Source organism: Anaeromyxobacter soli, assembly GCF_022808855.1.
Taxonomy (GTDB): domain Bacteria; phylum Myxococcota; class Myxococcia; order Myxococcales; family Anaeromyxobacteraceae; genus Anaeromyxobacter; species Anaeromyxobacter soli.
The window spans coordinates 358048-412555 of the sequence record NZ_JAKZLF010000001.1 but is presented as its reverse complement, the minus strand read 5'-3'; the positions used below and the strand labels follow the sequence as shown (position 1 = coordinate 412555).

Sequence of the window (54508 nt, the reverse complement as noted above, 5' to 3'; positions counted from 1 at the left end):
GCGCGACCACCGTCCTCCTCGCGCCCTTCGGCGGCTACACGTTCAACCTCGCCGCGATCACGGCGGCCCTCTGCATGGGGCACGAGGCTCACCCGGACAAGGACCGGCGCTACGTGGCCGCCGTGGCCGCCGGCGGCTTCTACCTGCTCACCGGCCTCTTCGGCGCCACGGTGGGCGCCGTGTTCGCGGCGTTCCCGAAGGAGCTCGTGATGGCGGTGGCGGGGCTCGCGCTCGTGAACACGATCGGCGCTGGACTCGCGGCGGCGGTGCGTGACGAGTCGGATCGGGAGCCGGCCCTCCTCACGTTCCTCGTCACCGCCTCCGGGGTCTCGCTGTTCGGGATCGGGTCGGCCTTCTGGGGGCTCGTGGCCGGCGTGATCGCGCTCCTCGCGCTCCGCCGTTAGCCGAGCGGAGCCGCGCGCGGAGCCCCCCGGCGTTATCCGCTTGACCGGACGCACGTCCGTCATTTAGGAAGACGGGGTCGCATCGACGCGCGGCCCCGGCCGCCCAGGAGAGGAACTCATGAAGCGCACCATCCGCACCCTCGCCGCCGCCGTGCTCGCGCTCTGCGCGCTGGGCGCCCGCCCCGCTGCGGCGGGGCAGGTCATCAAGCTCGGCGTGGAGAACGGGCCTCACGCCGAGATCGCCGAGCTGGTGAAGACGCTCGTCGCGAAGGACGGCATCGAGCTCAAGGTCATCGAGCTCTCGGACTACGCCCAGCAGAACCCGGCGCTCGACCAGGGCGACCTGGACGCCAACTCGTTCCAGCACCAGCCGTACCTCGACGAGCAGGTGAAGGCGCGCGGCTACAAGCTCGTCGGCGTGGCGAAGAGCGTGGTCTTCCCGATGGGCGTGTACTCCCGCAAGATCAAGTCGCTCGCGGAGCTGCCCCAGGGCGCCAAGATCGCCATCCCCAACGATCCGTCGAACGGAGGCCGGGCGCTCCTGCTCCTGCAGGCGAACGGGGTCCTGAAGCTCCGCCCCGGCAGCGGCATCACCCCGACGGCGATCGACATCGTCGAGAACAAGAAGAACGTGAAGATCGTGGAGGCGGACGCCGCCCAGCTCCCGAACTTCCTCCCCGACGTGTCCGCCGCCGTCATCAACACGAACTACGCGATCCAGGGGAAGCTCGACCCGGCCAAGGACGCCATCGCCCGCGAGGCGAAGGACTCGCCGTACGTGAACCTCCTCGTCGTGCGGCAGGCGGACAAGGACAAGCCGTGGGTGAAGAAGCTCGTCGCCGCCTACCACTCGGCGGAGGTGCGCAAGCTCATCGACACGAAGTGGCCGGGCGTCGTGGTCCCGGGCTGGTAGGGCCGAGCGGAGCGTCGCCGGCGGAGCCGAGGCCCGTCCCCTGGGTTTGGGGCGGGCCTCTCTTCGTCGAAGGCGCCCGAACCGCCTCCGCCCCGCGGCGCCTAGGCGTTCGGCCGCGAGCGCACGAGCCGCTTGTTGAGCCGCTGCGCCACGCGATCACCGACCGACTGGACCCCCTGCACGAGCACGATGAGGACGACCACCACCGCGAGCATGACCTCCGGCAGGAAGCGCTGGTAGCCGTAGCGGATGCCGAGGTCGCCGAGCCCGCCGCCGCCGACGGCGCCGGCCATGGCCGAGTAGCTGATCAGGTTCACGACCGTGATGGTGAGGGCCGCGACGAGGCCGGGGAGCGCCTCCGGGACGAGGACCTTCGTCACGATCTGCATCGGCGAGGCCCCCATGGCCTGCGCGGCCTCGATGAGGCCGGGGTCCACCTCGCGGAGCGCCGCCTCGGCGAGCCGGGCCACGAACGGGATGGCCGCGATCGTCAGCGGCACGATGGCCGCCGCCGTGCCGATGGAGGTGCCGACGAGGAGCCGCGTGAACGGGATGATGGCCACGAGCAGGATGATGAACGGCGTCGAGCGGCCGGCGTTCACCACCGCGCCCAGCACCCGGTTCAGCAGGGGGTGCTCCCGGATGTGGCCGGGGCTCGTGGCGACCAGGACGACGCCCAGCGGCACGCCGACGAGCGCCGCCAGGGTGGACGACACGGCCACCATGAGCAGGGTCTCGAGGAACGCGTCAAGCAACAGCCCGAGCATCGCCGGCGACATGGCCGAGCACCTCCACCTTCAGGTCCTTGCTGCGGATGAACTCGAGGGAGGCCGCGACGTCCTCGGCGCGCCCGATCGCCTCGACGATGATGTTCCCGTACGGCTCACCCTGGATGTAGTCGACCTGCGCCTGCAGGATGTTGAGCAGGATCCCGAACCGGCGGACGACCTCGGCCATCACGGGCGTGTTCGCCGACGGCCCGCGGAAGACGATCCGGAGCACCGGGTTGCCGCCGGCCTCGGGCGGCGCCGCCAGGCGCGCGACGAGGTTCGCCGGGAGGGCCCGGTCCACGAGGTCGCGGACGAAGCGCCGGGTCACCTCGGCGGTCGGCGAGGTGAAGACGTCGAAGACGGGGCCGAGCTCCACGATCTCGCCGTGCTCCAGCACCGCCACCCGGTCGCAGATCTCCTTGATGACCGGCATCTCGTGCGTGATGAGGACGATGGTGAGCCCGAGCTTCCGGTTGATGTCGCGGAGCAGGGTGAGGATCGCCTGCGTGGTCTCGGGGTCGAGCGCCGAGGTGGCCTCGTCGCAGAGCAGCACCGACGGCTCCGAGGCGAGCGCCCGCGCGATGCCGACCCGCTGCTTCTCCCCGCCGGACAGCTCGGCGGGGTAGCGGCCGTGCTTGCCCGCGAGCCCGACCAGCTCCAGGAGCGGCGCCGCGGCGGCGCGCGCGTCCGCGCGCGAGCGGCCGGCGAGCTCGAGGGGGAGGGCGACGTTGTCGAGGGCGGTCCGCGAGGAGAGCAGGTTGAAGTGCTGGAAGATCATCCCGATCGCGTGGCGCGCCTCGCGCAGGGCCCGGCCTCGGAGCGCGGTGATCTCCCGGCCCTCGACCACCACGCGACCCGACGTGGGCCGCTCGAGGAGGTTGATGCAGCGGACGAGCGTACTCTTGCCGGCGCCGCTGCGGCCGATGACGCCGAACACCTCGCCCCTGGGGATGGCGAGGGAGACGCCCTTGAGGACGTGGACGGGGCCGCCCTCGGCGTGGAAGGTCTTCGTGAGGTCTCGGAGCTCGATCATCGTGCTTCGCGGGGGGCTGGACGCGGGGTGTCCGTTATACTGGAGGAGCCCCCGCGGCGCGAGGCCGGCCGGCGTGGCAGGCTCCGCGGGGCGATCGGCGCGTTGCCCGGCGCCTCGATCTCCCCTATAGGATGAGCATCCGTTATCACGGAAGGAGACCTCCCACATGAGAGCCGTCCGGACGATCCCGCTCCTCGCCACCGCACTCCTCGCGCTCGCCGGCGTCGCCCGTGCGGCGCCGGCCCAGACCCTCAAGGTCGGCACCGAGGGTGTTTACGCTCCGTTCACGTTCCAGGACGCCGACGGGAAGCTCACCGGCTACGACGTCGAGGTCGTCCGGGAGATCGCGCGGCGCGCCGGGCTCGAGCCGGTGTTCGCCCCGACGCCGTGGGACAGCATCTTCCTCGGGCTCGACTCGCGGAAGTTCGACCTGGTCGCGAACCAGATCGGCAAGACGCCCGAGCGCGAGAAGAAGTACCTCTTCACCGACGACTACCTCGTCTCCGGCGCACAGATCATCGTCAAGGAAGGGCGCGCCGGGACGTTCTCCGGGCTCGAGAGCCTCGCGGGCCTGAAGGTCGGCACCGGCGTCGGCAGCAACTACAGCAAGCTGCTCGAGGCCTACAACGCGAGCCACACCCCGCCCATCGACATCAAGTACTACGACGGGACCCTCACCACCGTCCTCCAGGACATCGTCGCGGGCCGCCTCGACGCGACCGTGAACGACCGCCTGACGGTGGGGTACAACGTCAAGAAGCTCGCGCTCCCCGTGAAGCTGGTCGGGGCGCCGCTCGCGCTCGTCCCCTCGCACTTCGTGGTCCGCAAGGGGCCGGAGGGCGAGGCGCTCGTGAAGCGCCTCGACGCGGCCATCGCCGCGGCCAAGCGGGACGGCACGCTCGCGAAGCTCTCCGTGAAGTGGTTCGGCGCCGACTACACGCGCTAGCGCTCCCTCCCGCCCGTGGACGCCGCCGGCATGGAGCCGCTGCTCGACTATCCCTTCATGGTGTCGGTGGTGCCCGCGCTCCTGCGGGCGCTGCCGGTCACCCTGAACGTGACCGTGGTGTCGATGAGCCTGGCGCTGCCGCTCGCGCTCGCCACCGCCCTCGTCCGGATCTCCCGCGTCCCGGTGCTCCGGCACGTGGCGGCGCTCTACGTCTCGTTCATGCGCGGCACGCCGCTCCTCGTGCAGATCTACCTCGCCTACTACGGCCTGCCGAAGGTGCTGAACCACCTCGGCGACCGCTACGGCTGGTCCCTCGACGTGAGCAGCATCCCGGCCATCGCCTTCATCTACCTCGCGTTCACGCTGAACGTCGGGGCCTACGCCTCCGAGACCTTCCGCGCGGCGATCGAGGCGATCGACCGGGGGCAGATGGAGGCGGCGCTCTCGGTGGGGATGACGCGCTGGCAAGGCATGCGCCGGATCGTGCTCCCCCAGGCGCTCACCATCGCCCTGCCGAGCCTCGGGAACACCGTCATCGCGCTGCTCAAGGACACCTCGCTCGCCTTCCTCGTGTCGGTGGTGGAGCTCATGGGGGAGGCGAAGATCCAGGCGGCGCGCGGGCTGCAGTTCTTCGAGGTCTACCTGGTGGCCGCGCTCGTCTACTGGGTCATCTGCATCGGCATCGAGCGGGGCATGGCGGTGCTGGAGCGCCGGGTGAGGCGGTACGAGGGGCTCTCGCCGGCATGATCGAGCTCCGCGACGTCACGAAGGCGTTCAACGGCGTGCCAGCCCTGCGGGGCGTGAGCCTCGAGGTCCACGAGGGCGAGTCCGTCGTCATCCTCGGGCCGAGCGGCTCCGGCAAGTCCACGCTGCTGCGCTGCGTGAACTTCCTCGAGCGCCCGGACGGCGGGACGATCCGCGTCGGCGATCTCACCGTGGACGCCCACCGGGCCACGAAGGCGGAGGCGGCGGCGCTGCGGCGGCGGACCGCCATGGTGTTCCAGCACTACCACCTGTTCCGCAACAAGACCGCGCTCGAGAACGTGATGGAGGGGCTCCTCGTGGTGAGGAAGCTCCCGCGCGCCGAGGCCCGCGCCGCGAGCGAGCGGGTCCTCGCGCGCGTCGGTCTCTCGAACCGGCTCTCCTACTTCCCGTCCCAGCTCTCCGGCGGCCAGCAGCAGCGGGTCGGCATCGCCCGGGCGCTCGCGCTCGAGCCCGACGTCATCCTCTTCGACGAGCCGACCTCGGCGCTCGACCCGGAGCTCGTGGGCGAGGTCCTCGACGTGATGCGCGGCCTCGCCCGCGACGGCGTGACGATGCTCGTCGTCACCCACGAGATGGGCTTCGCGCGCGAGGTCGCCCAGCGCGTGATCTTCATGGACGAGGGGCGCATCGTGGAGGAGGGCGCGGCCGAGGACGTCTTCCAGCGCACGCGCCACGAGCGGACGCGGCAGTTCCTGCAGCGGGTCAAGCGGACCTGACGGGCGTGCATCCGTGCACGGGCCCCGTGCATCTCCGCGCGAGCGTCGAGGCCCGGATTCCGGTACACGTGCCTCGAGCGTCCGGGGTCCCGGAGGCGAGGAGGGTGGCACCCTTGTCCCGTCGAGGCTGGCTGCTGTTCGTCGCGCTGTGCGTGATCTGGGGGATCCCGTACCTGCTCATCAAGGTCGCGGTCCGGGAGATCACCCCGGCGAGCCTCGTCTTCCTGCGCACCGCCATCGGCGCGCTCGTCCTCCTGCCGGTGGTGCTCCTCTCCCGGGGCGACCTGCGCGCCCTCCTGCCGCGCTGGCGCCCCATCGTGCTGTTCACCGTGGCGGAGCTCGCGGTCCCGTGGCTCCTGCTCTCCGACGCCGAGCGCCACCTGCCGAGCTCCCTCGCGGGCCTCCTCGTCGCGTCGGTGCCGCTGGTCGGCGTCGTGCTGGCCCGCCTGAGCGGGGTCCCCGAGCCGCTCGGAGGACGCCGTCTCGCCGGGCTCTGGGTCGGGCTCGCGGGCGTGGTCGCGCTGCTCGGCCTCGACGTGCGCGGGGGAGACCTGCGCGCGGTGGGCGAGATGGTGCTCGTGGTGATCGGCTACGCGGTGGGCCCCATGGTCGTGTCCCGGCGCCTCACCGACGTGCGGACCCTGGACGTGGTGGCGGTGTCGCTCGTGCTGGGCGCCGTGGGGTACGCGCCGTTCGGGATCGCCCAGCTCCCCGCCGCGCTGCCGTCGATCGAGGCGATCCTCTCGGTGGTCGTGCTCGGGGTGCTCTGCACGGCGCTCGCCTTCGTGCTCTTCTTCCGGCTCATCGCCGAGGTCGGGCCGGTGCGGGCCACCGTGGTCGCGTACGTCAATCCGGCGGTCGCCGTAGCCGCGGGGGTCGCCGTGCTGGGTGAGCCGCTGACGGCGGGCACGGTCATCGGGTTCTTGCTCATCCTCGCCGGCTCCTGGCTCGCGACCGGAGCGCCGGTGCGCGCCGCCGCCTCCTCGGCGTCCCCGATGGCGCCGGGCTCCGCCGGACAGGCGTGAGGCCGGGTCGCGGCGCGCTGACGCGCCGTCCTTGATCGCACGCAACCCTCGGCTTTCACTTGCGCGGCGCGTCGTCGTCGTGACGCGCGGTTGCTTGCCCTCGAGAAAAAAGCGCGAGGCGGGTGAACGGGAGCCTCCGATTGTGCTTCAATGCCGCGCACTCTGCAGCCCGGTACTGAGGTGCATCACCCAACGTAATGGAGGCACGATGAACTTCTCGAAGCTCAGGGCGATCGCCCTGGTGAGCGCGGCGCTCGCCATGCCCGCCGCCGGCCACGCCCAGGACGCGAAGCCCGGTGAGTTCAAGATCCCCGGCACCAACACCACGCTCAAGCTCAACGGCTTCGTCGAGCTCGACGCCACCTACGACTTCAGCGGCGCCGACGAGGACATCCGCGGCGACGACTGGGCGTCCTTCCTCGAGTTCCAGCCGCTCGACCGCGGCGAGCGCGACAAGGACCGCCTGTACGTGACCGCCCGCACGTCGCGCGTCGGCCTCACCACCACCACGCCGACCGACCACGGCAACCTCGTGGTCCGCGTCGAGGGCGACTTCAACTCGCCGTCCGCCTTCAACTACTCCACCGAGGCGACCACCAACGGCACGAACTTCCGCATCCGCCACGCCTACGGCGAGTACGCCGGTTTCCTGGTCGGCCAGACCTGGGCCAACTTCATGGATCTCGGGTCGCTCCCCGACACCGTGGACTTCAACCCGCACGGCGCGTTCGCGCTGACCCGCTCGCCCGGCGTCCGCTACACCGCCAACTTCGGCGGGCCGACCCTCGCGGTCGCCCTCGAGAACCCGCAGAGCCTGGTGCTCAACACGGAGAAGGCTCCCGGGACGCTCACCGTCGGGCGCGAGTTCGACCGCTACCCGGACGTCTCCGCGAACCTCACGGTCCCGTTCTCGCTCGGCCACCTGAACCTGCGCGCCGTGACCTTCGAGTACCAGGGCCGCACCGCGGCCGGCGTGCACGACAGCCGCTGGGCCTGGGGCGCCGGCGTCTCCGGCAGCGTGAAGCTCGGCAAGCTGGACAGCGTGGTGTGGTCGGTCCAGGGCGGCGACGGCATCGGCCGCTACATGTTCACGACGCTGTTCCAGGGCGCCGCGTTCGTGGGGAACGACATCGAGATGTGGAGCGCGGTCGCGTACCACGTGGGCCTCACCCACAACTGGTCGCCCACCTTCCGCTCGAACCTCATCTGGACCCAGACGTTCTTCGACAAGGACGACGCGCTCGCGGCCGAGCTGGGCGATCCCCTGTCGAACAAGCGCATCGACGCCGGCTACGTGAACTCGTTCTACAGCCCGGTGAAGAACGTCGAGCTCGGCCTCGAGTACGCGTACGGCCGCCGGACCGTCTTCGCCGCGGCCCTCGCCGATCCGTCCAACGACGTGGGCACGCAGCACCGCGTCAACGCGCTCGCTCGCTACACCTTCTTCTAGGCGGGGCGGGTGGTTTCCGAGGGGGGCGGTGGCCGAGCGAGGCCGCCGCCCCCCTCGTTTTCGTCGTCACCTCGGCGCGGTGCGCAAAGAACCGGGGGTGAGGAGGGTGCCCGCGAAACGAGCACCGCCCGGGACGGCGCCGCGGGCCGGGAAGCGCGTTGCACATTGCCCATGACAAATGCGTTCTGTATGACGGAAGCTTCCGTTTCTTCACCCCTGGAGGCTCCCATGCGTTTCGCGCGAGCGTTGGCGGTTTCGGCACTGGTCCTGGCCGTAGCCGGTTGCGAGAAGAAGCAGGAACCCGCCGCTGCGGGTCAGCAGCAGGCGGCGGCACCGTCGGACACGATCCTCATCGGGCACGTCGCGTCCCTCACCGGCGAGCAGGCGACGTTCGGCGAGTCGACGGACAACGCCATCAAGCTCGCGATCGCCGAGGCGAACGCGAACGGCGGCGTGAAGGGCAAGAAGCTCGCGCTCAAGACGTATGACGACCAGGGCAAGCCCGAGGAGGCCGCGGTCGCCGCGACGCGCCTCATCGTGCAGGACAAGGTCGCGGTGCTCCTCGGCGAGGTGGCCTCCAGCCGCTCGCTCGCGATCGCGCCGATCGCGGACACCAACAAGGTCCCGCAGATCTCCCCCACCTCGACGAACCCGCGCGTCACGAAGGACGGCACGAAGACGCGGCCCTACGTCTTCCGCGTCTGCTTCATCGATCCGTTCCAGGGCACCGTGATGGCGAAGTTCGCCCACGAGAACCTGAAGCTGAAGCGGGTGGCCATCCTCCGCGACGTCGGGAACGACTACTCGGTCGGCCTCGCCGACTACTTCTCCGCCAAGTTCAAGGAGCTCGGCGGCGAGGTCGTGAGCGACCAGAGCTTCAAGGCCGGTGACCAGGACTTCAAGGCCCAGCTCACCGCCATCAAGAACAAGAACCCCCAGCTCATCTACGTCCCCGCCTACTACACCGACGTCGCGCTCATCGGCCGCCAGGCCCGCGAGCTGGGATTCAAGGGTCCCCTCGCCGGCGGCGACGGCTGGGACTCGGCCAAGCTGTACGAGATCGCCCAGGGCGCGCTCGACGGCTCGTACTTCTCGAACCATTACACCCACGAGAACCCGGACCCGCGGGTCCAGAACTTCGTGAAGAAGTACAAGGACACCTACGGCTCCGTGCCGGACGCGCTCGCCGCCCTCGGATACGACGCGGCCCTCGTCGCCATCGACTCCATGAACCGCGCCAAGGACCTCACGGGCCCTTCGATCCGCGACGCCATCGAGCAGACGAAGGGCTTCCACGGCGTGGCGGGCAACATCACGCTCGACGCGGATCACAACGCCGTGAAGTCGGCCGTCGTGATCGGCATCGAGAAGAACACCCCGAAGTACGTCACGACCGTCGAGCCGTAGGGCTCCGCCTTCCGTAGAGAAGGGGAGGGGTTGATCGAGGCCCCTTCCCTTCTCTATGGTGTCGCACCCCATTTCCCCGGGTGGCCCGCGTGACCGAGTTCCTTCAGCACTTCGTGAACGGCCTCTCCGTCGGGACGATCTACGCCCTGATCGCGCTCGGCTACACGATGGTGTACGGCGTCCTGAAGCTCATCAACTTCGCCCACGGCGACGTCTACATGGTGGGCGCGTTCTCGGGCTACTACCTGGGGATCGTCGGCGGGGGAGGCGAGCCGTCGTTCTTCCGGGCGGCGTACGTCACCCTGGGCGCGATGATCGCGTGCGCGCTGCTCGGGTTCGTGATCGAGCGCTTCGCCTACCGGCCGCTCCGCCACCGGGCGCGGCTGACCGCGCTCATCACGGCCATCGGCGTCTCGTTCCTGCTCGAGTACGGGTTCCAGCTGTCGCCCTGGATCCGCACCCCGGTGCAGTTCCCGCCCGGCCCGAGCCCGCGCTTCTTCCCGCCGCTCATCGACTTCGGCGGCGAGCGCTCCATCGAGGTCCTCGGCGCGACGATGCCCAAGATCGATCTGCTCGGGCTCGGGGTCGCGCTCGGGCTGATGCTCGTGCTCCAGTTCATCGTCTACCGCACGCGCTTCGGCACCGCGATGCGCGCCGTCTCCTTCGATCCGCAGGTCGCCGGCCTCATGGGGATCCCCGTGAACCGGATCATCTCCTGGACCTTCATGCTGGGCAGCGCGCTCGCCGCGGCGGCCGGCATCATCAACGCCTCCTCGCGCCCCAAGATCGAGCCGCTCTTCGGCCTCATCTCCGGGCTCAAGGCGTTCGTGGCGGCGGTGCTGGGAGGCATCGGGAGCGTCCCCGGCGCCATGGCGGGCGGGCTCCTGCTCGGGCTCACCGAGGAGTACGTCGCCGGCTACACGGACTCGTCCTACCGCGACGCCATCGCGTTCACGGTGCTCATCCTCGTGCTGCTGATCCGCCCAGCCGGCCTCTTCGGCCGCGTCACCGTGGAGAAGGTATAGTGGCGCGCGCGAAGGCAGTGTTCCGGTCGATCCTGCCCTTCCTCCTGGGGCTGCCCGTCCTCTTCGCCATCCAGTCGGTGACGCCGCCCGACTACGCGCTCATCCTGGTGAGCGTCGGCGTGAACGTCGTGCTGGCGGTCTCGCTCAACGTGGTGAACGGCTTCACCGGGCAGTTCTCGCTCGGGCACGCCGGGTTCATGGCGGTGGGCGCGTACACCGCCGCGAAGATCACCACCGGGCTCGTGGGCGTGGACCTCCCCTTCGTCCCGCAGGCCTTCTCCGATCAGGCCATCTTCGCCCTGGCGCTCAGCGCGGGCATGGCCACCGCGGCGCTCGCCGGCTTCCTGGTGGGCATGCCCTCCCTGCGCCTGCGCGGCGACTACCTCGCCATCGTCACGCTGGGGTTCGGCGAGATCATCCGCTCCGTCATCGAGAACATGAAGACCCTCGGGCAGGCGACGGGCCTCTCCGGCCTGCCCCCGCGGACCAACCTCGTGTGGGTGGGCGTCTCGGCCATCGCCACGGTGGTGATGGCGCGCCGGCTCGCGGTCTCGACCCAGGGCCGGGCGCTCTTCGCCATCCGCGAGGACGAGGTCGCGGCCGAGGCGATGGGCGTGGACACGACCGGCTACAAGGTGCGGGCGTTCGTCATCTCGGCCGCGTACGCCGGCCTCGCCGGCGCGCTCATCTCGCACGCCATCCTGCTCGCCACGCCGCGCATGTTCACCTTCGTCCGCTCCATCGAGGTGGTGGTGATGGTGGTGCTCGGCGGCCTCGGCTCCATCACGGGCTCGATCGTCGCCGCCTGCACCCTCACCATCGCGCTGGAGCTGCTCCGCGAGTTCCAGGCCTACCGCATGGTCGTCTACGCGATCCTCCTCATCGCGCTCATGCTGCTCCGCCCCCAGGGGATCTTCGGGACGCGGGAGATCTGGGACCTCGCCATCGTCCGCCGGCTGTTCCGGACCCGGCAGCTCGCCGCGACGGGACCCGCCGGCGCCTCGCCGACCGAGGTCCGCGACGACTCGACCAAGGGGGTCGTATGAGCGCGCCCCTCGAGGCGAAGTCGGTCACCATGCGGTTCGGGGGGCTCAAGGCCCTCTCCGAGTTCAGCCTGGTGATGGAGCCCGGCGAGCTCGTCGGCCTCATCGGCCCGAACGGCGCCGGCAAGACCACCGCCTTCAACGCCATCACCGGCGTCTACACGCCCAGCGAGGGCGAGGTCCGGGTGTCCGGCGAGCTCGTGAACGCCCAGCGCCCGCACGAGATCTGCGGGAAGGGCGTCGCCCGCACCTTCCAGAACATCCGCCTCTACAAGCAGCTCACCGCGCTCGACAACGTCCGGGTCGCCTGCCACGCGCGGGCGACGAGCGGCTTCTTCGACGCGCTGTTCCTCACCGCGCGCCACCGCACCGAGGAGTCCCGCATCCTCTCCCGCGCCGAGGAGTACCTGAAGGTGATGGGGCTCTCGCACCGGCGCGACGAGATCTCCCGCAACCTGCCCTACGGCGAGCAGCGCCGGCTGGAGATCGCCCGGGCGCTCGCGACCGGCCCGAAGGTGCTCTGCCTCGACGAGCCGGCGGCCGGCATGAACGCCGCCGAGAAGGTCGAGCTCATGCAGCTCATCCGCAACATCCGCGATCGGTTCGGCATCTCGATCCTCGTCATCGAGCACGACATGCGGCTCGTGATGGGCGTCTCCGAGCGGCTCCTCGTGCTCGACCACGGCGTGACCATCGCGCAGGGCAAGCCCGAGGCCATCCGGAAGAACCCGAAGGTGATCGAGGCCTACCTCGGCGACGCGTACCTCGAGGAGAAGCACATCGCGATCACCCCGGAGGGCGCGCGATGAGCGGCGACGGCCTCATCCTCCAGGTGAAGGACCTGCGGGTCCACTACGGCGCCATCGAGGCGCTGCGCGGGGTCTCCCTCGAGGTCTCGCAGGGCCAGGTCGTGGCGCTCATCGGCGCGAACGGCGCGGGCAAGACCACCACCCTCCGCGCCGTGTCGAAGATGCTCAAGCCGAGCACCGGCGCGATCCACTTCAAGGGGGAGGACGTCACGCGGCTCCCCTCGCACGCGCTCGTGGCGCGCGGCATGGCCCACGCGCCGGAGGGGCGGGGGATCTTCCTCAACCTCACGGTGCGCGAGAACCTCGACCTCGGCGCGTACCTCCGGAGCGACCGGGCCGGGATCGCCCAGGACGCCGAGCGGCAGTTCTCGCTCTTCCCCATCCTCGCCGAGCGCCGCAACCAGGTGGCGGGCACGCTCTCGGGCGGCGAGCAGCAGATGCTGGCCGTCGCCCGCGCGCTCATGAGCCGGCCCAAGCTGATGCTGCTCGACGAGCCGTCCCTGGGGCTCGCGCCGCAGGTCGTCGAGCGCATCTTCAGCGTGCTGCGCGAGGTGAACGCCTCCGGCGTCTCGCTGCTCCTCGTCGAGCAGAACGCCCACAAGGCGCTCCAGCTCGCGCACCGGGCCTACGTGCTCGAGACCGGCAACGTCGTGATGCAGGGGACCGGCAAGGAGCTGCTCGCCTCGCCGGAGGTCCGCAAGGCGTATCTCGGGGAGTGACGGGCCACGCGCGCGCGGTGTGTCCACGCGCGCGCCGGGAGGCTATCTTCCGGGGATGTCCATCGCCTCACCACGCTCGGCGCAGGGCCGGGAGTTCCTGGCCGGCTGCCGCGACGAGCTCCCCATCCTGCTCGGCGTCGCGCCCTTCGGGATGATCTACGGCCTGCTCGCGCTCGGCGCGGGGCTCCCCGCGCTCACCGCCCAGGCGATGTCGTCGGTGGTGTTCGCCGGGTCGGCGCAGTTCATCGCGACGCAGCTCATCCGCGAGGGCACGCCGGCGGTGGTCCTCGTCGTGACGGTGTTCGTCGTGAACCTGCGCCACGCGCTGTACAGCGCCTCGGTCGCGCCGCGCCTCAAGCACCTCGGGACCGGCTGGAAGGTGCTCCTCGCCTACCTCCTCACCGACGAGGCCTACGCCGTCGCGGCCTCGCGCTACGCGCGCGACGGCGACCGGCCCGACGTCGCGCCGCACCTCCACTGGTACTTCCTCGGGGCCGGCGTGACCCTCTGGGCCGCCTGGCAGGCCAGCACCGCCGCGGGGGTGTTCCTCGGCGCGGCCGTGCCGCGGAGCTGGTCGCTCGACTTCACCCTCGCCCTCACCTTCATCGCGCTCGTCATCCCGGCGCTGAAGGACGTGGCGGCCGCCGCCGCCGCGATCGCCGCCGGCCTCCTCGCGGTCATGGTGGTGGGGCTGCCCTACAAGCTCGGCCTGGTGCTCGCCGCGCTGGTGGGGATCCTCGTCGGGCTGTTCGTGGACGCGAGGCGGGCATGAGCTGGCTGCCCGCCCTCGCCGTCGCCGGGCTCGTCACCTTCGCGATCCGGCTCTCCTTCATCCTGCTCCTCGGGAAGGTGGAGCTGCCGCCCATCGTCACCCACGCGCTGCGCTTCGTCCCGCCCGCCGTGCTCTCGGCGATCGTCTTCCCGGAGCTGCTCGTGCGCGACGGCGCGCTCGACCTGCGCCCCGGGAACCTCCGGCTCGTGGCGGGCGTCGTCGCGGCCCTCGTCGCGTGGCGCACGCGGAACGTGGTCCTCACCATCGCGGTCGGGATGGCGGTGCTGTGGACCCTGCAGGCCCTGGCCTGACGAGCGCGCCGCGATGGTCATCCCCCCGCAGAAGCTCGCGCTCTTCGTCGCCGCCACGCTCGCCCTCACGCTCACGCCCGGCCCGGCGGTGCTGTTCATCGTGGCGCGCAGCATGAGCCTCGGCCGGCGCGCCGGGTTCCTGTCGGTGCTGGGGGTGGGGCTCGGGAACACCGTCCACGCCGCCGCGGCCGCGCTCGGCCTGGCGGCGCTGCTCGCGTCGTCGCCGGTGGCCTTCTCCTTCGTGAGGTACCTCGGGGCCGCCTACCTCGTGCTCCTCGGCGTTCGCCGGGTGCTCGACCGCGGCGGTTCGCTGGGGGCCGCGGACGCAGGGGCGGCGCCCGCCGCGCCGCGCTCGATCCTCCGCCAGGGCTTCCTGGTGGCCGCGCTCAACCCCAAGACGGCGCTCTTCTTCCTCGCCTTCCTGCCCCAGTTCGCGGATCCCGCGCGCGCGTCGATGGCGGCGCAGGTCCTGGCCCTGGGCCTCCTCTTCGTGGCGCTCGCCGTCGTCACCGACAGCGGCTACGTGCTCGTCGCCGGTGGGCTCGGGGGCTGGTTGCGCCGGAACCCCGCGTTCGCGCGCAGGGAGCGCTACCTGAGCGGCGCGATCTACGTGGGCCTCGGCGCGCTGAGCGCGCTCGCGCGGTGACGGCGTTGCTCGCCTGGGCCGAGCCCGTCGCGATCCGCGCCCTTTGCCCCGCTCCGCGCGGGCTGATATGTCCTCGCGCCGTGCCCGCGACCGAGCCCGAGCGAACGGTGATGGACCCCGCGGCGGCAGTGCCGCCGGGGGCCCCCGCGCGGCCTCCGCGCGGGCGCGGCACGGCGCTGGGGGTCGCCTACGTGGCGGCGTCCGCGGTGAGCTTCGGCACGCTGCCCATCTTCGCGCGCCTCGCCTACGCGTCGGGCGTGGACACCTCGACGCTCCTCCTGCTCCGCTTCACGATCGCCGCCGCCCTCATGTGGATCGTGCTCGCGCTCCGCGGCGCCCGGGTCCCGCGGGGCAAGGGGCTCGCCATGCTCGTCGGCATGGGGGCGATCGGGTACGCCGGGCAGGCGTTCTCGTACTTCACCGCGGTGAGCCTCGCGTCGGCCGGGCTCGCGGCGCTGCTCCTGTACCTCTACCCGGCCCTCGTCGCGATCCTGGCGCGCGTCGTCCTCCGCCACCCGCTCTCCGGCGCGCAGCTCGTCGCCATCGTCATGGCGCTCCTCGGGAGCCTGCTCACCATCGGGCGGGCGGTGGACGGGTCGCCGCTCGGGATCTTCTTCGGCGTGCTCGCGGCGCTCATCTACTCGGTCTACATCCTCACCGGCGGCCGGCTCCCGGCCGGCATCACGCCGACCGCCTCGACCACGGTGGTCAGCTCGGCCGCGGCGGTGGTCTTCGCGGGCGTGGTCCTGCTGCGCGGCCCGCAGCTGCCGCGGACGCCGGTGGGCTGGGCCGCGGTCCTCGCCATCGCGGTGATCTGCACCGTGCTCGCCGTCGCGTTCTTCCTGGCCGGGCTCGAGCGGCTCGGTCCGGTGCGGGCCTCCGTCTACTCGACCCTCGAGCCCGTGACCACGCTCGTCCTCGCCGCCGTCCTGCTCGGCGAGCAGGTGACCCTCGTGCGCGCCGCGGGCGGGGCGCTCATCCTCGGCGCCGTGCTGCTCCTCTCGCGCGTCGAGGCGGCGTCCCGGTGACGGTCCCCGCGGAAGGGTCCCGCGGCGCGGCTGGGGTCGGCTACGCCGCGGCCGCGTATCTCATGTGGGGGCTGTTCCCGCTCTACTTCCACGCCCTCGCCGGCGTGCCCGCCCCCGAGATCCTAGCCTACCGCATCGTCTGCTCGACGCTGTTCGTGGCGGCGCTCGTGACGCTGAAGCGGCGCTGGGCGGACGTCCTCCGGCAGCTCCGCGCGCCGGGGACGCTTCCGAGCCTCGCCGCGAGCGCGCTCTTCATCTCGGCCAACTGGCTCGTCTACGTCTGGGCCGTGAACGCGGGGCGCGTCCTGGAGGCGAGCCTCGGCTACTTCGTGAACCCGCTCGTCTCGGTGGTCCTCGGCGTGGTGTTTCTGCGGGAGCCGCTCACGCGCGCGCAGCGGATCGCGGTGATCCTCGCGGCCCTGGGCGTGGTCGCGCTCGTCGTCCGCGCCGGGACGTTCCCGTGGGTCGCGCTGGCCCTCGCGCTGACCTTCGGGCTGTACGGGCTCATCCGCAAGCGGGTGCGGGTGGACGCGACCGCCGGGCTCCTCGGGGAGGTGGCGCTCCTCACGCCCGTCGCGGCGATCTACCTCGCGGCGCTGGGGGCCGCGCACGCGGGCCACCTCGGCGCGAGCGCACGCGTGACGATCTTCCTCGCCGCGAGCGGGGTGGTGACCGCGATCCCGCTCATGCTGTTCGCCCTCGGCGTCCAGCGGCTCCGGCTCTCCACGATCGGGCTCCTCCAGTACGTGAACCCGACCGTCCAGTTCGCCATCGCCGTGCTCGTCTTCCGGGAGCCGTTCTCCGCGGCGCACGCCCTGACCTTCGGCTGCATCTGGCTCTCGCTCGCGATCTACTCGTTCGAGGCGCTCGCGCTGGCTCGGCGTCAGGCGGGGTGACGGGACGCGACCGTCGGGCCCCGTGAAGAGACGCTCGCCGGCCAGGGAGAATCCTCCCGAGCGTTGCCGCCGAGCTCGGGGCGTGCTCGAAGGCGGATCGAACCTGCATCGCGTGCGGTACGATCGGTCGCATGCACGCCGTCCTGCCCTGCATCGCCGCGCTCCTGGTCTCCGCCTCGACGCCGGCAGAACCGCGTCACGATCCCGAGCCACCGACGGGCGCCTGGGACGATGAGCCCGAGGCGACGCAGGGGGACGCCGAGAGCACTGCCGCGCTGACGCTCGAGCGAGACGGCGCGGACGCCGTCCCGGCGCTCGTCGCCGCCCTCCGCGCCGAGAGTCCGTACGACGCGGGCAGCGTCATCGCGAGCGACGCACGCTTCGTGCGGCTCACGCACGCGGAGCGGGCCCGGCTGCTCGACGGGCTCGAGGAGGGGATCCGCTGGTGGGCCCCGCTCCTCAACCTCTACCCGGGATACGGGCTCGGCTCTCTCGCGTCGCGTGACCCGCGCGGCGCGTGGCTCGCGGCGGCGGACTTTGCAGGCTCGACGCTCTTCTTCGCGGGCGTCCTCTCGGCGTTCGGGACCTCGCAGCCCAGCCGCAGCGGGTCCGTGCTCTTGGGGACGGGCGCGGCGCTCATCCTCGGCTCCCGGGTGGGGGGAGTGATCCTCCCGTTCACCTTCTCCGGCCGGCGCCACCGCGAGGCAGAGCGCGCGCTGCGGGCACTGCCGCCGCCCGTCACGGCGATGCCGGCCCTGCTCCCGATCGCGCCGGGACGCGGAGCCCCCGGCGCGGCCCTCGGCGTGGCGCTCCGCTATTGATTGGGAGGCGATCCTTCGACGCGGGGGCCGCTGCCTGCTCCACCGCGCGCAAGGTCCACGCCTGCGGCTCCAGGAGCTCTACGCGCCGGTCTTCCCGCCGAGGTAGGCCGCCTGCACCTTCGGATCGGACGCGAGGGTCGCGGCCGGGCCCTCGAGCACGATCCGGCCGACCTCCATCACGTAGCCGCGGTGGGCGAGCTTGAGCGCCGCGCGGGCGTTCTGCTCCACCAGCACCACCGTCACGCCCGTCTGCTCGTTGATCTCGCGCAGCGTGCGGAAGATGGCCTTCACGAGCAGCGGGGCGAGGCCGAGGGACGGCTCGTCGAGGAGGAGCACGCGCGGCTTCGCCATCAGGGCCCGCCCGATGGCGAGCATCTGCTGCTCGCCGCCGGAGAGGGTGCCGGCGAGCTGCAGCCGGCGCGTCTCGAGGACCGGGAAGAGCTTGTAGATCCAGGCGGCGGTGGCGGCGATCTCGTCCTTGTCGGAGCGGGTGAACGCCCCGAGGACGAGGTTCTCCCGCACGGTCAGCGTGCCGAAGATGCGCCTGCCCTCCGGCGCCTGGGCGATCCCGAGCCGCACCCGCTCGTGCGCCGGGATGCCGGCCGCCGGCTTGCCGTCGTAGCGGATCTCGCCGCCCGAGGGGCGCAGGAGGCCGCTGATGGCGCGGAGGGTGGTGGACTTCCCGGCGCCGTTCGCGCCGAGGATGCTGACGATCTCGCCCTGCCGGACGGCGAGGTCGATGCCGTGCAGGGCCTCGACGTTGCCGTACTTGACCCGCAGGCCGCGCGTCTCGAGGAGCGGCGCGTCCACTAGACCTCCTCCGTGCCGAGGTACGCCTCGATGACCCGCGGGTTCGCCTGGATCGCGGCCGGGGAGCCCTCGGCGATCTTCTGTCCGTACTCGAGCACCACGATGTGCTCGCAGGCCCGCATCACGAGGCTCATGTCGTGCTCGATGAGCAGGATGGTGATGCCGCGCGCCCGGATCCGGCCGATGAGGCCGATGAGCTCCTCGGTCTCCTGCTCGTTCATCCCGCCTGCCGGCTCGTCCAGGATCACGAGCCGCGGGTCCGCGGCGAGCGCCCGGGCGATCTCGAGGCGCCGCTGGTCGCCGTAGGCGAGGTTCTTCGCGAGCTCCATGGCGCGCCCGCGCAGGCCGACGAAGGCGAGCTCGTCCACCGCCCGCGCCGCGGCCTCGCGCTCCTCGCGGACCTGCCAGGGCGGGCGGAGGAGCGCGCCGAGCGCGCCGCTCCGCGTGCGGCAGTGGCGCCCGGCGAGGACGTTCTCGACGGCCGAGAGCTGCTGGAAGAGCCGGACGTTCTGGAAGGTGCGGGCGATCCCCGCCTGCACGATCTTGTGCGTCCGCATCCGGTCGATCGCCCGGTCCTGGAAGCGGATCGTCCCGTGGTCGGCGCGGTAGTTGCCGGTGATGAGGTTGAAGGTGGTGGTCTTCCCGGCGCCGTTCGGCCCGATGAGGCCGACGACCGAGCCTGCCTGGACGTCGAACGTGACGTCGCTCACGGCGGTGAGCCCGCCGAAGCTCTTCGTGACGCCGCGGACCTCGAGCAGCGCGCTCACGACGACGCTCCTGCCCGGCGCACGTCGGACTCCTTGAAGCGGAGGAGCCGGAACGGGAGGAGCCCCTGGGGCCGGACGACCATCATCACCATCATCACGAGGCCGAAGACGAGCATGCGCGCGCTCGCGAAGCCGCGGAACACCTCGGGGAGCACCACCACGAGCACCGCGCCCACGATGACGCCGGGGATGGAGCCCGAGCCGCCGAGGATCACCATGAGGAAGAGGACCACCGACTCCCAGAACCCGAACGACTCGGGGGAGATGATGGTCATCTTCGCGGCGTAGAGGGTGCCGGTCATGCCGGCCCAGGCGGCGCCGAGCGCGAAGGCGAGCAGGCGGTAGCGGGCGGTGTTCACGCCGCTGCCCTCGGCGGCGACGGGGTCCTCGCGGAGGTAGTTGAGGGCGCGGCCGAAGCGCGACTGCTCGAGGCGGTGGAACAGGAGCACGGTGACCGCCACGAAGGCCCAGATCAGGTAGAGGAACTCGTGCGGGCGGCGGATCTTGTAGCCGAACACCATCGGGCGGGAGATGCCGAAGATCCCGTTCGCCCCGCCAGTGAGCCCGAACACGTCGTTCACGAGCGCGATCCGCACGATCTCGCCGAGCCCGATGGTCACCACGAGCAGGTAGTCGCCGCGCAGGTGGACGACGGGACGGGCCACCAGCGCCGCGAAGACCGCCGCCACCACGGCGCTCGCCGGGAGCGTCCAGAGGATCGGGATCTGGTACCTCGTGTTGAGGATCGCGGCGGTGTAGGCGCCCACCGCGTAGAACGCCGCGTGCCCCATGTTGAAGAGCCCCGCGTCGCCGAGGATGAGGTTCAGGCTCAGCGCCAGGAGGACGTAGAGCCCGACGCTGTTCAGCACGTCGAGCCAGTACGCGTCGAGGAAGCGGGGCGCCGCCACGATGAACGCGGCCGCGAGGGCGTACCCGACCGCGAGGCGGGTGGTGGTCCGGGCCGCCATCAGACCTTCTCCGCCACGCGCTCGCCGAGCAGGCCGGACGGACGCACGATGAGGATGAGGATGAGCACGAGGAAGGCGAACGCGTCCTTCCAGGCGATGGAGAGGTAGGCCGCGCCGAGCGCCTCGACGACGCCGAGCAGGAGCCCGCCCACCATCGCGCCGGGGATGTTGCCGATCCCGCCCAGGATGGCGGCGGTGAACGCCTTCATCCCGTAGATCCAGCCCATCGTGAAGCTGATCTGGCCGTAGTAGAGCCCGACGAGGAGGCCCGCCCCGCCGCCGAGGGCGGGGCCGATCACGAAGACGATCGTGACCACCTTGTTCACGTCGATGCCCATGAGCCGCGCCGCGCCCTGGTCGATGGCGGCGGCCCGGATGGCGGTGCCGACCTTGGTCTTCTGCACGAACAGGTAGAGGGCCGCCATGATGGTGACGGACACCAGCACGACCGCGAGGCGCATCACCGGCATCTGCTGGCCGAGGAACGAGACCGTCGTCTGCGGGAGGACGTCCGGGTAGACCTGGTACCGGGCGCCGTAGACGAGCATGAGGGCGTTCTGGAGGAAGATCGAGGCGCCCAGCGCCGAGACCACCGCCGACAGGCGCGGCGACTCCCGCAGCGGCCGGTAAGCGGCCCGCTCCAGGATCACCCCGATGACGGCGACGAGCCCCATCACCATCACCGCCAGCACGACGAGCGCGAGCGCGAGGCCGAGGTGATCGTGGAGGAGGAACGACGTGAGGAGCGTCATCCCGAGGTACGCGCCGTAGGTGAAGAGGTCGCCGTGCGCGAAGTTGATGAGCCGGAGCACGCCGTACACCATCGTGTACCCGAGCGCGATCAGGGCGTAGATGCTCCCGACCGCGAGCCCGTTCGTCACCTGCTGGAAGAATTGCTCCATGAAGTCTGTCGGCTCCGGAGGTCGAGCGGGGCCCCTTGCGGCGGGGCCCCGCTCCGGGTTGCAGGACTACTTCTGCAGGACGAAGTTGCCGGCCGCGTCCACCGCGTACACGCGGTACAGCTCGCCGACCCGGTCACCCTTGTCGTTGAAGGCGATCTTGCCGGTGAAGCCCGGGAAGTCCTTGAGCTGGCCGACGAGGTACGCCCGCAGCTTGTCGGCGTCCGTCGACTTCGTCGCCTCGATGGCCTTCGCGACGACGCGGAAGCCGTCGCCGGCGAGGACGCCGTAGATCGAGCTCGGGGCCTCGCCATACTTCTTCTGGTAGCTCGCCACGTAGGCCTTGGCCTCGGGCGTGTCGAGGTCCTTCGGGACGGGCGGCGAGAGGAACTGGAACCCGGCCGCGGCGTCCTTGCCGGCGATCTTGACGAGGTCGGGGTTGTTGATCGCGTCGCCGCCGATGAACGGGACCTTCCAGCCCATCTGCTTCTTCTGCTTCAGGAGCAGGCCGGCCTCGGGGTAGTAGCCCGTGAAGAACACGACGTCCGGCCCGGCCGCCTTGAGGCGCGTGAGGATGGCCGAGTAGTCCTGCTCCTTGGGCGTGAGGGCGTCGAAGAAGGCGATCGGGATGTTGCGCTTCTTGAGGATCGCGGCGATCTCGTCCGCGAGCCCCTTCGAGTAGGCGGAGCTGTCGTGGAGCAGCGCGACCTTCTTCGCCTTCAGCTTCTCGAGGGTCGCGGCGCCGACGCGCCCCTGCTCGTCGTCGCGCGGGCAGGTCCGGAAGAAGTGCTTGAGCCCCTTCTCGGTGAGCCGTACGGCGGTGGAGCCGTTCGCCACCTGGATGACGCCGGCCTCGTCGAGGATGTTCTGGGTCGCCTCGGTCACCGCCGAGCCGTACGTGCCGATGACGGCCACGACGCCGCGGGTGGTGAGCCGCTGCGCGGCGAGGGCCGCGGTCCGCGGATCGCCGCCGTCGTCCTCCAGCACCACCTCGATCTGCTTGCCGAGCAGGCCCCCGCGCGCGTTCTGCTCCGCGGCGAGCAGCTCGACGTTGCGCTTCATCTCCTGGCCCTCGCTGGCCCAGGAGCCGGTCATCGGGGCCATCAGCCCGATCTTGACCGTGTCCGCCGCGCGGGCGGATCCGAATGCGAGCAGGGACATCGCGACAGCGAGTCTCATCGGCTTCGTCATGTGTCCTCCTTTGAACCCGGGGAGGCGACATCTCAGCACCAGTCGGGCGCCCTCCGGTAGCGGAAACGCGTGAGGGGGCCCGTTCCGACCGGCGGTCGCGGGGTCCGGGGGTCGTCATCCCCTCGCGCCCGAGCCCGGGGCGGGTTGGTTCCGCATCGCCCGCCAGGAGGGTTTCTTGTAGGTTGCGGCGCACTGCGTCGGGCGGCACGTCGCGGCCCGGCGGCTCAGGAGAACGAATGCAGGGCATCGGAACCGTCGTCAACGTCGGCGCCATCGTCGCCGGGACCGGGGTCGGGCTGCTCTTCGGCCGGCTGATCCCGGAGCGCGTCCGCTCGACCGCCATGGCCGCCATCGGGCTGTCGGTGCTCGGGGTCGGGCTGCAGATGGCCCTCGATCCGCGCGTCGACGCGACGAAGCTGGCCCACGCGGGCGCCGGGCCGTTCCACCCCAACCCGCTCGTCGTCATCGGCGGGCTGGTGGTGGGAGGGATCGCGGGCGAGCTGCTCCAGCTCGAGCTGCGGCTGGAGCGCTTCGGCATCTGGATGCAGTCCTTCGCGCGGCGGGCGCCCGCCACGGCGGGCCACGCCGCGCCGCAGGGCCATGACCTCGTCGAGGGGTTCGTGACGGCGTCCTTGCTGTACTGCGTCGGAGCCATGGCCGTGATCGGCTCGATCCAGGACGCCGCCGGCCAGCCCGACGTGCTGTTCGTCAAGGCGCTGCTCGACGGTGTCACCTCCATCGTGCTCGCCTCCACGCTGGGTCCGGGGGTGGGACTCTCGGTGCTGCCGCTCGCGCTCTACCAGGGTGGCATCACGGCCGCCGCGAGCGGCGTGGCCGCCTACCTCACGGTCCCGGTCCTCGCGACGCTCACCTCGGCCGGCGGCCTGCTCATCGCCGCGATCGGCCTCGATCTCACCGGCATCAAGCGGCTGCCGGTGGGCAACCTCCTCCCCGGCGTGTTCGTCGCGGCCGTGCTCGCCTACGTCGTGCCCTGAGCGGCGCACGCGCGCCGTTTCTTCACGCTGTGGCTGCCGTTCACGCTCCGGAACCGCCCGCCGTCACGGCGATTTCGGCGCGTTTTCACGCGCTGAATAGCGCTGCGCGGCGGCGCGTCGGCAGGGCATGAACGCGACGACGATCCGGCGGCCCAGGGCGCTCCTCCTCGACGACGACGCGAACGTGCTCCGGCTCCTCGGCGCGGCCCTGGAGGCGCGCGGCTTCGAGGTGCGCGCCGCGGCGGATGCGACGAGCGGCCTCGGCCTCCTCCTCGACGAGCTCCTCGACCTCGACGTGCTCGTCGTCGACTCCGCGCTGCCCGGCCGCGACGCCGTGTCGTTCGTCCACCTCGTCCGCCACGCCGGAGGCGAGCGCGACCTCGGCATCGTGGTCCTCGCCGCCGGCGCGGCGCGGGGGCTCTGCGAGCAGCTCCTCGCCCTCGGCGCCGACGCGGTCGTGGACCGCGCGCTCGGACCCGCGGCCGCGGCGGAGGCCGTCGGCGCGGTCGCCTCGCGGCGCGCGCAGCCGGCGCCCCTCCGGGCAGCGGACGAGGTGCACCCTGCGGCGCGCGGCACGCTCGTCGTCTCGACCGTCGCTGCGCCTGCGCCTCGCCAGCGGCTGGCAGATCGCCGTCGGGGTTTCACCCCTGCACTTCGGATCGCGTGCGCCACCGCGGGCGGCCTCGCAGCAGTCGCCGTGGCGCGGTGATCCGGTCGGGGGACCTTCGCCGCTACGCCGCCGCGCCTGCGAAGAACGCCTCGACGCGCTCGACGAAGGCGCGCGGGTGGCTCGCGTGCGGCACGTGGCCGGCGCCGGTGAAGGTGTGGCGCGTCGCATGCGGCAGCGCCGGGGCGAGCCGGTCCAGGATCGGGCCGAACAGCGGCGGGCTGCGGTCCCCCTGCGTGAGCAGCACCGGCCCGGGGAAGGCGCGGAGCGCGGAGAGGTCGAGGTCGAGCGCGTCGGGATCCTCGATCTCGGCGAGGAAGGAGGGCGCGTTCCGGAGGAAGGCCTCGCGCGCCGGCGGCGGGAGCCGGTCCCAGGTGCCCGGGCCGAGGGCGATCTCGTCGATGAACGTGCGCGCCGCGTCGGAGGGCCGTCCCGCGCGGAGGAACGCCTCGATGCGCGGGTACGCCTCGCGGAACGCGCGCAGGGCCGGCGCGGACGGGGCGTGATCGTCGAGCAGACGCACGAGGGGAGGCTCGTGCACGGCGAGCGAGCGGAATCGATCGGGGTGGAGCGAGGCCGTGCGGAGCGCGATCGACGCGCCGTAGGAGCTCGCGAGCACGTGCACGGGACCGAGGTGGAGCGCCTCGACGAGCGCGGCGAGGTCCGCCACGTGATCGTGGACCGTGGCCGGGCGGTCGCGGGCGGCGGAGCGGCCGTGGCCGCGCCGGTCGTAGGCGACGACTGCGCGCCGCTCGGCCAGCGCGGGCGCCACCGCGTCCCAGCCGTGGTGGTCGCCCCAGGAGCCGTGGACCAGCACGACGGGCTCGCCCGCTCCGCGAATCGTGTGGAACAGCCGCAACCCGCCCGCGTCGCTCGCCATCGCGCGATGGTAGCGCCGCCGCCGCCGGGAAGCACGGGAGGCGCGCGAGGCCCCGGCGATCGGTACTCCGCGGGCGCAGGACGCCGGTCGCGCATCACGCGCTCCCCTGGAACGACGGCGGGCCCGCGATCGCGCTCGCGGGCCCGCCGGGGTCACTGCTCGCTCCGCGTCTAGCCTGCGGTCGGCTCGTGGCTGAACATCGTCAGGATGGGCTCGCTGAGCTGCCAGGCGCGCCCGCCGCGGATGTAGCTCTCGAGCTGGTCGATGCTCCACTGCTTCTCCTCGACCACGAGGTCGACGAGGTCCAGCATGGAGATGACGCCCACGATCTCGCCGCCCTCCTTCACGGCGAGGTGGCGGGTGTGGCCGGTGCGCATGAGCTGGGCGCACTCGCGGTCGGTCGCCTGCGGCGAGACGGACGGCAGGTCGGCCCGCATGACCTGGCAGAGCGTCGTGTGGCAGGCGTGGGCGCCGCCGCCCATCGCGGAGACCAGGTCGCGCTCGGTGACGAGGCCGACGAGCTTCGCGCCGCGGCGGACGCCCACCGAGCCGACGCCGCGCTCGGCCATGAGGCGCGCGGCCTCCCGGCAGGTGGCGGACTCGTCGAGGGAGACGACGCCGCGAACGACTCGATTCTGGATGCAGGCCATGACTGGGTTTCCTCCGCGGGCGCGGCCGGGGGAGGAGGGGCCCGGTGCGCCACGTCGAGCATCATGGGCGCGGCCGCCGCGAACGCGTCGTCGCAAGAATGGATGAGCCATAACCTCCGCTGATGGACCGCTCCTCGGAACCGCGGTCCCCTGATATGCTCGCCGCCGATGAGCAGGCTCGACCCCAGGAAGCTCGAGACGTTCCGCGTCGTCGCGCAGACGCGGAAGATCTCCGCCGCGGCGAAGCTCCTCCACCTCTCGCAGCCCGCGGTGACCGCGCAGATCCGCGCCCTCGAGGAGGAGTGCGGGCGCGCCCTGCTGCTCAGGTCTTCGAAGGGCGTGGCGCCGACCGACTGGGGATTGCGGCTCCTCGAGGCGGCGAAGCAGGTGCACGAGGTCCTCGGCGCCGTGGAGACGGAGTTCCAGGGAGAGACCGCCGTCGGCGAGGAGGTGGTGATCGGGGCGAGCATGACGACCGCCGCCTACGTCGTGCCCCCGCTCGTGGCGGGCTTCCGCGCCATCCACGGGCGGGTGCCGTTCCGCATCCAGGTGAGCAACACGGCGCGCGTGCTCGAGTGGGTCGCCGAGGGGAGGGTGCCGCTCGGGATCGTCGAGGGGCGCCAGCGCTCGCCGCGCGTTCACCTCGAGCCCTACCTCGAGGACGAGCTCGTGGCCGTCGCGGCCAGCGCCGCGCGCGATCTCTGCGGCATCGCGCGCGCCGCGGATCTCGCGAAGGTCCCGCTCCTCCTGCGGGAGCCGGGCTCCAACACCCGCGCCGTCGTCGAGGAGGCGCTGACGCGCGTGCTGGGATCGCGGCTGGTGCGCCGCTCGGAGCTCCTGTTCGGCTCGAACCAGTCCATGAAGATGGCGGCCGTGGCCGGCCTGGGCGTCGCGTTCGTGTCGCGCTGGAGCGTGCAGCTCGAGGTCGCCGCCGGGACGCTCCGCGTGCTGCCGCTGCGGGACCTGCGCCTCGTCCGGTCGTTCTCGTGGGCCACGGCGTCGCGCCAGCTCCACGGATCCGCCGGCCGCTTCGAGGCGTGGGCGCGACGCAACCCGCCGGCGCGACCGTAGGAGGTCTCGGGCACAGTGCCCTTCGGTGTTCGCCTGCGCGGGTCTCACGCGGCGGGCGCGGGGTGAGTAACGATGCAGCGTCGTCTGCGCGCCGGGCAGGGAGGCCGCGATGAGCGCGAACGAGCCGGTCCTCGTGGCGGCGGTGCAAGCCCTCGAGCTCTCGCTCCCCGGCGGCCCCTCACCGGGCGTCGCGACGCCGGACGCCTGGGCCACGCGCCGCGACGCCGCGCAGGCGGCGGCGATCGTCGCTGGGGTGGTGGGCGTGCCGGCGCTGGTCGCGGCGGCCGCCGTGCTGGCGCTGTTCGCGATGACCGCGGTGGTGCTGCTCGCGCCGGTCGTCGCGGCGGTGCTCACGTGGGTCGCCTGGAAGGCGAACCGGCCGGCGCGGCGCTGATCCTCCGGGGGCGCGGCTACGCCTGCCGGGAGCGTGGCGCGGCCGCGAGCAGCCGCTCCAGCGTCTCGACCGCGACCGGCTTCGCGAGGTGCCGGCTGAAGCCCGCGTCCGCCGCGAGCCGCCGGTCCTCGGGCAGCGCGTAGCCGGTCACCGCCACGAGGAAGGTCGCGCCGAGCGTCGGGTCCGCGCGGATCGCGCGCGCGACCTCGTAGCCGCTCATCACCGGCAGGCCGATGTCGCAGAGCACGACCTCCGGCCGCAGCGCGCGGGCCCGCTCCACGCCGGCGGCGCCGTCGTGGGCCACCGCGACCTCGTGACCCCACATGAGCAGCAGCTCGCGGAGGGTCTCCGCCGCGTCGACGTTGTCCTCGATGACGAGCACGCGCAGCGGGCCAACCGCGGCGACCGGCGCCGGCGGCTCGTGGCGCGGGCTGCCGCCGTCCGGCGGCGCGAGCGGCAGGCGGACCACGAGCTCCGCGCCGCGGCCGGCCCCACCGCTGCGGGCCTCCACGGACCCGCCGTGGAGCTCGACGAGCCCCTTCACGAGCGAGAGCCCCAGGCCCAGCCCGCCCCGCGAGCGGTGCAGGCTGTCGTCGGCCTGGGTGAACGGCTCGAACACGCGGTCGAGCATCTCGACGTCGATGCCGGCGCCGTCGTCCCGCACCCGCAGCAGGATCCCCGCCCTCGCGCCCGTGTCGCGCTCGAGCGTGACCTCGACGTGGCCGCCGCGATCCGTGAACTTCGCGGCGTTCTGCAGCAGGTTCCCGATCACCTGCGCGACGCGGGTCGCGTCGGCGTCGAGCCAGGCCGGGCCCTCCGGGAGGCTGACCTCGACCGCGATCTCGCGGGAGGCGAACAGCGTGCGGTGGTCCTCGACGGTCCGGCGGACCAGGTCGCCGAGCTCGACGCGCGATCGCCGGAGGAGGATCTTCCCGCGCGTGATGCGGGTCACGTCGAGCAGGTCGTCCACGATGCGCGTCAGGTGCACGACCTGACGATCGAGGATCGCCCTCGCGCGCGCGGCCTCGTCTCCGCAGGGGTCCACGCGCGCGAGCAGCGACAGCGCGTTGCGGATCGGCGCGAGCGGGTTCCTGAGCTCGTGCGAGAGCACGCCGAGGAACTCGTCCTTGCGGCGGTCCGTCTCCCGCAGGAGCGCGTTGCTGCGGCGCAGCTCCTGCTCGGCGCGGTCCACCCTGTCCTTCTCCTCGAGGAGCCTCCGCTGCGTCCGCTGGAGCTGCCGGACGGCGGCGACGATGGCGAGCGACGCGACGGTGAACGCGGCGAGGCGCGCGACCTCCTGGTGCGAGCGAAAGGGCTCCTGGAAGAATCTCCAGAAGCCGAGGCCGACGATCGCGGTGAACGCCAGCGCCGGCCCGGGCCCGAGGAAGTACACGACGAGAGAGACGCCCGCGACGGGGAGGCTGAAGACGAAGCCGTGGAGGAGATCCTCGAGGGCGCCGCTCGCGGCGAGCAGGGCCGCGGCGCAGCCCACCGCGAACGCGTACCGGAGCGCGTGCGCGCTCCAGGTCGGCGGCTCGTCCGGGTGGACCTCGGGCGGCTCCTCCACGGGCGGCGAATGCAGGTCCGGCGCCTGCGCCGAGCGCTCCGCCGCGATGGGCGCCGACGGCGCTGCAGAGTGCGCATGCCTCGTCATGACCGTTCAACGGACCGTACCATCTGCGCAGCCAGACGAGAGAGAGGGGTCCCGCGAGGCGATCCCCTCCAGGGCCGCAAGGCAGGTCGATCCTGGACCGGCGAGCCGGGCGAGTGCGGCCCGACTCGGGGGAGACGGGGTCTCGCCTCGAGGTGCCCTCGAAGGCTCGCGCGGCTAAGAAGGGCGGGAGGAGGGACGAGCCATGTTCGCGACGACGATTCGCTTCACCCTGCCGGCGGACACGGACTGGGAGCGGCTCCGGCAGATCGCGATCCGGCGCGCGTTCGATCTGTATCGCGGGATGCCTGGGCTCCACGCGAAGGCGTTCATCTTCGCGCCGGAGCGGGGCGAGTACGGCGGCAACTACGTGTGGGAGACGCAGGACGACGCCGAGGCGTTCCTGCGCTCCGACGCCTGGCGCACGGCGATCTCGATGTACGGGGAGCCGCGCGTCGAGCGCGCGGAGATCTGCGCGTACGTCGAGGACGGCGACCTGGTGTTCCCGCCGGACTACGACCTCATGCCCTCCGTGTCGCAGGGCGAGGGCGCCTCACCGAGCCCCCCGGCCTGACCCGCGTCCGGGAGGGTTCACCAGAGCTCGGCGAGCAGGTCGCGCCACGCCGCGCGCTCGCGGGCGGGCTCGACGAGCGGGCGCGCGCGCTCCACGCCGGCCCGGAGGGCGGCCGCGAGCGCGGCGTCCTCCTCCGCGCGGAGGAGCAGCTCCGCGAGCGCGCCGGCGTCGCCGACCGGGAAGAACCCGGGGTAGTCCGGGCCGAGCACGCCCACCGACCCGTCCACGCGCGTGGAGAGCACCGGTACGCGCGACGCGAGCGCCTCCGATACGGCGTTCGAGCCACCCTCGAGCCGCGAGGTCACGAGGAGCAGCGCGCTGCCGGCGAGCGTGGCGAGCGCGTCGGAGCGGCGGCGCTCGCCGAGCCAGCGGTAGCGGCCGTTCTCCTCCGTCTCGAGCCGGGCGCGCGTGTCCGCGCCCGGGTCGAGCGCGGCGCCGAGGTGGACGAGCTCGACGCGAGAGCGGGCCGGGAGGCGCCGCACCGCGTCCGCGGCGAGGAACGCGTTCTTCACCGCGCGGATGTGCGCGAGCAGGCAGACCCTGAACACGCCGGGCGGCGCCGGCGCCGGCCTGGCGGGGTGCGCCGACTGGAAGATCGTGCGCGCCTTGTGCCGGACCTCGGGCGGCAGCGCCTCCATCCCGAGCGGCTGGAGAAGGGTGAGGCGCGTCGCGAACTCGAGCGAGCGGCGGGCGAGGGGCGACGCGGGGAGATCCTGGTACAGGTCCGTCCCGGCGAGCCCGACGACGAGCGGCGCGTCGGGCCGGGCTTCCCGGTAGCGCACGACGGACGGGTGGCTCTTCGTGGCGTGGAGCGCGACGAGGAGGTCGCACCGCTGGCCCGTCCAGGCCTCGGCGAGCCCGACGTGGTGGCCGAGCGCGCGGAGCTGCCCGGCCCAGCGCAGCGCGGTGACGCGGTTGCCCTTGTGCGAGCCGCGCGGGGCTGGGGTGGTGACGAGGATGTTCACGGTGTCCGTCGCCTCGGGGATGCCGTCATGCGGCGCACGTGCGGAATCCGGCCCAGAGGTCGCGTCGATCGGGCGTGTAGAAGTTGCGGAAGGTGTTCGAGACGAGGCGCGCCGGGGTGGCGAAGCTGCCGCCGCGCAGCACCTTGTGCGTGCCGAACCAGGGCTGAGAGTACTCGCGATACGGGTCGGGCGCGAAGCCGGGGTAGGGCACGAAGTCGCTCGCCGTCCACTCCCAGACGTTCCCCACGAGCTGCCGGCAGCCGAAGGCGCTGTCTCCCGCGGGGAGCGCCGCGACGTCCACGGCGTGCAGCCGGCGGGCGCCGAGGTGCGCGCGCCGGGGGTCGGGCGGCGCGTCGCCCCACGGGAAGCGCCGCTTCGTGCGCGAGAGGTGCCCGTCGGGCCCGGGCTCGCCCGCGGCGGCCGCCTCCCACTCGGCCTCGCTCGGGAGCCGCCGCCCGGCCCAGCGGCAGAAGGCCTCCGCCTCGAACCAGCTGACGTTCACCATCGGTCGATGCGGCTCCAGCGGCACCCAGCGGTCGAAGTCGCGCCGGACGAGCTGCCCGTCCCTGCGCTCCCAGTAGGCGGGCCCGTCCACCCCCGCCGCCGAGCGCCAGCGCCAGCCCGCCTCGCTCCACGCCTCGCGCCGGCGGTAGCCGCCGTCCTCCACGAACTCGGCGAAGCGGGCCTGCGTGACGGGCGCCCGGGAGATCCGGAAGGGCGCGAGCTCGACGGGGTGCGCCCACTTCTCGTTGTCGAACACGAAGCCGTCCCCGCGCTCGGCGCCGAGCCGGAGCTCGCCCCCCGGCACGGCGACGTCCCCCGGCAGATCGCCGGTCTCCCGGGGCGCCGCGGGCGCCTCGCCGGAGAGCGGAGGCGGTGCGTACCCGAGCGTCTGTCGCGTGAAGGCCATCGCCTCGAAGTGCATGTCCTCGTGGAAGACGCTCAGCGCGACGAAGTAGGGGTCCGCCTCGCCGCGCGCGGCGAGCGTCGCCACGCGCGTCTCGACGTCCCGCAGGTAGGCCGTGGTCTCGGCGAAGCCGGGCAGGGGGAGGTCCCAGCGCGTGTCGTGCGCGACGGCGGACGAGTCGTAGAGGGCGTCGGCGTCGGCGCGGAGGGGCGCGCTGCCGGCCGCGTGGCGCAGCACCCAGCGCTCCTGGAACCAGGCGACGTGCCCGAGCTCCCACAGGGGCGGGTTCACGATGGCGAGCCGCGGCCCGAGGAGCTGCGCCTCGGACAGCGCCGACGCGAGCTCCAGGGTGCGACGCCTGGCTTCGGCGATGGATCCGACGAGCCGGTGCGTCCTCATCCGGGAGATGTAGCGCGCCTGTGGCCGCCGGGCTCGGAGAGCCCTCGCTTGGGGTCAGGCGAGCAGGAGCCTGCGCCACGCGTCCGCGAGCCAGACCTCGAACCGCTCCGGCGACCAGCCCCGATCGCCGACGAGCAGGAGGTACAGCTCGGGCGCGTTCGTCGCCCAGATGATGTCCGCCGCCTCGTCCACGCCGAGCGCGGGCCGGAGCGCACCGGTCTCGGCGAGATGCGCGGCGAGCAGGCGCATGTTCCGCGCGCGGCGCGCCGAGATCTCGCTCCAGAGCTCGGCCACCTCGGGGTGCGCGGCCGCGGCCGCCTGGATCGCGCGCACGAGCGGCGCGAGCCGCTCGTGGATGCGCCGGATCGCGGCGGCGTAGAGGGCGAGCTTGCGGGCGGGGTCCGGCTCCGCCTGGATCGCGCGCACGTAGTCCCGCTGCTCCGCCGGCACGGGCGCGTCGACGCCGGAGATCGCGCGCTCGAGCAGGAGCCGCATGAGCGCGGGCTTCCGCCCGACCGAGGCGTAGACCGTGTCGAGCGCGACCCCGGCCTCGCGGGCGACGTCCGCCATCGCGGTCGCGCCGTAGCCGCGGCTCGTGAACAGCCGCTGGGCCGACTCGAGGATGTCGTGCCGGGTCCGCTCCGCGGCCTCGCGGCGACGCGTCGCGTCGTAGCGCCTGCGCTTGCGCCGAGGTCCCATCGTCACTACCTCGAATATTAATCCGAGGTCGCTTCGGATGAAAGGAAGGCGCTCCCATGGCGTACGCGTTCACGCAGGACGTCCCCATCGGCATGGAGGTCTACCGGCAGATCCGCGCGGAGCTCGGCGACCGGCCGCCGCCCGGGCTCGTCGTGCACGTGGTGATCGAGCTGGAGAAGGGCCTCCGCTACCTCGACGTGTGGGAGTCGCAGGAGGCGTACCGACGCTTCGTCGAGACGACCCTCCACCCGATCGTCGCGCGCGTGCTCGCGCGGGCAGGCGTCGCGCGCGCGGGGGAGCCCACGACCCAGCCGATCACCGTGCGGGAGGTCTGGGCCGGCGCGCCGCTCCCGGCCTGACCCGCCCGCGGCGATCACGCCGGCCTCTCGAGTGACTCCGCGAGCGCGAGCAGGAGCGCCGCCCCATCCCCACGCCAGGCGGCCCCGTGCATGCACGCGAGCGTGCGCGGTGAGGTCGCCGCGAGCCGCTCGAGCGTGGCGCGCGTCGCGGGGGCGTGCGCCCAGTAGTCGAGCGCGGCGCGCAGCGCCTCGGAGGGCCCGAGGATGTCCTCCTCGGTGAGCGGAGGGGGGCTCGCGCCTGGCTGGGTGAAGAGGTCGCCGCAGAGGAGCGTCCGCGTGGTCGTCTCCGAGAGGAACCCGCAGTCCCAGCCGTGAGGCACGTGGGGCGCGTCGTGCCACACCACCTCGTGACGGCCGAGCGACAGCCGCTCGCCGTCGGGGAGCGGGCGCGGCGGGCGGATCGCGAGGTCGCCGACCGAGGTCATCGCGCCGATCGTGCTGCAGGCAGCCTCTGCCTGCGGGGCCGCGGCGAGGAGCTCGTTCAGCGCGCCACACTCGTCCTGCTCGAAGTGCGAGAAGGCGATCCAGCGGAGCCGCTCGACGGGCATGACCCGGGCGATCGCGGCGCGGACCGCCGGGAAGAGCCGGCGGAGGCCGGTGTGGAACAGGAGCGGCGCGTCGTCCACCACGAGGTACTGATTGAAGGTGAAGCCGCCCGGAATGGCCGGGACGGAGGTGCTGATCCGGTGGATGCCGTCCGCGATCTCGTCGATGCGGGTCTCGAGCTCGCTCATCTCGCGCTCCCCCTCGCCGCCGCCTCGCGGCGGCCGCTCATGGTCGCGGAGCGAGGCGTCGCTCGGTGGACGCGTAATGGCGCGCGCCCGTGCGAGCACGGTCGAGGCGCCTCGTTTCGCTCGGGGGGCGGAGCCCCGGACGCGCCGGAGGGTCCGCAGGGAGCCGCCGCTCTCCGGAGGGGGCTCGCCGTCCGGTCTCCACCGGGGACCTGGCCGGCGGGCGGACGGTCCGGCGATCGGATGAGGACCGCAGGCCGGCCCGCGTCGCCGCGAGCCGGCCTGCGCCTCGTTCGTGGGCTACGGCACCACGTTCACGTCGTCGTTGCCGGCGATCGCCTGCCCCAGGTAAGTGCGCCCCTGGAGCGCCGCGGACGTGGACGTCGTCGTGAGCTGGAGCGCCTCGGTCTGGACCTGCACGACGAGGTCCAGGAGCCCGTCACCGTTCACGTCCTCGGCGGACGCGGAGGGCGTCCCGTTGCCGCGCAGGACGATGGGCGAGCTCGCGAGCGTCACGGTGAGCGGATCCACCGTCGTCGCGTCGAACATCGGGCTGCTGAGGATGGCGACCGGCACGACGCCGTTCGAGCCGAGGTTGATGCTGTTCGGGGAGCTGCCCGGCTTGATGTCCACGCCGACGATGATCGTGCTCGCGGAGGGGAGGACCGAGATCGACCCGATCGTGATGATGTTGTTGCCGTTGTTCGACTCCGCGACCCGGTTGTCCCAGTCGATGAGGCCGATCACGGGCCACGAGAGCGGCACGAAGTCCGCGGGGAGGGGCGTCGGGATGGTCAGCGTGACCTGTGCCCCCGCGGCGAGGCCGGGCACGGAGACGTAGCCGAGCCACCAGTCGTCGTCCGACTCGTCGCAGGTGGTGCGGCGCGTGCAGACGTTGCCGTCGCGCGTGAGCACGATGCTCACGCTGAACGCCTTCGAGTCCCCGGCGCCCTGGTTCACGATGGTGACGGTCACCGGGACCGTGTCGCCCTGCGCGGCCGAGGCGGGGAACGAGACCGGCCCGAAGGTCAGGTCCGGCAGGCCGATGGTGAGCGGCCGGGAGGTGGAGTTGTTGGACTCGTCGCTCTCCGGGACCGCCCCGGTGCCGTCGGCGGTGGCGCGAATGAGGTACGAGCCCTCCGTGAGGTTGGACGGGAGCGTGTAGGTGGTGCTCACCGTCTGCTGCCCGCCGGCCGCGAGCGCGCCGACCTGGAAGTTGCCGAGCGACACCAACATCGTGCCGGTGCTGGCAGAGACGAGGGTGAGCGAGAGGGCGGACGGATTCGCGTTCCCTGCCCCCTGGTTCACGACCGTGGCGCTCACGGTGATCGTCTGGAGCGTGCCGGCGGCGGACGGCGCCGCGACGGAGGAGACGGCGAGATCGGGGGCGTTGACCTGGATCGCCACCGCGGCGGTGTCGTTCGCCGGATTCGGGTCGAGCACGCCGGCGGCGGAGGCCGCCCTGACGATGAGGTACGCGGGGCCGGAGACGGCGGCGGCGTAGGCGGAGACCGTGCAGTTCGCCGTCAGCGTCTGCTCGGCGCCGGGGTCGAGGGTCGCGAGGGCGGAGGTGCAGGTCTGCACGTCGTTGGAGGAGAGGACCGGATCGCTGGAGAGGTAGCCGTACAACCAGACGTACCCCTGCGCGCCCGGGCCGACGTTCCGGACGGTCACCGCGTAGGAGAGCTGCTGCAGGGTGCTCGCGGCCGCCGGGGCCACGATCCCGGTCACCGCGAGATCCGAGCTCATGGCCTGGAAGCTCTGCAGCCGATCGTTGCCGGAGTCGGCGACGACGACGCGGGCCCCGCCCCGGTCGAACGCGATGCCCGAGGGCGACGCGAGCTGGCCCGCCTCCGCGCCCGGCGTGCCGAACGCGGTCTCGAAGGCGCCGGACGGCGCGAAGACCTGCACGCGGGCGTTGCCGCTGTCCGCCACGTAGACGTTGCCGCCGGCGTCCACCTCCACGCCGGTGGGCCGCTGGAGCTGCCCCTCGGCGGTGCCGGTCCCGCCGAAGTCGAAGACCCCGTTCCGCGAGGCGACGATCCGGTCGTTCCCGGTGTCCGCGACGTAGATCGAGCCGTCGGGGCCGAGCGCGATGTCGGTCGGGGAGTCGTACTGGCCCGGTCCGCTGCCGTGGCCGCCGTTCGGGACCGGCGGGAAGTCCTGTCCGTAGTCGGCGAGCATCATGACCGCGATGCGGTGATTCCCGGTGTCCGCGACGTACAGGAACATGTCGTCGCACGCGACGCCGTGCGGAGCGTTCATGCCCCCGTACACGGCGGAAAGGTTCCCGGCCGTGTCGAACACCTGGACGCGGTTGTTGTTCGTGTCGGCGACGAAGACGGTCGGCTCGCAGACGGCGATGCCGGTCGGGCCGTCGAGCTGCCCGTTCGCGCTGCCGAGGCTCCCCCACGCGCGCAGGAACTGGCCGTCGCGCGAGAAGACCTCCACGCGCGCGTTGGCGGTGTCGGTCACGTAGACGTTGCCGGCGCTGTCCACCGCCGCGCCCGAGGGCGCGTCGAGCTGGCCCGCGCCCGCGCCGGAGCTGCCGATCTGGGCGATGAAGTCGCCGGGCGCCGCGGAGGCGGTGCCGGCGAGCGCCAGCGCCGCGAGGTAGACCATCCATCGAGAGCTCATCGTCGAGACCCCTTTCGCGCGCCGCCCTTGCGGCGCCTGCCGACGTTCACGGTCGGTGTCCGGCGTATACCGTACCTGCTCTCACGGACGCCTACCCCGAATGCGTTTGCTGTAGGTCAATGTTCTCGGAAAGTGCGGCGAAAGGCCGCGGCGTCCCGAGGCGCGACCCTTGCCGCCGGACAACCGCTGGAAGAAGGCGGGCGAGCGCTCGACAGAGCAGGGTGGCCGCCCGATCAGGCAGGCGCCCGTTCCCGCGCCCGTTGCCCTTGCGCCGCGCGCGTCGAGTCGCCACGGTTCGGCGAAGGGGGCGACGAACCGTGATCCAGCAGCAGGAAGCTCAACCGGGGGCCGAGACCTCGACCGCCGGAGTCGAGGAGCACGAACCGCGCCTCGACCCCCGAGCGAGCGTGCTCGTGGTGGAGGACGAGCACGAGCTGCGCGAGCTCATCGCGCGCTGGCTCGAGAGCAAGAGCTACCACGTGGTCGAGGCGGCCGACGGGCAGGACGCGGTCGAGCTGCTCGAGGCGGGCCTCGAGCCCGACGTGATCCTGCTCGACCTGACGATGCCGCGGATGGACGGTCGGGCCTTCCTGGACTGGCTCCGCTCGGAGCCCAAGCACCGCGACCGACGGGTGATCGTCGCGAGCGCCTACCTCGAGGACGAGCCGGCCCTCGACGCGGACCGGACCTTCGCGAAGCCGTTCCGGCCCGACCTGCTCGAGCGCGAGCTCGCGCGGCTCGTCTCCGGAGATTGAAGCCCGCTACCCGAGATACGCCGCGAGCAGCCGCTCGTCGCGGCGCAGCTCGGCGGGGGTGCCCTCGATGGCGATGCGGCCGCGCTCCATCACGTAAGCGTAGTCGGCCACCTCGAGCGCCGTCTTCGCGAACTGCTCGACGAGCAGCATCGTCATGCCCTCCGCCTTGAGCTGGCGGATCGTGCGGAAGACCTCCTGCACGATCACCGGCGCGAGCCCCATCGAAGGCTCGTCGAGCAGCATCACCTTGGGCCGTGCCATCAGGGCCCGGCCGATGGCGAGCATCTGCTGCTCGCCGCCCGAGAGGGTCCCGGCGAGCTGCCTGCGCCGCTCGCGCAGGCGCGGGAAGAGCCCGTACACGCGCTCGAGATCGGCCGCCGCCCGGCCGCGGAAGCCGAAGAAGCGCGGCAGCCGGCCGTAGGCGCCGAGGAGCAGGTTGTCCTCCACGCAGAGCGTGCCGAACACCTTGCGCCCCTCCGGCGCGTGCGCGAGCCCGAGCCGGGCGATCCGCGACGCCGGGAGGCCGCCGACGGGCTCCCCGTCGAGGAGCACGCGGCCGCGCGCCGGCCGGATGAGCCCCGAGATGGCGCGCATCGTCGTGGTCTTGCCCGCGCCGTTCGCGCCGATGAGCGCGACCACCGTCCCGGGCTTCACGGCGAGCGAGGTCCCGAGCAGCACCTCGCTCAGGCCGTACCCCGCGTACACGTCCTCCACGAGCAGCATCGCGCTCTCCCTCACGAGATCCGTGCGCCGGCGGGCGGCGCGGGCAGGGCGGCGTCCCCGACGTTGCCGAGGTAGGCCTCGATGACCTTGGGGTGGCGCTTCACCTCGTCGGGCGAGCCCTCCGCGATGAGCTTGCCGCCGTCGAGCGCGGTCACCACGTCGCAGAGCTGCGTCACCACGTCCATGTGGTGCTCGATGAGCACGATGGTCACGCCGCGCTCGCGGATCCGGCGGATGACCTCCACCTGCTTCACCACGTCCGGGTGGGCGAGGCCGGCGGCGGGCTCGTCGAGGATGAGGACCTCGGGCTTCCGCGCGAGGGCCCGGGCCATCTCGAGGAAGCGCTGCGCGCCGTAGGTGAGGTCCTTCGCGGGGGTGCGCGCCTGCTCCCGCAGCCCGACGAGCTCGAGCAGCGCCAGGGCGTCGGCGCGCGCGCGCCGGTCCTCCGCGCGGCCGAGGCCGAGCAGCACGAACGGCAGGGGGGCCCGGTACACGCCCGTGAGCGCGACCATCACGTTCTCGAGCGCGGTGAGCCCGGTGAAGAGCTGGAGGTTCTGGAACGTGCGGGCGACGCCCGCCCGGGCGACGCGGACGAGGCTGCCGTGGGGGAGCGGGCTGCCCCTGAGCAGCGCCTCGCCCGAGGTCGGCGTGTAGAGGCCGGAGATCACGTTCACGAGCGTGCTCTTGCCGGAGCCGTTCGGGCCGATGAGGCCGTGGACGTGCCCGGCGCGCACCGCGAGGGAGACGCCGTCGACCGCCTTCACGCCGCCGAAGTGCCGCCGGAGGTCGCGCAGCTCGAGGAGCACGGCGCCGTCGGCGAGCCGGGCCGGGAGGACCTCGTCGAGGGGCGAAGGGGGCGGGAGCGGCGGCGGGGCGATGCGGAGGAGCTGCGCGAGGAAGCGGGTGGCGAAGCCCATGAGCCCCTCGGGCAGCCCCACCACCACCGAGAACAGCATCAAGGCGAAGATCGCCTTGCGCCAGTCCTCGGTGTTCTCGACGACGAGCCCGCCCACCACGAGCGCGGAGGTCGCGACCACCGGGGCGATCGCCTGGAACGGCCGCATCGTGCGCCGGAAGAGCCCGCGCGCGCCCGCGGCGAGGGCGACGGCGAGCCCGAGCGCGGAGAACGCCTGGAAGAGCGTCCGGTTGGAGAGCAGGTTCGGGAGGAGCGCCACGAGCGAGGCGCCCACGAACGCGCCCCACAGGCTCTTCCTCCCGCCGAGCACGACCCCGAGCAGCAGGATCACCGTGAGCTCGTACACGAAGCTCTGCGGCTGGAGGTACTGGAAGTTGAACGCGTAGAGCGCGCCCGCGAGGCCGCCGAGCCCGGAGCCGAACGCGAACGCGGCGACCTTGTGGCGGTAGGTGCCGACGCCCATCGCGTCGGTGGCGATGGGGCTGTCTCGCAGCGCCTCGAACGCGCGGCCCCACTGCGACGAGAGCAGGTTCCGCATCGCGATCCAGACCATCGCGAGGAGCGCCACGCACATCCAGTAGAACGCGCGCGCCCCGAGGGCGTGGCCGAGGAGCGGCGGGCGGGAGAGGCTGAAGCCCTGGGCGCCCTGCGTCAGCCACTCGAGCTCGTTCAGGGCGGTGGTCGCGAGCGCCGTGAAGCTCAGGGTCGCGAGCGCGAACTGCGGCCCCTCGAGCCGGAGCGCCGGGAGCGCGAGGAGCGCGCCGAGCACGAAGCACACGGTGGGCGCGACGAGGAGCGCGCCGACCAGGCCCAGGCCGGTGTGGGTGACGACGATCGCGGCGGCGTACGCGCCGAGGCCGAGGAACGCCGCCTGGGCGAGGTTCACCTGGCCGAGGTAGCCGACCGTGACGTCGAGGCCGATGAGGAGGATGCCGTAGATGGCGAGGAGCATGAGGAGCCCGAGCGCGTACGGGCTCGCCACGGCGAGGGGGAGCGCCGCGAGGGACGCGAACAGCAGGAGCTCGGCACCGCGGACGAGGAACAGCCGTTTCCACATGGCGCGAGCGCTCCCGTCAGACCTTGCGGATGGCGGCCTTGCCGAACACGCCGGTGGGGCGCACGGCCAGGGCCAGGATGAGGAGGACGAGGCCGGGCGCCTCGCGCCAGCCGCTCCCGACGTAGAAGCTCGCGAGCGTCTCGAGGGCGCCGAGGAACATCCCGACGAGCACCACGCCGAACCCGGAGTCGAGGCCCGCCACCACCGCCACCGAGAACGCCTTCAGCACGAGCGCCGAGGCCATCGTCGGCCCGACCGTGGTGATGGGCGAGACGAGGATGCCGGCGAGGGCGGCCACCGCGCCGGACAGCGCGTACGAGAGCATCACCGTCCGCTTCGCGGAGATGCCCATGAGCTCCCCGGCGTCGCGATCCACCGACACCGCCTCGAACGCCTTCCCGAGCAGGGTCCGGCGCTTGAGGAGCTCGATGAGGCCCATCACGGCGAGGACGCCGACCGCGACCGACAGCTCGAGCGGCGTCACGTCCACGCCGAGCACGTGGATGGAGTCGGAGGGGATGGGCGTCGGGAACGGCCGGTCGTCGCGGCCCCAGATGTTCTCCGCGGCCGAGAAGAAGAACAGGCCGAGGATGATGGTGAGCAGGATCCAGCCCTCGCTCTTCTGCTCCAGCGCGAGCCGCACGCCGGCGCGCTCGACCACGAGGCCGAGCGCCGCGCCGAAGAGGAGGCCGGCGGGGAGCACGAGCCAGTAGGAGAGGCCCAGGTCCAGGAGCGTGAGGCTGAAGAACGCCGACACCATCACGAGCTCGCCCTGCCCGAAGTTGATGCTCTTGCTCGTGGCGTAGGTGAGCTGGAAGCCGTAGGCGATGAGGGCGTAGACGAGGCCCATCAGCGCCCCGCTGATGGCCATCTGGGCGACGATCGAGGCGGGCACGGGCGCGGGATCCGAGGTGCGGGGAGGAGACCGGAGGAGAACGAAGAGAACGGGGGAGGGGAGGAGGGCGGCCCTCCTCCCCCTCGCCGGAGGCTACATGTTGCCGTTCTTCTGCAGGCGGGCGCGATCGCGCTCGTTCGCGAACACGACGCGGCCGTCCTGGATCATCCCCATCACGACCTGCTCGCGGCGGAACGCCTCGTGGGTCTCGACGTTCGACGGATCCCACTTCGAGTAGGGCTTCTTCCAGGTGGCGATGACGCCGCTCACCGGCTCCGTCAGGTCCTCGAGCGCCTCGCGGATCTTCTGGCTGTCGGTGCTCTTCGCCTGCTTGACCGCCGCGGCGAACATGTACACCGCGTCGTAGCCCTGCGCGGCCGACACGGGGGAGGGGATGCGCGTGACGCCGTAGGCCTTGTGGTAGGCCGCGATGAAGGCCTTGGCCTTCGGGGTGATGGGCTCCTCGATGAACGTCTGCGGCATGAGCGTGCCGTTGCCGTTCTTGCCGGCGTTGTCGATGAAGTTCGACATGGAGAGCGTCCAGCCGCCGATGAGCGGCACCTTCATGCCGAGCTTGGCCATGCCGTTCGCGACGGCCGCCATCTCGGGCCCGATGCCCCAGATCAGGATCGCCTGGGCGCCGCCGGCCTTCGCGCGGAGGAGCTGGGCGGTCATGTCCTTGTCGCCGATGTTGAACTTCTCGGTGGCGACCACCTGGAGCTTGTCGCCCTGCAGCTTCATCTGGCGGACGAGGTCGTCACGGCCGGAGACGCCGTAGTTCGTCGCGTCGTGCAGCAGCGCGACCTTCGTGTACTTCCGGTTGACCGCCTCCTCGACCACCATGGCCGCCTGGATGCCGTCGTGCGCCGCGAAGCGGAACATCGAGAGCGTCTTCGGGCCCTCTGCGCCCTTCGCCCACTGGGTCATCGAGGCGGAGCCCGCCGCAGGGGTGATGATCTTCACGATGCCCCGGTCCTGGAGGTGCTTGTCGCCCGCGAGCACCACGCCCGTGTTCACGGAGCCGATGACGCCGGAGAGGTCCGGCATGGCGGCGAGCTCCTGGGCGATGAGCGCCCCGCGCTCGTTCTTCGCCTCGTCGTCGCGCTCGACGGCCTCGATCTTGAGCTTCTTGTCGCCGACCTGGATGCCGCCCGCGGCGTTGATCTCGGCGATGGCGAGCTTGGCGCCGTCGCGCATGGACGCGCCCATCGGGGCGGAGCCGCCGGTGAACGGGCCGGTGACGGCGATCTTCACGGAGTCGGCGGCGGAGACCGGGAGGGAGAGGGCGCAGAGCAGCAGCGTTCCGAAGAGCTTCGTCATGTGATCCCCTGGAGCGGGTGAACGCGAGGAGCGCAAAAAACGGGTTCGGGAGACGCAAATCCAGCAGCGGCGCGGTACGGTAACACGAAAGATCCGCGGCGCGCGGGAGCGCGCAGCGGGTTCGACGAGGGATCGGAGCCTGGGAAAACGGCGAGGGATTCGAGCGTGAACACGGATGTTCTCGACGGATCGCGACGGCTCTGGACTCACGGTCGACCGCCGTGGCGGCCCATGGGTCGCGGGCGCCCCAGGGGAGGCGGGGCACGCGAATGCTGCGCGCAGGCGCGGGTGCGACGCGCATGAGCCTCGGTGAGGTCGCCCTGCTGTCGTCCGCCGCGTTCGTGGCCGGCGCGCTCAACGCGGTGGCCGGCGGCGGCAGCTTCCTCACGCTGCCGGCGCTCGTCCTCACCGGAGCGGCACCGCTCGCCGCGAACGCCACCGGCACCTTCGCGCTCCTGCCGGGCTACCTGTCGGGCACCTGGGGCTTCCGGGAGGAGCTACGCCCGCCCCCGGGGCTGTCGTTCCCGGCGCTCCTCGCGCTCGGCGCGGCGGGGGGCGCGCTCGGCGCGGCGCTCCTCCTCCTCACGCCGGCGCCCGCGTTCCGCCGCATCGTCCCGTGGCTGCTCCTCGCCGCGACCGCCCTCTTCGCCGCCGCGCCGCGGCTCCTGCGCGCGGCGCGCGCGGGCGGCGGCGCCGGAGCGCGCGGAGCGGCGATGGGCGTGCTCGCGGTCTCGGTCTACGGCGGGTACTTCAACGGCGGGCTCGGCGTGCTGCTCCTCGCGCTGTTCGCGGTGCTCGGGCAGACGAACCTGAACGCGATGAACGGGCTCAAGAACCTCCTCTCCGCGGTCCTCTCCGCGATCGCGGTGGGCCTCTACGCCTTCGGCGGGATCGTCCTGTGGCGCGAGGGGGCGCTCATGATGGTGGGCTCGATCGCGGGCGGCTACCTGGGAGCGCGAGCCGCTCGCAGGGTCCCGGGCGCGTGGCTGCGCGGAGGGATCGTGGCGACGGGCCTCTTGATGGCGGCGCTCTTCTGGCTGCGCGCCTGAGGGCGCCGCCGCCCGCACCGGAGCACGCGCGCCGGTCAAACATCCGGAGCCGGTGAAGTGCGCTCGGGGCACGGAGCACGAGCACGCCATCGAGGCTCCGTGCAATCACGGACACCGCGGCGACCTCGCCCATCGAGGCTACGGGCGATCACGGACACGGCGCCCGATCTCGCCCACCCGGGCGCCCGGAGCGTGCCCGGTCCGTTCGTTCGGTGGGCGATCTCTCGGCCGGCACCCAGCGTCCGCTTACGACCCAACCAACCGATGACGCGACCTGGTCTCGCTCCGGGCGCCGATACATGCGTGGGCCACACCGCGCGGCGCTCCGCCGCGGGAGTTCCCTGCGCGGCCGCCGCGCGGGCACGGGAGGTCCGGACATGGCGAACGTGATGGTGAAGCCCGATCGCGCCGAGGTTCCCCTGCTGACCCCGGAGCTGCTGGCTCCGCTCCGCGAGAAGCTGCGCGGCGCGCTCTGCCTCCGGGGCGAGCCGGGCTACGAGCAGGCGCGCACCCTGTGGAACGCCATGGTGGACAAGCACCCCGGCGCGGTGGTGCGCGCCGCCGGAGCGGCCGACGTCATGCGGACGGTAGACTTCGCGCGCGAGCACGGGGTCCTCTTGTCGGTGCGTGGGGGCGGGCACAACGTCGCCGGGAACGCGGTGTGCGAGGGCGGCCTCACCCTCGACCTCACGCCGATGAAGTCGGTGCGGATCGACGCCGCCCGGCGGACCGCGCGCGTCGAGCCGGGCGTCACCCTGGGTGAGTTCGACCGTGAGGCCCAGGCGTTCGGGCTCGTGACGCCGCTCGGCATCAACTCGACCACCGGGGTGGCCGGGCTGACGCTGGGGGGCGGGTTCGGCTGGACGAGCCGGAAGCTGGGGCTCGCGATCGACAACCTGCTCTCGGCCGACGTGGTCACCGCCGACGGCAGGCTCCTCCAGGCGAGAGAGGACGAGAACGCCGACCTCTTCTGGGCGATCCGCGGCGGCGGCGGGAACTTCGGCGTGGTGACGTCGTTCGAGTTCCGCCTCCATCCGCTCGGGCCGATGGTGCTCGCCGGGCTGGTCGTCCACCCGTTCTCCCGCGCGAAGGAGCTCCTGAAGGGCTATCGAGGCTTCGTCGCCGGCGCCCCAGACGACGTGACCGCCTGGGTGGTGATGCGCAAGGCGCCGCCGCTCCCGTTCCTCCCTCCGGAGGTCCACGGCAAGGAGGTCCTGGTGTTCGCCGCATGCTACGTGGGCGAGGTGCCGGAGGAGGGAGTGAAGGCGCTCGCTCCGCTCCGCGCCCTGGGGCAGCCCATCGCCGACGTGATCGGCCCCGCGCCCTTCGTGGCGTGGCAGACGGCCTTCGACCCGCTCCTCGCCCCCGGCGCCCGCAACTACTGGAAGTCCCACGACCTGCGCGAGCTCGACGACGCGGCGATCGACATCCTGCTGGACCACGTCCGGCGGCTGCCGTCTCCAGAGTGCGAGGTGTTCATCGGCACGCTCGGGGGCGCGATCAGCCGGGTGCCGGCGGAGGCCACCGCCTACTCGCGCCGTGACGTGCGCCTGTTCGTGAACGTCCACACCCGCTGGACCGACCGTGGCCAGGACGCGGAGTGCGTGCGCTGGACGCGCTCGCTCTTCGACGCGCTCACCCCGCACGCGACCGGCGGCGTCTACGTGAACTTCATGCCGGACGACGAGGCCCAGCGCGTGCAAGGCGCCTACGGCCCGAACTACGAGCGGCTCGCCAGGATCAAGGCGAAGTACGACCCAGACAACCTCTTCCGCCTGAACCAGAACATCCGCCCCGCCCCGTAGCGGCGCGGGCGGCGAGCACCGCGGGGACAGTGCACCACCGACGGCGCGTGCTGCCTCACCGAAATCCGGGTGCCTCGCTCGCGTGGCCCGCGCAAGATCCCACGGATCCGGCGGGATCCTGCGGATGGCAGGGGCTTCGCATTGAATCGCGCGAGCGCGGCACGCCGCCGTGCGAAGCGTCCCGGACGGACGAGGAGGCGAGCACATGCTGACCCGCATCGGAGGCACCGCGGCGCCCGGAGACTCGGTCGACCTCCTGCTCGAATGCCACGAGCGCATCCGCTCCTTCCTCGGCCTCGCGCGCCGGATCGCCGAGGCGGGTCCGGCCGAAGCAGCCGCGGTCCCCGAGGCGGCGGCCCGCGTGCGCCGCTACTTCACGCAGGCGCTGCCGCTCCACGCGCAGGACGAGGAGCGCTCGATCCTGCCGCGGCTGCGCGGGCGCGACCCGGCCGTGGATGCGGAGCTCGACACGATGACGCGGGAGCACGCCGAGCACGATGCGCCGCTCGCGATCCTCGTGGGCGCGTGCGAGGAGCTCGCGCGCGAGCCGGGCCGCCTGGCGGCGCTCGCGCCCGTCGTCGGCGCCGCCACGGCGGAGCTCGAGCGGCACTTCGTCGCGCACCTCGAGCGGGAGGAGAAGGTCATCTTCCCCGCCATGCGCCGGCTCCTCGAAAGGTCCGTGGACGGCGAGATCGTCCGGGAGATCCGCGCGCGCCGCGGCGTGGTCGAGCCGCCGGGCCCCGCTGCGCGCGCGGCGCCGCCGGCGCGGTAGTTCGCGTCCGGGGCGACGCCTCTCCTGCGGGATGCGCCGCGCGAGGCCGCAACGCATCTTCGCGCCGACAGGGCGAGGCGCGGAGGTGGTCATGGCGGGCGAAGGGGCCGTGCGGTCTTCGGCCGGGGATCGGGACGCTCCGCGGAGGAGGAGCGCCGCGCGCGCTCCTGGCGCTCGCGCTCCTCGGTCGCCGCGCCGGGCTCGGGCGGGGCTGCCCTCGCCGCGCCGGGACGGGGCAGCGCCGCGCCTGCGCCGAAGCTGGACGTCCCCTACGAGCCGAGCGCCCCCGAGGTGGTCGACCGGATGCTCGCGCTCGCGGACGTCCGGGCCGGGGACGTGGTCTACGACCTCGGCTGCGGCGATGGGCGGATCGTGATCGCCGCGGCGAAGCGCGGCGCCCGCGCGGTCGGCGTGGACCTCGATCCCCAGCGGATCCGCGAGGCGCGGGAGAACGCGCGCGCCGCGGGCGTCGAGGAGAAGGTGGAGCTCCGCGAGGGCGATCTCTTCGAGACCGACCTCGGGCCGGCGACGGTCGTGATGCTGTACCTGTGGCCCGAGGTGAACCTGCGGCTCCGGCCGAAGCTGCTCCGGGAGCTCCGGCCGGGCACGCGGGTCGTCTCCCACGCCCACGACATGGGCGACTGGGAGCCCCAGCGCACCGCCGTCGCCGGCGGCGCGCGGGTGTTCCTCTGGATCATCCCGGAGCGGCAGGTCCCTTGAAGCACGGCGTTCGGCTCGAAGCGCGGTCGCTGCCTTCGAGGCGCATGAGACCGGAGCCGAGACGGGCACCCGCAGCGAGGAGCGCCGAGGCGTACTGCTTCCGTACGCCGCAGGCGCGACGAGCGAGGACGCCCGTCGCAGGCCCGGTATCGTGCGCCGAGCACCTCACGCGAGGTTATGGAAAACCCGCTGGACGTCCTCGTCCTGCTCCAGCGCGTCCACCAGCTCGAGGACCTCCTTCGCCTGGTCCTCCGGGAGCTCGACCGGCGTCTGGGCCACGTACTCCGACTCGGCGGAGAGGAGGGGGAGCTTCCGCTCCTCGATGGCCGCCTGGAGCTGGCCGAAGCTCTCGAACGCGCTGCGGATGACGATCTGCTTCTCGCCCTTCTCGCCGGTCCCCTCGCCCATCTCCTCGAGGCCGTGATCGATGAGGTCGAGCTCGATCGCGTCGAGGTCGATCCCCTCGGGCGCGAGGCGGAAGACGCCCATCCTGCGGAACTGGAACGCCACGCTGCCGGTCGTGCCGAGGTTGCCGCCGTTGTTCTTGAAGTGCATCCGGACGTTCGCCACGGTCCGGACCACGTTGTCGGTGGCGGTCTCCACCATCACGGCGACGCCGTGCGGCGCGTAGCCCTCGTAGACGACCACCTCGTACGCCTGCTGGTCCTGGCCGCTCGCCCGCTTGATGGCGGCCTCGACCTTGTCCTTCGGCATGTTGGCGCCGCGGGCGTTCTGCAGCGCGCGCCGGAGCGCGGGGTTGTTGTCCGGGTTGGGCCCGCTCCCCTTCACGGCGATGGCGATGTCCTTGCTGATCCGGGTGAAGACCTTCGCCATCCGGTTCCAGCGGGCGAACATCGTGGCCTTGCGAGTCTCGAAGATGCGTCCCATGCGTCCCTCTCTCGGCGCGGGGCGAGGCCGTCCCTCGCGCCCCCGGACGGGCGGATATCTCACACGGCCACCCGCGCGCAAGCTCCGCGCGCCCGCGCCCTTCGCGCCTGCTAGCCTGGGATGAGGCCGTGCAGCAGGTCCGAGCGGTCCACCATGCCGACGAGGTGCCCGCCCGCGTCGGTCACGGCGAGGACCTTGTGGTTACCCGCCAGCATGAGGCCGATCGCCTCGGCGACGGGCGTGTCCTCGCGGGCGAGGGCGACCTCGCTCGTCATCAGATCCGCCGCCGTGCGCGCGTGGGCGTGACGCTCCAGCGTGATCTCCTCCGGCCCCGGGTGCGCGAACGGGAGCCGGCTCATGAGCGAGCGCAGCGCGCCCGGCCTGAGCGCGGGGGTGATCCGCTCGAGCAGCTCCGCGTCCGTGACGAGCCCCACCACCCGGTGCTCGGCGTCCACCACCAGGGCTCGGTTCAGCCGCGTCGCGACGACGGCCTGGAACACCTCCGCGAGCGGCGTCTCCGGCCGCACGAGGGGGAAGTCGCGCCGCATCACGCGCGCGAGCGGCGTGTCCCGGGCGAGGCCGAGGGCCCGCGCCGCCGCCCCCGAGCCCGGCGCGGCGGTGTCGAGGCTGCGGGCCGCGGCCCGGAGCAGATCGACGCGGGCCACGACGCCGACGAGCTTGCCGTGGTCGCTCACGACCGGCATCCGCTTCAGGCGCAGTCGCGCCATCCGCGCGGCCACGTCCGGCAGCGGCGTCCCGGCCTCGACCGTCACCGGGGGCCTCGTCATGACGTCGGCGGCGACGAGGCTCGAGCGGGAGAGCCGCTGCAGGAGCTCCTGCAGCTCCGGGCGCTCGAGGGTCGCGGCGAGATCGAGCCGCACGCCGAGGCCGCCCTTGCGGACGAGATCCGAGCCCGTGACGATCCCGACGGGCACGCCGTCGTCGACGACCGGCACGGCGCGGTACGGCTTGCCGAGCAGCGCCTCCACGACCTCGCGAAGGGGCGTGTCGCTCGCCGCCGAGACCACGTCGCGCGACATCACGTCGGCGGCGGTCATCGTCGCGGGGAGGTCCCGCACCGGGTGCGGCGCGTGCAGCACGATCTCGGTGTCGTCCACGGTGATGAGGCCGTGCGGCACGAGCTCCTTCACCCGGGGCAGGAGCCGCTCGACCACCTCGGGCCGGTCGATCCACTCCACGATCACCGGCAGGTGAGGCGCGATGTCGACGAGCCCGGCGGTGTGGAGCTCCCCCGCGGCGCCGAAGCCGCTCGCCGCGCGGAGGAGCGTCGCGCCCTGCGCGTTCTCCCGGCGCAGGTACTCGAGGACCGCGTGCGCCGCCGGGCTCCGCCCGACGCGGTCGTCCTCGCTCGTGTAGACGCGGACGCGCTTCGCCTTGCCGACGAGGTCGATGCCCATCCTTCACCCCCGGGCCGGTCGAGATCCCGCCCGAACCACGCCGAGGCGGGCGCCCGTCCGGATCCTAGGGCACGGGGTCTGTTCGGGCAGGCGCGATCGGGGTGCCGGCGAGGACCCCTGGGGGATCAGCGGCCGGCTGGCGAGCGGCGGCCAGGGGAGCGCGCCTGAACGCTTCCGCGCGGGATCACGTCGATGACGACCCGCGGATCATCCTTCGCCACGAGCTCCTGCTCGGCGCGGACGAGCGCCCGCGGCGCACGCCGCGTGAACCAGAGGTGCGCGTCCGGCGCGTGCACGAACGGGCGGAGGGGGAGGGGGAGCTTCGGGTGGAGCGTGAAGCGGTCGCACGCGATCCGCCGCTCCGCCGCAGGGATGTCCTCCGGGCCGTCGTCGCGTACCACGAGGGTCACCACGCGCGGCTTCGGCGTGAACGCGACGAAGGTGAGCTCCGACGCTCCACCCGGCTCGAGGGGGAGCTGACTCGCCGCGAGGGCCGTGCCGTAGCCTGCGAACGAGCGGCCGGCCGGGAGGTCGAGCTTCGCGCGCTCTCGCTCCATCCGATCTCCGCGCCGGACGACCGAACGCGCCTCGCCGGTGGCGAAGTCCACCTCGAACCGGCGCTGCTCCTCGCCGCGCAGCGTCTCGATCCAGGCGAACCGCTCCTGCTCGAGCTCGGCCCCGACCCGGAACGTGTCGGTCTCCTCCGCCCGCCGCCCGTCGCGGAACACCCATCGGGCGTGAACGACGAGCCGGTCTCCGCGGCGCTCCTGGGAGAGCTCGCCGTCGGCGACCACCGCGCCCCGCGCGTCGGACATGGAGGGGAAGCCGTGCAGCGCGCCGGGCGGCGAGCGCACCTCGACCGCCGTCGCCGGGGAGGCGAGGGCGAGGAGCAGCAAGGCCGCGGCGGTACGGCTCACGAGCCCAAAGGTGCTCACCCCTCGGCTCGAGCGCCCCGCGTGGGAGCCCGGGCCGTACGCACCGGTACGAACACCTGTACCGCGGCGTACGGGCGCATCGAGGGAGGGCACGTGATCTCGCGAGGATCCGCGCGGCATACCGGTTGCTCTCCGGGCAGCCGGCCGCTCGGTGCGGCCAAAAAGGAGAGACAAGCATGAAGCGCATGTGGGTCATCACCGCCGCACTCGCAGGGATCCTCTTCGCCCGGGCCGGGCTCGCCGACGACGTGGAGACGAAGGACGCCGCGGACGGCGCCCTCGCCGACAAGGCCGACGCGCCCGCGACGCCGCCCACGCTGCCGAGCCAGGCCTCGGAGCGCGCCACCTACGTCCACGAGAACATCGCGTTCGGCAAGCAGGGCGACGCGCAGCGCGCCGCCCACGCCCAGGCGCAGGACTCGGCCCGCGACGCGCGGGCGCACGCTGCGAACGCCGCCGCGCACGCCGCCGCTGCGAGCGCCGCGGGCGCCGCGAGCTCCGACGCGCACGCCGCCGCGGGCCAGACCCGGGCGGAGACCGCGCGCACGACGCGGAGCCAGCCGACCCCGTACGTCCCGCCCACCAACACCGGCCGCCGCTAGCGACGATGCTCGCCCCCGCCGTCGCGGTCGCCCTGCTCGGGCTGTCGCTCGCGAGCGGAGGCTCGGGCGCCGACGAGCACGTGCTCGCCGGCGCCCGGCTCTTTCGCGAGTCCCGCTACGAGGAGGCGCTCGCCGAGTTCCGCCGCGCGGAGGAGCTCGGCTCGGAGCGCGCGCGCGGCTACGCGGGCGCGGCGCTCGCGAAGCTCGGCCGCGCCGGCGAGGCGCTGGACCAGTTCGAGTCGTGGGGAGCGGCCCCGGGCGGCGACGCGCTGCTCGACTACTACCACGCGCTCGCGTGCCACGGCGCCCGCCTCTACGCGCGCGCGGACCGGCTGCTCGCCGGCGTGGAGGCCCGCGGGGAGCCGCACCTCCGCGAGCTCGCGACGCGCCTGCGCGGCCAGCTCGCGGCCCTGCTCGCGGGCGAGCCGCCGCGCGACGCGATCTCCTGGTACCTCGCGCGCTGCGAGGAGCAGGGCCGCCGCGGCCGGGCGGCCTCTGCGCGCGCCTACTGCGAGGAGGCGCGGGTGCTCGGCGAGCGGCGCGCGGATCGCTACGGCGTGGCGCACGCCGGGCCGGAGGAGCCCTTCGAGCGCGGGCTCCGGCTCATGCGCGCCGGGGATCGGCGCGCGGCCGCCGCGGCGTTCGCGGAGGCGCGCGGGGACGGGGGCGGGGCGGCGGCGCTGCTCGAGGGCATCTGCCTGTACGAGCTCGGGGAGGACTCGCGCGCCGACGCGTCCCTCGCCGTCGCCGAGCGCTCCGCCGAGCACCGCGAGGCGGCCGAGTTCTACCGCGGCCTCGTGGCGCTGCGCGCCGGCCGCTCCGACGACGCGGCCCGGCTGCTCGAGCGCGCGAGCACCGACCCGGAGCTCGGCCAGACCGCGCTCGGGCTCGCGCGACTCGCCCGCCGCGGCGGCCGCCTCGGCCTGTCGATCTTCGCCGAGTCGGGCTGGGACTCGAACGTCGATCTCACGCCCGACGCGAGCCGCGTCCGCAGCGGGACGGGCGACGCCGACACCGGGATCACCGCGGTGGGACGCTTCTCGCCGGCCGGCGAGAGCGGCCCGTTCCTGCGCGCGACCGCCCAGCTCCGCGAGCAGGCGCGCTACGACGTGCTCGACCTGCGCGGCGGCGGCGTGGCCGCGGGGTGGCAGGCGGGGAGGGGCGCCCGCTACCTCCTCGCCGAGGGCGGCTACGATCGCCAGGACCTCGGCGGCGCACCGTACCTCACGGCGCCGCGCGCGCTCGGCGCGGCGCGGGTCCCGCTCTCCACCGAGACCTCCCTGGGCGCGACCTATCTCGCCCGGTGGGAGTCGTTCCACACCGAGATCGCCGCGCCGTACGGTGGCCTGCGCCAGCTCGGCGAGGTCGACCTCACCCTGCTCCTCGGCGGGCGCGGCAGCGCGACCCTCGCCTGGCGAGGCGTCCGGGACGGTGCCCGCGAGCCCGCGCTGGCGTCCTTCGAGCAGGGGCCGCGCGTGGGGCTGCGCCTCGAGCTCGGGCCGCGGGCGCGCGCCGGCCTCGACGCGAGCCTCGCTTGGCGCACGTACGACGCGCTCGACCCGGGGCTGCGCGCCGTCCGCGCCGACACGGCGCTCGCGGCCGGGGCGACGCTCGAGCTCGATCTCGCCGATCGCTGGTCGCTCCGGCTCGGCGTCGCCGGGCACAAGGAGCTCTCCAACGTCCCGGAGCTCTCCTGGACGAAGCTCGCGCCGTCGCTCGGGATCGCCTACACCGTCGGGCTGCGCTGACGGGGCGCTCGCCCGGCCGGGCGCGCGCCGCGAGCGGCTCCGGACGCGCCCCGCCGCCGCCGCGTATATGATGCGCCCGGCCGCGCCCGTGCGGCTCCACTCGATCGACCGGCACGCGATGAGACTCACGCTCGGCATCTCGCCCTGTCCCAACGACACCTTCATCTTCGACGCGCTGGTGAACGGCGCGATCGACACGGGCGAGCTCCGCCTCGACGTCGTCCACGAGGACGTGCAGACGCTGAACGAGTGGGCGAGGGCGGGCCGGCTCGACGTGAGCAAGGTGAGCTACGGCGTCGTGCCGGCCATCGCGGGCGACTACGCGCTCCTCCGGTCGGGCGGCGCGCTCGGCCGCGGCGTGGGGCCGCTGCTCGTCGCGCGGCCCGGCGTCGACGCGTTCCGGCCGGAGACGATGCGGGTGGCGGTGCCAGGCCGAGACACCACCGCCCACCTCCTCTTCTCGCTCGCCTACCCGGCGGCGGCGCACAAGCAGTTCCGGGTGTTCTCCGACATCGAGGACGCCGTCCTCGGCGGCGCGGTGGACGCGGGCGTCATCATCCACGAGGGTCGCTTCACCTACGCGGCGAAGGGGCTCGTGAAGCTGCTCGACCTCGGCGAGCACTGGGAGCGCCAGACGGGCGCGCCCATCCCGCTCGGCGGCATCGTCGCGCGCAGGACCCTCGACCGCGACGTGCTCCGCGCGCTCGAGCGCCTCGTCCGCGAGAGCACCCTGCACGCGCTGGCGCGGCGGCCGCTCGTGACCGAGTACGTGAGGCGGCACGCGCAGGAGATGGACGAGGCGGTGATGCGCCAGCACATCGACCTGTACGTGAACGACTTCTCGGTGGACGTCGGCGACGCAGGGGGGAGAGCGGTCGAGACGCTGCTCGACGTGTACGCGCGGATGAACCCCGCGTCCGCCGGGGTGCGGCGCGACGTGTTCCTGTGAGTCGCTGGAGCGGGCCAGGGCCCGCGGTCGGGAGCGCCTGTCGGGTACCTCCGCCATCCGTCCGTGCGCGGGCCGCCCGCGGCGCGCAGATCCGGGCACCACACGGGAGGTGGGCATGACCCGAACGACGGTGACCATCGTGGCCGCGGCGCTCGCGATCGCCGGCGCGGCGCGCGCCGAGGTGAAGACGCAGGAGATCGAGTACCGGCAGGGCGACACGGTGCTGAAGGGGTTCCTCGCGTACGACGACGCGGCCAAGGGGAAGCGGCCCGGCATCCTCGTCGTGCACGAGTGGTGGGGGAACAACGCCCACGCGCGGAACGCGGCGACGAAGCTCGCGAAGGCAGGCTACGTCGGGTTCGCCCTCGACATGTTCGGAGAGGGCAAGTCCACGACGCACCCCGAGGACGCGAAGGCGTTCGTGGCGGAGGCGACGAAGGACCCCGCCGTGAAGAAGGCCCGCTTCGAGGCGGCGCTCGAGCAGCTCGTGGCGCAGCCGCAGGTGGACCGTGAGAAGATCGGGGTCATCGGCTACTGCTTCGGCGGCGGGGTGGCGCTCGACATGGCGCGGGAAGGCGAGCCCCTGAAGGCGCTCGCGACCTTCCACGGCAGCCTCGCGAGGTCGAGCGAGCCCGCGAAGGAGGGGTCGTTCGGACCGCGCAGCATCCTCGTCCAGACGGGCGGCGCCGATCCCATGGTGCCGAAGGAGCAGGTGGCGGCGCTCGAGAAGGAGATGAAGGCGGCCGGGGTGAAGGCGCGCGTCATCACCTATCCGGCCGCGAAGCACGGGTTCACGAACCCCGACGCCGACAAGGCGGGCATGGCCGGGCTCGCCTACGACGCGAAGGCCGACCGCAGGTCCTGGGACGAGCTGCTGAAGTACCTGAAGGCGGTCTTCGGGAGGTGAGCGCGGCACCCCGCACCGCGACCGCCGGCCCGGCCGCGCACGTGCTCTCCGTGAGCGGGCTCGAGAAGCGCTTCGGCGCGACGGTCGCGGTGGACGGGGTGTCGTTCGAGGTCGGCCGCAACGAGATCGTGGGCCTGCTCGGTCCGAACGGCGCGGGGAAGACCACCACCATCAACATGCTGCTCGGCGTCCTCCAGCCGAGCGCGGGGACCATCCGGATCGAGGGCGTGGATCTCGCCGCCGAGCGATCGCGCGCCCTCGCGCGCACCAACTTCGCCGCGGTGTACGCCCCGCTCCCCGGCAACCTCACGGTCTCCCAGAACCTCCGCGTGTTCGGGCTGCTCTACGGCGTGAGGCGGCTCTCCGACCGGATCGAGGCGCTCCTCGCGCAGCTCGACCTGCGGCGCTTCCGGGACACGCGCTGCGGCGTGCTGTCGTCGGGAGAGCAGACGCGCGTCGCGCTCGCGAAGGCCCTCCTCAACGAGCCGCAGCTCCTCCTGCTCGACGAGCCGACCGCGTCGCTCGACCCGGCCACGGCACGCGACGTGCGGGCCAAGATCCGGGCGTGCGCGGCGGCGGGCACCGGCGGCGTGCTGTGGACGTCGCACAACATGTACGAGGTCGAGGAGGTCTGCGACCGCGTCCTCTTCCTCTCGCGCGGGCGGATCCTGCTCGAGGGCGACCCCCGGACGCTGCCCGGGGAGCACGGCAAGGCCACGCTCGAGGAGCTGTTCATCACCGTGGCGCGCGAGCCGCTCGCGCTCGAGGGGGCTTGATGATGACCTTGCGGGCCGGGCGCGTCTTCGCCGTCGTCCTCCGGCAGTGGTACCTGGTCCGCGGGAGCTTCTCGCGGATCGTGCCGCTCTTCGCGTGGGTGGCGGTGGACGTCGTGCTGTGGGGCTTCATCACGCGCTGGCTCGACAGCGTCGCCGCGCCGGGCGGGAGCTTCGTCCCCACGCTGCTCGGGGCGGTCCTCCTGTGGGACTTCCTCGCCCGCGTCATGCAGGGCGTGACGATGGCGTTCTTCGAGGACGTCTGGTCGCGCAACTTCCTCAACGTCTTCGCGACCCCGATCTCGATCGCGGAGTACGTCTCCGGGCTCGTGCTCGCGAGCGTGGCGACGAGCACGCTCGGCCTCGCCGTGATGCTCTCCATCGCGACGGGCGTGTTCGGGCTGTCGCTCCTCGGCTACGGTCTCCTGCTCGTCCCGTTCCTGCTCGTGCTGTTCCTGTTCGGCATCGCGCTCGGCATCACCGGCTCGGCCCTCGTCCTCCGGCTCGGGCCGGCCGCGGAGTGGTTCGTCTGGCCCATCCCGGCGGTGCTGTCGCCGTTCGCG

At 72.9% G+C, this 54508-nt stretch carries 57 protein-coding genes (2 of these 57 running past the window's edge); 35 read left to right on the top strand and 22 right to left on the bottom strand.

The genetic code is table 11. The features are described from left to right. Positions 1-404 carry the final stretch of a benzoate/H(+) symporter BenE family transporter gene (locus MLV88_RS01785; RefSeq protein WP_242360020.1) on the top strand. The gene continues 757 nt to the left of window position 1, outside the view, so the window shows 404 of its 1161 coding nt (coding positions 758-1161); its start codon lies beyond the left edge, outside the window; the stop codon is at positions 402-404. Between the two features lie 118 nt (positions 405-522). Beyond that, on the top strand, positions 523-1317 hold the full coding sequence (locus MLV88_RS01780; protein WP_242360021.1) for a MetQ/NlpA family ABC transporter substrate-binding protein: 795 nt from the start codon (positions 523-525) through the stop codon (positions 1315-1317). A gap of 101 nt (positions 1318-1418) precedes the next feature. Here MLV88_RS01780 and MLV88_RS01775 read toward each other — a convergent pair whose 3' ends face one another. Together MLV88_RS01775 and MLV88_RS01770 are read right to left on the bottom strand one after the other, a co-directional pair. Continuing rightward, positions 1419-2096, bottom strand: coding sequence for a methionine ABC transporter permease (locus tag MLV88_RS01775; protein WP_242333717.1), 678 nt, complete (start codon positions 2094-2096; stop codon positions 1419-1421). Next, positions 2065-3120, bottom strand: a complete 1056-nt coding sequence (locus MLV88_RS01770; RefSeq protein ID WP_242333714.1) for a methionine ABC transporter ATP-binding protein — start codon at positions 3118-3120, stop codon at positions 2065-2067. Before MLV88_RS01770 ends, MLV88_RS01775 begins: the two co-directional genes overlap by 32 nt. A gap of 166 nt (positions 3121-3286) precedes the next feature. Between MLV88_RS01770 and MLV88_RS01765 the strand changes: the two genes are divergently transcribed. The 16 genes from MLV88_RS01765 to MLV88_RS01690 all read left to right on the top strand — a co-directional run bounded on the left by MLV88_RS01765 (position 3287) and on the right by MLV88_RS01690 (position 17499). Then, positions 3287-4066, top strand: a complete 780-nt coding sequence (locus MLV88_RS01765) for a transporter substrate-binding domain-containing protein (RefSeq protein WP_242333711.1) — start codon at positions 3287-3289, stop codon at positions 4064-4066. 30 nt (positions 4067-4096) lie between these two features. After that, on the top strand, positions 4097-4813 hold the full coding sequence (locus MLV88_RS01760; RefSeq protein ID WP_242353518.1) for an amino acid ABC transporter permease: 717 nt from the start codon (positions 4097-4099) through the stop codon (positions 4811-4813). Next, positions 4810-5547 carry an amino acid ABC transporter ATP-binding protein gene (locus MLV88_RS01755; protein WP_242333705.1) on the top strand — a complete coding sequence of 246 codons (738 nt, stop codon included), beginning with the start codon at positions 4810-4812 and terminating at the stop codon, positions 5545-5547. Before MLV88_RS01760 ends, MLV88_RS01755 begins: the two co-directional genes overlap by 4 nt. A 104-nt stretch (positions 5548-5651) precedes the next feature. Next, positions 5652-6572 carry a DMT family transporter gene (locus tag MLV88_RS01750; protein WP_374109394.1) on the top strand — a complete coding sequence of 307 codons (921 nt, stop codon included), beginning with the start codon at positions 5652-5654 and terminating at the stop codon, positions 6570-6572. 208 nt (positions 6573-6780) lie between these two features. Further along, entirely contained in the window at positions 6781-8022 is a 1242-nt protein-coding gene (locus MLV88_RS01745; RefSeq protein ID WP_242333699.1) for a DcaP family trimeric outer membrane transporter, read from the top strand. 228 nt (positions 8023-8250) lie between these two features. Continuing rightward, positions 8251-9429, top strand: coding sequence for an ABC transporter substrate-binding protein (locus tag MLV88_RS01740; RefSeq protein ID WP_242333696.1), 1179 nt, complete (start codon positions 8251-8253; stop codon positions 9427-9429). An 89-nt stretch (positions 9430-9518) separates the two neighbouring features. Then, positions 9519-10454 carry a branched-chain amino acid ABC transporter permease gene (locus MLV88_RS01735; RefSeq protein WP_242333693.1) on the top strand — a complete coding sequence of 312 codons (936 nt, stop codon included), beginning with the start codon at positions 9519-9521 and terminating at the stop codon, positions 10452-10454. Next, entirely contained in the window at positions 10454-11500 is a 1047-nt protein-coding gene (locus tag MLV88_RS01730; RefSeq protein WP_242333690.1) for a branched-chain amino acid ABC transporter permease, read from the top strand. Before MLV88_RS01735 ends, MLV88_RS01730 begins: the two co-directional genes overlap by 1 nt. After that, entirely contained in the window at positions 11497-12306 is an 810-nt protein-coding gene (locus tag MLV88_RS01725; RefSeq protein WP_242333687.1) for an ABC transporter ATP-binding protein, read from the top strand. Before MLV88_RS01730 ends, MLV88_RS01725 begins: the two co-directional genes overlap by 4 nt. Next, positions 12303-13025: an ABC transporter ATP-binding protein gene (locus MLV88_RS01720; protein ID WP_242333684.1), complete on the top strand. Its 723-nt coding sequence runs from the start codon at positions 12303-12305 to the stop codon at positions 13023-13025. The genes MLV88_RS01725 and MLV88_RS01720 overlap by 4 nt, the downstream gene beginning before the upstream one ends. 55 nt (positions 13026-13080) lie before the next feature. Continuing rightward, positions 13081-13797: an AzlC family ABC transporter permease gene (locus tag MLV88_RS01715; protein ID WP_242333681.1), complete on the top strand. Its 717-nt coding sequence runs from the start codon at positions 13081-13083 to the stop codon at positions 13795-13797. Next, positions 13794-14108, top strand: coding sequence for an AzlD domain-containing protein (locus MLV88_RS01710; protein ID WP_242333678.1), 315 nt, complete (start codon positions 13794-13796; stop codon positions 14106-14108). The genes MLV88_RS01715 and MLV88_RS01710 overlap by 4 nt, the downstream gene beginning before the upstream one ends. Before the next feature lie 13 nt (positions 14109-14121). Then, positions 14122-14754 (top strand): LysE family translocator, encoded by a 633-nt coding sequence (locus tag MLV88_RS01705; RefSeq protein WP_242333675.1) that lies wholly within the window; start codon positions 14122-14124, stop codon positions 14752-14754. Positions 14755-14834: 80 nt separating this feature from the next. Then, a complete protein-coding gene (locus MLV88_RS01700; protein WP_242333672.1) occupies positions 14835-15782 on the top strand; it encodes a DMT family transporter in 948 nt (315 codons plus the stop codon). Further along, positions 15779-16678, top strand: a complete 900-nt coding sequence (gene rarD / locus MLV88_RS01695) for an EamA family transporter RarD (RefSeq protein ID WP_242333668.1) — start codon at positions 15779-15781, stop codon at positions 16676-16678. Before MLV88_RS01700 ends, rarD begins: the two co-directional genes overlap by 4 nt. Before the next feature lie 131 nt (positions 16679-16809). Further along, a complete protein-coding gene (locus MLV88_RS01690; RefSeq protein WP_242333665.1) occupies positions 16810-17499 on the top strand; it encodes a P13 family porin in 690 nt (229 codons plus the stop codon). 78 nt (positions 17500-17577) lie between these two features. Here MLV88_RS01690 and MLV88_RS01685 read toward each other — a convergent pair whose 3' ends face one another. From MLV88_RS01685 to MLV88_RS01665, 5 genes are all read right to left on the bottom strand, one after another. Then, positions 17578-18309 carry an ABC transporter ATP-binding protein gene (locus MLV88_RS01685; protein WP_242333662.1) on the bottom strand — a complete coding sequence of 244 codons (732 nt, stop codon included), beginning with the start codon at positions 18307-18309 and terminating at the stop codon, positions 17578-17580. Beyond that, complete coding sequence (locus tag MLV88_RS01680; protein ID WP_242333659.1) at positions 18309-19076, bottom strand: ABC transporter ATP-binding protein; 768 nt, start codon at positions 19074-19076, stop codon at positions 18309-18311. Before MLV88_RS01680 ends, MLV88_RS01685 begins: the two co-directional genes overlap by 1 nt. Further along, entirely contained in the window at positions 19073-20044 is a 972-nt protein-coding gene (locus tag MLV88_RS01675) for a branched-chain amino acid ABC transporter permease (RefSeq protein ID WP_242333656.1), read from the bottom strand. The genes MLV88_RS01680 and MLV88_RS01675 overlap by 4 nt, the downstream gene beginning before the upstream one ends. Continuing rightward, on the bottom strand, positions 20044-20946 hold the full coding sequence (locus MLV88_RS01670) for a branched-chain amino acid ABC transporter permease (RefSeq protein ID WP_242333653.1): 903 nt from the start codon (positions 20944-20946) through the stop codon (positions 20044-20046). The genes MLV88_RS01675 and MLV88_RS01670 overlap by 1 nt, the downstream gene beginning before the upstream one ends. A gap of 66 nt (positions 20947-21012) precedes the next feature. Then, complete coding sequence (locus MLV88_RS01665) at positions 21013-22104, bottom strand: branched-chain amino acid ABC transporter substrate-binding protein (RefSeq protein ID WP_242355699.1); 1092 nt, start codon at positions 22102-22104, stop codon at positions 21013-21015. A 266-nt stretch (positions 22105-22370) separates the two neighbouring features. Between MLV88_RS01665 and MLV88_RS01660 the strand changes: the two genes are divergently transcribed. Both MLV88_RS01660 and MLV88_RS01655 read left to right on the top strand, forming a co-directional pair. Beyond that, complete coding sequence (locus tag MLV88_RS01660; protein WP_242333647.1) at positions 22371-23129, top strand: DUF554 domain-containing protein; 759 nt, start codon at positions 22371-22373, stop codon at positions 23127-23129. Positions 23130-23256: 127 nt separating this feature from the next. Further along, positions 23257-23838 carry a response regulator gene (locus MLV88_RS01655; protein ID WP_242333644.1) on the top strand — a complete coding sequence of 194 codons (582 nt, stop codon included), beginning with the start codon at positions 23257-23259 and terminating at the stop codon, positions 23836-23838. Positions 23839-23860: 22 nt separating this feature from the next. Here the strand turns inward: MLV88_RS01655 and MLV88_RS01650 are convergent, their stop codons facing one another. Together MLV88_RS01650 and MLV88_RS01645 are read right to left on the bottom strand one after the other, a co-directional pair. Next, positions 23861-24676 (bottom strand): alpha/beta fold hydrolase, encoded by an 816-nt coding sequence (locus MLV88_RS01650; protein ID WP_242333641.1) that lies wholly within the window; start codon positions 24674-24676, stop codon positions 23861-23863. A 170-nt stretch (positions 24677-24846) separates the two neighbouring features. Next, positions 24847-25326, bottom strand: coding sequence for a CBS domain-containing protein (locus MLV88_RS01645; RefSeq protein ID WP_242333638.1), 480 nt, complete (start codon positions 25324-25326; stop codon positions 24847-24849). Between the two features lie 168 nt (positions 25327-25494). On the opposite strand from MLV88_RS01645, the gene MLV88_RS01640 reads away from it, so the two are divergent. Continuing rightward, positions 25495-26397, top strand: coding sequence for a LysR substrate-binding domain-containing protein (locus tag MLV88_RS01640; RefSeq protein WP_242333635.1), 903 nt, complete (start codon positions 25495-25497; stop codon positions 26395-26397). Between the two features lie 109 nt (positions 26398-26506). Continuing rightward, positions 26507-26791: a hypothetical protein gene (locus tag MLV88_RS01635; protein WP_242333632.1), complete on the top strand. Its 285-nt coding sequence runs from the start codon at positions 26507-26509 to the stop codon at positions 26789-26791. Between the two features lie 16 nt (positions 26792-26807). On the opposite strand, the gene MLV88_RS01630 is transcribed toward MLV88_RS01635, so the two are convergent. Further along, entirely contained in the window at positions 26808-28445 is a 1638-nt protein-coding gene (locus MLV88_RS01630; protein WP_242333629.1) for an ATP-binding protein, read from the bottom strand. A 202-nt stretch (positions 28446-28647) separates the two neighbouring features. Here MLV88_RS01630 and MLV88_RS01625 point away from each other — a divergent pair, with 202 nt between their 5' ends. Beyond that, the gene (locus MLV88_RS01625; RefSeq protein ID WP_242333626.1) at positions 28648-29016 is read left to right on the top strand and encodes a DUF4865 family protein; all 369 of its coding nucleotides are present in this window, start codon (positions 28648-28650) and stop codon (positions 29014-29016) included. A gap of 17 nt (positions 29017-29033) precedes the next feature. Here the strand turns inward: MLV88_RS01625 and senB are convergent, their stop codons facing one another. The 3 genes from senB to MLV88_RS01610 are packed head-to-tail and all read right to left on the bottom strand — an operon-like array spanning position 29034 to position 31986. Then, positions 29034-29981: a selenoneine biosynthesis selenosugar synthase SenB gene (gene senB / locus MLV88_RS01620; protein WP_242360028.1), complete on the bottom strand. Its 948-nt coding sequence runs from the start codon at positions 29979-29981 to the stop codon at positions 29034-29036. A 25-nt stretch (positions 29982-30006) separates the two neighbouring features. Then, positions 30007-31287, bottom strand: coding sequence for a selenoneine synthase SenA (gene senA, locus MLV88_RS01615; protein WP_242360029.1), 1281 nt, complete (start codon positions 31285-31287; stop codon positions 30007-30009). 54 nt (positions 31288-31341) lie between these two features. Continuing rightward, positions 31342-31986, bottom strand: a complete 645-nt coding sequence (locus MLV88_RS01610) for a TetR/AcrR family transcriptional regulator (protein ID WP_242360030.1) — start codon at positions 31984-31986, stop codon at positions 31342-31344. A 56-nt stretch (positions 31987-32042) separates the two neighbouring features. Here MLV88_RS01610 and MLV88_RS01605 point away from each other — a divergent pair, with 56 nt between their 5' ends. Further along, a complete protein-coding gene (locus tag MLV88_RS01605) occupies positions 32043-32345 on the top strand; it encodes a hypothetical protein (RefSeq protein WP_242360031.1) in 303 nt (100 codons plus the stop codon). 14 nt (positions 32346-32359) lie between these two features. Here MLV88_RS01605 and MLV88_RS01600 read toward each other — a convergent pair whose 3' ends face one another. Continuing rightward, complete coding sequence (locus MLV88_RS01600) at positions 32360-33079, bottom strand: oxygen-binding di-iron domain-containing protein (RefSeq protein ID WP_242360032.1); 720 nt, start codon at positions 33077-33079, stop codon at positions 32360-32362. Between the two features lie 297 nt (positions 33080-33376). Next, complete coding sequence (locus MLV88_RS01595) at positions 33377-35713, bottom strand: CARDB domain-containing protein (RefSeq protein ID WP_242333609.1); 2337 nt, start codon at positions 35711-35713, stop codon at positions 33377-33379. A 317-nt stretch (positions 35714-36030) separates the two neighbouring features. Between MLV88_RS01595 and MLV88_RS01590 the strand changes: the two genes are divergently transcribed. Next, positions 36031-36468, top strand: a complete 438-nt coding sequence (locus MLV88_RS01590) for a response regulator (RefSeq protein WP_242333606.1) — start codon at positions 36031-36033, stop codon at positions 36466-36468. 6 nt (positions 36469-36474) lie between these two features. Here MLV88_RS01590 and MLV88_RS01585 read toward each other — a convergent pair whose 3' ends face one another. The 4 genes from MLV88_RS01585 to MLV88_RS01570 all read right to left on the bottom strand — a co-directional run bounded on the left by MLV88_RS01585 (position 36475) and on the right by MLV88_RS01570 (position 41379). Continuing rightward, positions 36475-37191 (bottom strand): ABC transporter ATP-binding protein, encoded by a 717-nt coding sequence (locus MLV88_RS01585; protein WP_242355700.1) that lies wholly within the window; start codon positions 37189-37191, stop codon positions 36475-36477. An 11-nt stretch (positions 37192-37202) separates the two neighbouring features. Further along, positions 37203-39164, bottom strand: coding sequence for a branched-chain amino acid ABC transporter ATP-binding protein/permease (locus MLV88_RS01580; protein ID WP_243336661.1), 1962 nt, complete (start codon positions 39162-39164; stop codon positions 37203-37205). A gap of 16 nt (positions 39165-39180) precedes the next feature. Next, complete coding sequence (locus tag MLV88_RS01575; protein ID WP_242355701.1) at positions 39181-40059, bottom strand: branched-chain amino acid ABC transporter permease; 879 nt, start codon at positions 40057-40059, stop codon at positions 39181-39183. Positions 40060-40152: 93 nt separating this feature from the next. Beyond that, positions 40153-41379 (bottom strand): ABC transporter substrate-binding protein, encoded by a 1227-nt coding sequence (locus tag MLV88_RS01570; RefSeq protein ID WP_242355703.1) that lies wholly within the window; start codon positions 41377-41379, stop codon positions 40153-40155. A 299-nt stretch (positions 41380-41678) separates the two neighbouring features. Here MLV88_RS01570 and MLV88_RS01565 point away from each other — a divergent pair, with 299 nt between their 5' ends. The 4 genes from MLV88_RS01565 to MLV88_RS01550 all read left to right on the top strand — a co-directional run bounded on the left by MLV88_RS01565 (position 41679) and on the right by MLV88_RS01550 (position 45725). Further along, positions 41679-42428 (top strand): sulfite exporter TauE/SafE family protein, encoded by a 750-nt coding sequence (locus tag MLV88_RS01565; protein ID WP_242333590.1) that lies wholly within the window; start codon positions 41679-41681, stop codon positions 42426-42428. 377 nt (positions 42429-42805) lie between these two features. After that, positions 42806-44233 (top strand): FAD-binding oxidoreductase, encoded by a 1428-nt coding sequence (locus MLV88_RS01560; RefSeq protein ID WP_242333587.1) that lies wholly within the window; start codon positions 42806-42808, stop codon positions 44231-44233. A gap of 205 nt (positions 44234-44438) precedes the next feature. Beyond that, positions 44439-45005 carry a hemerythrin domain-containing protein gene (locus MLV88_RS01555; protein ID WP_242370590.1) on the top strand — a complete coding sequence of 189 codons (567 nt, stop codon included), beginning with the start codon at positions 44439-44441 and terminating at the stop codon, positions 45003-45005. Between the two features lie 303 nt (positions 45006-45308). Beyond that, complete coding sequence (locus MLV88_RS01550; RefSeq protein ID WP_242370589.1) at positions 45309-45725, top strand: methyltransferase domain-containing protein; 417 nt, start codon at positions 45309-45311, stop codon at positions 45723-45725. Between the two features lie 165 nt (positions 45726-45890). On the opposite strand, the gene MLV88_RS01545 is transcribed toward MLV88_RS01550, so the two are convergent. The 3 genes from MLV88_RS01545 to MLV88_RS01535 form a co-directional block, all read right to left on the bottom strand. Next, the gene (locus MLV88_RS01545) at positions 45891-46613 is read right to left on the bottom strand and encodes a YebC/PmpR family DNA-binding transcriptional regulator (protein ID WP_242333578.1); all 723 of its coding nucleotides are present in this window, start codon (positions 46611-46613) and stop codon (positions 45891-45893) included. 110 nt (positions 46614-46723) lie between these two features. Continuing rightward, positions 46724-48031 (bottom strand): DUF190 domain-containing protein, encoded by a 1308-nt coding sequence (locus tag MLV88_RS01540; RefSeq protein ID WP_242333575.1) that lies wholly within the window; start codon positions 48029-48031, stop codon positions 46724-46726. A 125-nt stretch (positions 48032-48156) separates the two neighbouring features. Next, the gene (locus MLV88_RS01535) at positions 48157-48948 is read right to left on the bottom strand and encodes a hypothetical protein (protein ID WP_242370588.1); all 792 of its coding nucleotides are present in this window, start codon (positions 48946-48948) and stop codon (positions 48157-48159) included. A 194-nt stretch (positions 48949-49142) separates the two neighbouring features. Between MLV88_RS01535 and MLV88_RS01530 the strand changes: the two genes are divergently transcribed. The 6 genes from MLV88_RS01530 to MLV88_RS01505 all read left to right on the top strand — a co-directional run. Then, complete coding sequence (locus MLV88_RS01530; RefSeq protein WP_242333567.1) at positions 49143-49568, top strand: hypothetical protein; 426 nt, start codon at positions 49143-49145, stop codon at positions 49566-49568. A 5-nt stretch (positions 49569-49573) separates the two neighbouring features. After that, positions 49574-51316, top strand: coding sequence for an ATP-binding protein (locus tag MLV88_RS01525; protein WP_243336659.1), 1743 nt, complete (start codon positions 49574-49576; stop codon positions 51314-51316). A gap of 118 nt (positions 51317-51434) precedes the next feature. Further along, positions 51435-52265, top strand: a complete 831-nt coding sequence (locus MLV88_RS01520) for a 1,4-dihydroxy-6-naphthoate synthase (protein ID WP_242371612.1) — start codon at positions 51435-51437, stop codon at positions 52263-52265. Positions 52266-52380: 115 nt separating this feature from the next. Further along, positions 52381-53172, top strand: a complete 792-nt coding sequence (locus MLV88_RS01515) for a dienelactone hydrolase family protein (protein WP_243336658.1) — start codon at positions 52381-52383, stop codon at positions 53170-53172. After that, the gene (locus tag MLV88_RS01510; RefSeq protein ID WP_242371616.1) at positions 53169-53948 is read left to right on the top strand and encodes an ABC transporter ATP-binding protein; all 780 of its coding nucleotides are present in this window, start codon (positions 53169-53171) and stop codon (positions 53946-53948) included. Before MLV88_RS01515 ends, MLV88_RS01510 begins: the two co-directional genes overlap by 4 nt. A gap of 2 nt (positions 53949-53950) precedes the next feature. Beyond that, positions 53951-54508 carry the 5' portion of an ABC transporter permease gene (locus MLV88_RS01505; RefSeq protein ID WP_242333556.1) on the top strand. 252 nt of this gene lie beyond the right edge of the window, so the window shows 558 of its 810 coding nt (coding positions 1-558); it begins with the start codon at positions 53951-53953; its stop codon lies off the right edge, out of view.

Excerpts from the sequence above, each read along its gene's own strand:
- MLV88_RS01780 (WP_242360021.1), top strand. The coding sequence starts at position 523 with ATGAAGCGCACCATCCGCACCCTCGCCGCCGCCGTGCTCGCGCTCTGC.
- MLV88_RS01775 (WP_242333717.1), bottom strand. The coding sequence starts at position 2,096 with ATGTCGCCGGCGATGCTCGGGCTGTTGCTTGACGCGTTCCTCGAGACC.
- MLV88_RS01770 (WP_242333714.1), bottom strand. The coding sequence starts at position 3,120 with ATGATCGAGCTCCGAGACCTCACGAAGACCTTCCACGCCGAGGGCGGC.
- MLV88_RS01765 (WP_242333711.1), top strand. The coding sequence starts at position 3,287 with ATGAGAGCCGTCCGGACGATCCCGCTCCTCGCCACCGCACTCCTCGCG.
- MLV88_RS01760 (WP_242353518.1), top strand. The coding sequence starts at position 4,097 with ATGGAGCCGCTGCTCGACTATCCCTTCATGGTGTCGGTGGTGCCCGCG.
- MLV88_RS01755 (WP_242333705.1), top strand. The coding sequence starts at position 4,810 with ATGATCGAGCTCCGCGACGTCACGAAGGCGTTCAACGGCGTGCCAGCC.
- MLV88_RS01745 (WP_242333699.1), top strand. The coding sequence starts at position 6,781 with ATGAACTTCTCGAAGCTCAGGGCGATCGCCCTGGTGAGCGCGGCGCTC.
- MLV88_RS01740 (WP_242333696.1), top strand. The coding sequence starts at position 8,251 with ATGCGTTTCGCGCGAGCGTTGGCGGTTTCGGCACTGGTCCTGGCCGTA.
- MLV88_RS01725 (WP_242333687.1), top strand. The coding sequence starts at position 11,497 with ATGAGCGCGCCCCTCGAGGCGAAGTCGGTCACCATGCGGTTCGGGGGG.
- MLV88_RS01720 (WP_242333684.1), top strand. The coding sequence starts at position 12,303 with ATGAGCGGCGACGGCCTCATCCTCCAGGTGAAGGACCTGCGGGTCCAC.
- MLV88_RS01715 (WP_242333681.1), top strand. The coding sequence starts at position 13,081 with ATGTCCATCGCCTCACCACGCTCGGCGCAGGGCCGGGAGTTCCTGGCC.
- MLV88_RS01710 (WP_242333678.1), top strand. The coding sequence starts at position 13,794 with ATGAGCTGGCTGCCCGCCCTCGCCGTCGCCGGGCTCGTCACCTTCGCG.
- MLV88_RS01705 (WP_242333675.1), top strand. The coding sequence starts at position 14,122 with ATGGTCATCCCCCCGCAGAAGCTCGCGCTCTTCGTCGCCGCCACGCTC.
- MLV88_RS01690 (WP_242333665.1), top strand. The coding sequence starts at position 16,810 with ATGCACGCCGTCCTGCCCTGCATCGCCGCGCTCCTGGTCTCCGCCTCG.
- MLV88_RS01675 (WP_242333656.1), bottom strand. The coding sequence starts at position 20,044 with ATGGCGGCCCGGACCACCACCCGCCTCGCGGTCGGGTACGCCCTCGCG.
- MLV88_RS01670 (WP_242333653.1), bottom strand. The coding sequence starts at position 20,946 with ATGGAGCAATTCTTCCAGCAGGTGACGAACGGGCTCGCGGTCGGGAGC.
- MLV88_RS01665 (WP_242355699.1), bottom strand. The coding sequence starts at position 22,104 with ATGTCCCTGCTCGCATTCGGATCCGCCCGCGCGGCGGACACGGTCAAG.
- MLV88_RS01660 (WP_242333647.1), top strand. The coding sequence starts at position 22,371 with ATGCAGGGCATCGGAACCGTCGTCAACGTCGGCGCCATCGTCGCCGGG.
- MLV88_RS01655 (WP_242333644.1), top strand. The coding sequence starts at position 23,257 with ATGAACGCGACGACGATCCGGCGGCCCAGGGCGCTCCTCCTCGACGAC.
- MLV88_RS01650 (WP_242333641.1), bottom strand. The coding sequence starts at position 24,676 with ATGGCGAGCGACGCGGGCGGGTTGCGGCTGTTCCACACGATTCGCGGA.
- MLV88_RS01645 (WP_242333638.1), bottom strand. The coding sequence starts at position 25,326 with ATGGCCTGCATCCAGAATCGAGTCGTTCGCGGCGTCGTCTCCCTCGAC.
- MLV88_RS01640 (WP_242333635.1), top strand. The coding sequence starts at position 25,495 with ATGAGCAGGCTCGACCCCAGGAAGCTCGAGACGTTCCGCGTCGTCGCG.
- MLV88_RS01635 (WP_242333632.1), top strand. The coding sequence starts at position 26,507 with ATGAGCGCGAACGAGCCGGTCCTCGTGGCGGCGGTGCAAGCCCTCGAG.
- MLV88_RS01630 (WP_242333629.1), bottom strand. The coding sequence starts at position 28,445 with ATGACGAGGCATGCGCACTCTGCAGCGCCGTCGGCGCCCATCGCGGCG.
- MLV88_RS01625 (WP_242333626.1), top strand. The coding sequence starts at position 28,648 with ATGTTCGCGACGACGATTCGCTTCACCCTGCCGGCGGACACGGACTGG.
- senA (WP_242360029.1), bottom strand. The coding sequence starts at position 31,287 with ATGAGGACGCACCGGCTCGTCGGATCCATCGCCGAAGCCAGGCGTCGC.
- MLV88_RS01610 (WP_242360030.1), bottom strand. The coding sequence starts at position 31,986 with ATGGGACCTCGGCGCAAGCGCAGGCGCTACGACGCGACGCGTCGCCGC.
- MLV88_RS01605 (WP_242360031.1), top strand. The coding sequence starts at position 32,043 with ATGGCGTACGCGTTCACGCAGGACGTCCCCATCGGCATGGAGGTCTAC.
- MLV88_RS01600 (WP_242360032.1), bottom strand. The coding sequence starts at position 33,079 with ATGAGCGAGCTCGAGACCCGCATCGACGAGATCGCGGACGGCATCCAC.
- MLV88_RS01595 (WP_242333609.1), bottom strand. The coding sequence starts at position 35,713 with ATGAGCTCTCGATGGATGGTCTACCTCGCGGCGCTGGCGCTCGCCGGC.
- MLV88_RS01585 (WP_242355700.1), bottom strand. The coding sequence starts at position 37,191 with ATGCTGCTCGTGGAGGACGTGTACGCGGGGTACGGCCTGAGCGAGGTG.
- MLV88_RS01580 (WP_243336661.1), bottom strand. The coding sequence starts at position 39,164 with ATGTGGAAACGGCTGTTCCTCGTCCGCGGTGCCGAGCTCCTGCTGTTC.
- MLV88_RS01570 (WP_242355703.1), bottom strand. The coding sequence starts at position 41,379 with ATGACGAAGCTCTTCGGAACGCTGCTGCTCTGCGCCCTCTCCCTCCCG.
- MLV88_RS01565 (WP_242333590.1), top strand. The coding sequence starts at position 41,679 with ATGAGCCTCGGTGAGGTCGCCCTGCTGTCGTCCGCCGCGTTCGTGGCC.
- MLV88_RS01560 (WP_242333587.1), top strand. The coding sequence starts at position 42,806 with ATGGCGAACGTGATGGTGAAGCCCGATCGCGCCGAGGTTCCCCTGCTG.
- MLV88_RS01555 (WP_242370590.1), top strand. The coding sequence starts at position 44,439 with ATGCTGACCCGCATCGGAGGCACCGCGGCGCCCGGAGACTCGGTCGAC.
- MLV88_RS01550 (WP_242370589.1), top strand. The coding sequence starts at position 45,309 with ATGCTCGCGCTCGCGGACGTCCGGGCCGGGGACGTGGTCTACGACCTC.
- MLV88_RS01545 (WP_242333578.1), bottom strand. The coding sequence starts at position 46,613 with ATGGGACGCATCTTCGAGACTCGCAAGGCCACGATGTTCGCCCGCTGG.
- MLV88_RS01540 (WP_242333575.1), bottom strand. The coding sequence starts at position 48,031 with ATGGGCATCGACCTCGTCGGCAAGGCGAAGCGCGTCCGCGTCTACACG.
- MLV88_RS01530 (WP_242333567.1), top strand. The coding sequence starts at position 49,143 with ATGAAGCGCATGTGGGTCATCACCGCCGCACTCGCAGGGATCCTCTTC.
- MLV88_RS01525 (WP_243336659.1), top strand. The coding sequence starts at position 49,574 with ATGCTCGCCCCCGCCGTCGCGGTCGCCCTGCTCGGGCTGTCGCTCGCG.
- MLV88_RS01520 (WP_242371612.1), top strand. The coding sequence starts at position 51,435 with ATGAGACTCACGCTCGGCATCTCGCCCTGTCCCAACGACACCTTCATC.
- MLV88_RS01515 (WP_243336658.1), top strand. The coding sequence starts at position 52,381 with ATGACCCGAACGACGGTGACCATCGTGGCCGCGGCGCTCGCGATCGCC.